The organism is Bacillus australimaris, from assembly GCF_001307105.1.
Taxonomy (GTDB): Bacteria; Bacillota; Bacilli; order Bacillales; family Bacillaceae; genus Bacillus; species Bacillus australimaris.
On sequence record NZ_LGYN01000001.1, the window covers coordinates 513,926 to 571,596 of the forward strand.

A 57,671-nucleotide genomic window follows, 5' to 3' on the forward strand; every position below is an offset into this window, starting at 1 on the left:
CCTGATCATCTCGCCTTTTTACTTGAAGGATTTGCTGTCACCTTAAAAGTGGCTTTTATCTCCATCATTTTGAGCTTTATCATTGGATTAGTCGTTGGCACGTTGCGGTTCGCTCAAATTCCGATTTTATCAAAAGTGCTTGCGGTTGCCGTAGAAACCATTCGGAACCTGCCGCTTTTGCTGATCATCTTTTTCACGTATTTTGCATTGCCTGAAATCGGTATCAAGCTGAGCATTACAGCTTCTGCCATTGCAGCTTTAACCGTGTTTGAATCTGCGATGCTGTCAGAAATCATTCGAAGCGGTCTTAAATCAATTGATAAGGGTCAGGTTGAAGCAGCCAGATCTTCTGGTTTAACCTATATTCAAACATTAAAAATGATCATTATGCCTCAGGCGCTGCGCCGAATGGTGCCGCCAATTGTGAGTCAATTTATTTCCCTTTTAAAAGATACATCGCTTGCGGTTGTGATTGCACTTCCAGAGTTATTGCATCACGCACAAATATTAAACGGTCAGAGCCAATCTTATTTACTTCCTATTTTCCTTTTGGCCGCCATGATGTATTTTGTCGTCAATTTCAGCTTATCTTTGCTTGCACGCCGATTAGAATACCGGCAGGCATAAAAAAGACATCCGTTTGACGGATGTCTCAGATTGTTGACAAAGGGCTAAAATGATCTTGATTTTAGCCCTTTGTCTTCTTTTCAGCGTGATAGAAAACCTTTGCAGTCTAGGAAGGACGAGCACCGGAACGGAGCGAATTTAACATTCGTGAGTACCGGCGCGCAGGCCTGACACCGAATGCGAGGGCTTGTCTACACGCTGGACATCCGCTTGACGGATGTCCCTTTTGTTTACATCATTCTCATAACACGTTTTCTTAGCTTTTTCATATCCCGCTTTGATGGCATATCATATCGACTTGCAAAGTGATACGCAAGTGCACCTGCACCAAGCGTTAATAGTGAAGAAGTCATTTTGCCCATTCGAAATTCCCCCTTAACACTTATAGTTGAATTGAGCGTTCATCGTCACTAAACAGATCATCTAAACTGCTTAGTGTCCCGTCTTCCTCCACTTGATGTGTCGATATTTTGCCTTTAGACAGTGTCAATTCAATAAAACAGCCCCAGCAATAATATTGATTGACCCCAATTTTTCCGATGTCTTTACATTTGCAATTTGGGCAAATGAGCATATTCAGCACCTCTTTACGTTCGGTTTAGAACAAGTGCTTCCTTTTGAACATTCATCAAGGTTCCGGCAGCCTGCAGCTGTTTCCGAATCCCTGATAGCTCTGTAAAGAAGCCGTCCGAGAGTTCATATGCTACGATTTTGCCCGAATTTGTGCAAAAGTATACATCTTCCAAAATGCCTAAATTTTCACCATCAGGCGACTGCATCATTTTCTTTTTTAATTTCGAAAATAACAAGGATGGAGCAGAGGAATTCATGCCTATCCCCTCCTGGCAGCTCACATATAAACCTTTGTCTGTCAGCTGATCACCAGCAGAGAATGGAATAAGTGCACAGTCTTTCTTTTTTCCCTCTAACACATATCCTCCGCAGCTGCCTCCGGCTAATAAGCAAATATCTTTTATGGAACCAAGTGAATGAGACTGCTCACCTGTATAGATTGACATTCCTTCAAGCTCTCGACATGTTCTCAAAATGTGCTCAACCACCTTTTGCGGAACAGTCTTATCGTGTGCGTTTGCTTCAAGACTCATACGAAGAAATGGCTTCCATGAACGGAATGCGAGGAATTTCTTTCACACATGTTAAAAGGCTTCCATTTGGAAGCCTTCTACTCATGCATAAAATCAAACGGAGTGATTCCCTCCATGCCAATATTTGCGTCATGTACGCTAAACGGAAGCTCTTTTTGAAGCGCTTCGAGCTCTGCATCCATCATCTCTTCAGTTTGCACGAGCCGCATCGTTAAGGACGTTTGTCTAAGGGAATCCTCATTATTTTTCACGCCCCACTCCAGCGCTGATTCCTCGCCGCACAAAATTAAAAACTTTTTGCTTCGCGTAATGGCTGTGTACAGCAGATTTCTCCGAAGCATTCGGTAATAGCTTCTCACGACTGGCAGCACAACAATAGGGAATTCACTGCCCTGTGATTTGTGAATAGAGCAGCAATAGGCATGTGTAAATTGATGAAAATCCTTTTTTGTAAAGGTGATTTCATTTCCATCAAAGGAGATCACGGCCATGTCTTCTTTTTCTGTATTTTCTTTCGCATAAAAGATCGAGACAATTTCGCCGATATCCCCGTTAAAAATGTTGTTCTCCGGCTGATTCACAAGCTGAAGCACCTTATCACCTGTCCGGTACACGACATCACCAAACGGGATTTCTCTGCCCTTTGGCTTTTTAGGATTCAAAATTTGCTGCAGCATTTTGTTAAGCTCATTGATGCCCGCTTTTCCTTTATACATAGGTGCGAGCACTTGAATGTCTTTTGCAGAAAAGCCTTTTTGAGCAGCGTTGCTGACGACTTTCTCAATGACCTCTTTCATTTGATCAGCTGAACACTTAATGAAGGACCGATCCTTTGAACGTGCGGTAATATCTTTTGGCAGCACGCCTTTTTTCATATCATGTGCTAGTTCAACAATGGTTGAACCGTCTGCCTGCCGGTATATATCTGTCAGGGTAACAGCTGGCACGGCTTTTGAGGCAAGCAAATCCCTTAAAACCTGACCTGGTCCGACAGATGGAAGTTGATGTTCATCCCCTACCATAATGACTTGGATATGATCAGGAATCGCTTTAAACAAATGATTTGCCAGCCAAATATCCAGCATACTTGATTCATCAATGATGACAAGCTTTCCTTCAATCGGCTGTTCCTCATCATGCGAGAAGCCCTCTGATCCGTTCCAGCCTAATAGCCGGTGAATGGTGACAGCTGGAAGCCCTGTTGATTCTGTCATGCGTTTAGCCGCCCGTCCAGTTGGCGCTGCAAGCACAAATGGAAAGGATTCATCTTTTTTATAATCACCCGGATCAAGAGACACACCGTGAAGATCGCTGTAAAGCTCAACAATCCCTTTAATGACCGTCGTTTTCCCTGTACCAGGTCCGCCTGTTAAAAGCAGCATCGGGGACATGAGTGCCTTTTGAATGGCTTCCTTTTGTGTAGGTGCATACTGAACACCTAATCGTTCCTCGAGCTCACCAAGTGCAAGCAGGAATTCTGATTCAGGGAATTGATCTGCATATTCCGTTTGGGAGACAATTTTTTGAATGCGTTTAGCGACACTTTGCTCTGCATAAAACAAGGACGGATGATAGCATCGGTCATCTTCAATAATCATCTCTTTCCCTTCGCCAAGTGCAATGATCTGATTGGCAACATCCATTTCCGTCACTTTGTAATCATTGCCTGTTTGATTAAGCAGCTTGCGGGTTTCAACGATCAAATCTTTCGTTTGTATGTACGTATGACCGTCCTGCAGACTGGCTGTCTCAACCGTATATAGCAAGGCTGCGCGAATCCGCTCTGGGTCATTTCCTGAGATGCCTGTTCTAGCCCCAAGCTCATCCGCCTTAATAAATCCGATCCCCTCGACATCCTTGACGAGCTGATACGGATTTTCCTCGATCTTCTGCAGTGTTTCACTCTCGTACACTTGGTAAATCTTCATGCTGAGCTGCGGACCAAAGCCATATTGATTGAGACTGATCATGATTTGTTCCAGCCCTTGATGCTCCTGAAGCGCTGCGGCGAGCTTATCTGCCTTCTTTTTTGATAAACGGGGAACGTCATACAAAACAGCCGGATCACGCATAATTTTATGAAGCGTTTGATTGCCTAGCTGCCCCACGATTTCTTCCGCTGTCTTTTTCCCTATCCCTTCAAATAAGTCACTTGAAAGATAATGGATGATTCCCTGCTTTGTTGTTGGTACTTCCTTTTGAAAATGAGTGGCCTGAAACTGTTCACCAAATTTCGGATGGCTTGTGACTTTGCCATAAAAGGTGTACGTTTCCTCCTCATGAAGTGCTGGGAAGTAGCCTGTGACAGATGCTGTTTTTTCCTCTAGGTTTTCCGATGTTTCAATGACTTTCACCTTTAACACAGAGTATAAGTTACTTTCATTATGGAAAATAACAGCTTGAATTGTCCCCTTTAAAAATGGTTCGTCCTCAAGCTTCATTTGATCTGGATGTTCCTGCACAGGTCTTCCCTCCTTCCATCTATTCTGCGTCTTGAATCAGCTTCTTCGCATGTAGTGCCAGCATATGATCAGGCTGCACGTCAATGGCTTTTCCTAGCATTTCAAGTGCTTCGTCTTTTTTCTCTAAATACGCATACGCAACCCCTAAATTATAAAAGGCATCTGCATGCTGCGGATCACGCGTGACGACTTCGGTAAAAGTCGTGACCGCTTCTTCCAGCATGTGTTCATTGGCTAAGCACATACCAAATTGAAATCTTGCTTCATTATCTTCTTCGTTTAGTTCAATGGCACGCTGAAGATATGGCATGGCAAGCTTTGGCTGCTCTAATTTGATGAGTGTCTGCCCCAGCATATAAAACAAATCACTATTTTCCATGCCCGCTTTTAGCGCTTGTTCAAAATAGTCTTTTGCTTTCATAAAGTCTTCTTTTAATGTATACACATTTCCTGCTCCATAATAAGCTGCAGCTGCGGCGTGATCAAGTTCAATCGCTTTTTGAAAGAAGTTTAACGCACGTTCAAATTCATTGATACTTGAAAGTAAGTTCGCAAAGTTAATATAAGGAACCGGGTCCTTCGGGCTTTCTTCGATCGCTTTTGTAAAAGCTTCTGCTGCTTTTTCGATGTTCCCTTGATTTAAGGCTTCTATGCCGATTTCGTTATGATTCATTCGCTCTCTCATCCTTTCATTAAAAAACCTCAACAGCGACGTTGAGGTTTTGAAAACATGTTACACATAAGACAGTTTTTGACCGTCCTTAAAGACATCATCAATTGTACCGCCGCCGAGGCATTCGTCGCCATCATAAAAAACAACAGCTTGTCCTGGGGTAACAGCACGAACAGGTTCATCAAAGATGACCATCGCTTCTTGCTCACCTGTCATTTTGACCTTTACATGGTGATCTTCTTGACGGTATCTGAATTTTGCTGTGCATGTTAATTCACCATTTTCACCAACAATATGAGGACGAGTCCAGCTAATGTTGACGGCTGAAATGCTTTCAGAGTATAAAAGTGGATTGTGGAAGCCTTGTTCAACAAACAAGATGTTTTTCTCCAAGTCTTTCCCAACAACAAACCAAGGATCACCGCTGCCGCCAATGCCAAGTCCTTGGCGCTGACCGATTGTGTAATACATCAGTCCATCGTGCTCCCCTTTTACTTCTCCGTCCATCGTCTGCATCACACCAGGCTGAGCAGGCAAATATTGACTAAGGAACGTTTTAAAGTTTCTTTCTCCAATAAAGCAGATACCCGTTGAATCTTTTTTCGTTGCTGTTGCGAGCTCTGCTTCTTTTGCCAATTCACGAACCCTTTTCTTCTCTAAGTCACCGATTGGGAACATGACTTTATCAAGTTGTTCCTGAGTCAGTTGATTTAAGAAATATGTTTGGTCTTTGTTTGCATCAAGACCTCGAAGCATTTTGACTTCATCGCCAGTTCGATCAACACGGGCATAGTGGCCTGTTGCCAAATAATCCGCACCGAGTGACAATGCATGCTCTAGAAACGCTTTGAACTTAATTTCTTTGTTACACATGACATCTGGGTTTGGCGTTCGGCCTGCTTTATATTCATCAAGGAAATATTGAAACACTTTGTCCCAATATTGCTTCTCGAAATTCACTGCATAATAAGGGATTCCAATTTGGTTACATACGCGGATAACATCCTCATAGTCCTCCGTTGCTGTGCAAACACCATTTTCATCAGTGTCATCCCAGTTTTTCATAAATATACCGATAACATCATAGCCTTGCTCCTTTAGCATAAGAGCGGCAACTGATGAATCGACTCCTCCAGACATACCGACCACAACTCTTGTATCTTCTGGTCTTTTTGTCATCTTCATCAACTCCAATTTCAATGAAACAACATGCGCGTTTCGTTCTTTAGATGCTTAGCTGTTTCATTTTTCACACACGAACAAAAGGAAGCATTATTTGGCCAGGCGTTTGACAACAGCCGCTATCTTATGTGCCGCCTGCTTCACATGATCCTCTTCGTTCCCAAGACCGAAGCTCATTCTGACTGAGGATGTCAGTTCTTTTGCTTCTTCGCCAAACATGGCGCTTAACACGTGCGAAGGAAGGACAGATCCAGCCGTACATGCCGACCCGCTTGAAACAGCAATTCCTTCCATATCTAAATTCACAAGCAGCGATTCAATGGAGACGCCCGGGAAATGAACATTTAAAATGTGCGGCAATGTTTCTTTCGGATGTCCATTGATCGAGAAATTGAGTGATTCCTCTTCGAATACTTGCAGCATGGTTTCTTTGAGCTTACCATAATGCATCGCTTTTTCTCTTCTATTTTGCTTTGTTAATTGAACAGCTTCTGCAAGCCCCACAATCCCTGCCACATTTTCAGTGCCAGCACGGCGCTTTCTTTCTTGTTCCCCTCCGAATATTTGCGGAGAGAGTTTCACGCCTTCGTTGACATATAAAAAGCCTGTTCCCATCGGACCATTCAGCTTATGACCAGATGCAGATAAAAGATCGATATGAAGATCTGCTACATCAATGGGCATTGTGCCGAACGCCTGCACTGCGTCTGTATGAAAATGTGCAGTATGATCATGTAAAAGTTCGCCAATCGCTTTGATTGGCTGAATCACACCTGTTTCATTATTCCCGTACATGATGGTCACAAGAATCGTATCATCTCTTAGTGCTTGTTTTAATTGATCAAGATGAATCAATCCCGCTTGATCTACATCTAAATATGTCACTTCAAATCCTAGCTTCTCTAGGCGCTCACATGTATGCAGCACCGCATGATGCTCTGTTTTGACTGTGATGATATGTTTACCTTCATGCTGTCTTGCCATGGCAACACCTGTGATCGCCAAGTTGTCCGCCTCGGTTCCTCCACTTGTGAGGATGATCTCCTGCGGTTTACAGTGCAATTCTCCTGCAATGACTTCTCTTGCTTCATCGAGCCACTTTCTTGCCTCGCGCCCATATGAATGAATACTAGAGGGATTGCCAAATATCTCTGTAAAGTAAGGCATCATCTTGTCCACAATACGCTGATCCATCGGCGTTGTAGCCGCATGATCTAAATAGATTCGTTCCATTTCCGGTACACCTCTGATCTAAATATAGAACATATACGAGTCTTGATCCCCGTCATCTGTATAACTTGCCAAGTCTTCAAGAGTTGTATTGTCTAGTACGTCTTTTACTGCATCACGAATACGAATCCAAAGTTCACGCTTTGCTGGTTCTTCGTTTTCAATGACTTCGACAGGACTAATTGGTCCTTCTAATACACGAATAATATCACCGGCTGTAATCTCGTTTGGTTCATGTGCAAGAACATAGCCGCCATACGCCCCGCGAATACTTTTTACAAGACGGGCATTACGGAGTGGTGATACAAGCTGCTCTAAATAATGCTCAGACAAATCATTGTTTTGAGCAATCGATTTTAATGATGTAGGCCCTTCGCCATGTTTTTTGGCTAATTCGATCATGATCGTCAGACCATATCTGCCTTTAGTTGAAATTTTCAAGTTAAACACCTCTGCGTTTTCTATTCTATGTCATCAATTATATTTTCTGATTTCATATACGCTGATATATAGACCAAAAGCAATTATATCATACTTTCAGCCAACTTTCATTTACGGGTTCCAAGCCCAATAGGAGGACTCATCCCTTTTCTATTTGAAGAAATTTCGGTACTCTATACAAACAAGACATTGCTTTAGGAGAGATAAGTATGAAACCTTTAGCGTACCGGATGCGCCCAAGTCATATTGAAGACATTATTGGGCAGGAGCATCTTGTTGGAGAAGGTCAAATTATTAGACGAATGGTCGAGGCGAAACATTTATCCTCGATGATTTTATACGGACCGCCGGGCATCGGCAAAACTTCGATCGCAACGGCGATTGCTGGCAGTACAAGCATTGCTTTTCGTACGTTGAATGCAGTCATTCATAATAAAAAGGATATGGAAGCAGTCGCCGCTGAAGCGAAAATGAGCGGTCAGGTGATCCTTATTTTAGACGAAGTCCATCGGCTTGATAAAGGAAAGCAGGATTTTCTTCTACCTTATTTAGAAAATGGCATGATCATTTTAATTGGCGCTACGACGGCTAATCCCTATCATGCGATCAATCCCGCCATCCGAAGCCGGACACAGATATTTGAACTAAAACCGCTTGAAACAGAGCAAATCAAAGCTGCTTTATCTAGGGCATTACAGGATGAGCATCGCGGACTTGGCGGTTACGAGGTGACTGTGGACGATGATGCGATGCATCATTTTGCCAATGGATGCGGAGGAGATGTGCGTTCTGCTTTAAATGCGCTAGAACTCGCCGTCTTATCGACAAAAGCTGATGAAACTGGACATATCACAATTACTCTTGCCGCTGCCGAAGAATGTTTACAAAAAAAGAGCTTCTCGCATGATAAGAATGGTGATGCTCATTATGATGTCCTCTCAGCTTTTCAAAAATCCATTAGAGGATCTGACGCAGATGCGGCACTGCATTACCTTGCCAGACTGATCGAAGCAGGAGACCTTGAAAGCATTTCAAGAAGATTACTCGTAATGGCATACGAGGATATTGGCTTAGCCAGTCCTCAGGCAGGTCCCCGCGTATTAAGTGCTGTACAAACAGCAGAAAGAGTCGGTTTCCCAGAAGCACGAATTCCGCTCGCTAACGCAGTGATTGAACTGTGTCTTTCTCCTAAATCCAATTCGGCATATAAGGCGATTGATGCAGCGCTGGGTGACATTCGTTCAGGGAAAATTGGTGAAGTTCCTGCCCATTTAAAGGATGCCCACTACAAAGGCGCCACAGCCCTCGGAAGAGGCGTCGATTACTTGTACCCACATGATTATGAAAACGGCTGGGTGAAGCAGCAATATTTACCTGACCCGCTGAAAAACAAGCAATACTATGAACCGAAGCAAACAGGGAAATTTGAAGGTGCATTAAAACAGGTCTATGAGAATTTAAAACGCCAAAAATAAAAAAAGCCCCCTGCATATTAGCAGGCGGGCTGTTTATTTATCCTTTACACGTGTAATCGGAATATCTTTTAAAAGCTTCATAATGACATGACCACCCATGATCAGTCCGGCAACAGACGGAACGAATGCATTAGATGATGGCGGCATTTGCGCTTTGCGAATCTTCGCTTCATCATTACCAACTTCTTTTCTGACATCTTCACGAATCACAATTGGACTTTCATCTGAGAAAATGACTTCAATTCCCTTACGAATGCCTTCCTTGCGCAGACGTGTTCTCACGACTTTTGCAATAGGGTCTGTATGTGTTTTTGAGATATCATCAATTTTGAAGCGTGTCGGATCTGTTTTGTTCGCGGCACCCATACTTGAAATGATGTTCACATTGCGCTTAAGACACTCTTTCATTAAATGAATTTTATAGTGAATGGTATCTGATGCATCAATGACATAATCAAGCGGATACTCAAAAAATTGCTCGTATGTTTCCTCTGTATAAAACATTTTGAGCGCAACAACTTCACATTCTGGATTAATATCAGCGATTCTCGCCTGCATTAAGTCAACCTTTGGCTGGCCAACTGTTGATAGCAATGCTGGCAGCTGACGGTTCACATTTGTAATATCAATATCATCTTTATCAACAAGTACAATACGGCCAACACCTGAACGCGCGAGTGCCTCTACTGCAAATGAACCAACGCCGCCCACACCAAGCACTGCAACTGTACTGTTTTTTAATATATTTAAGCCTTCCTTGCCAATGGCAAGCTCGTTTCTTGAAAACTGATGTAACAAGTGCCTCACTCCACCTTTATTTAAAATGAATCGAAAGAATCATATCATATTCAGACTTCTCCGTCATCCTTCTCTAAAAGAAAAAAACACAAAAAAGTCCCGATGACGCCGCCAGCTTTTCCTTCGTTTTGAACCCCGCACCAAGCAGGTGGGTGCTTTCTTCCTGACTTTATAAGTCCTCTAAAGAGGCATTTATGCAGAAAGGAAAGGCAAGCTCCCGTATTAAAAAATGTTCGGTCAAAACTAGGTAACCACCGTACGTATCAGGACTTTATTTATTGATTGTTGAAAGCATATCATAGGCATGTCCCTTTTTCAAGCGGTTACATGCCTATAAACATGCGCCTATTTTACTGTTTTACTTTTGTTTTAATTGCTAAACTCAGCTCATCAAGCTGCGCCTCGCTCACATGGCCAGGAGCATCTGTAAGAACGCAGCTCGCACTTGCCGTTTTAGGGAACGCAATCGTATCTCTTAGATTAGAGCGTCCTGCAAGCAGCATCACTAAACGGTCAAGCCCAAGCGCGATTCCGCCATGCGGAGGAACCCCATGCTCAAACGCATCCAGAAGGAAGCCGAATTGTTCGTAGGCCTCTTCTTTTGAAAAACCGAGTAAGCCAAACATTTTTTCTTGAATGTCCTTTTCGAAAATACGAATAGACCCTCCGCCAAGCTCGTAGCCATTCAGTACAAGATCATATGCCTGTGCCTTCATGTCTTCTGGGCTTGTTTCAATTAATTCTAGATCATCACGAACTGGCATTGTGAATGGATGATGGGCAGCATAGAAGCGGCCTTCTTCTTCATCTTTTTCAAGCAGCGGCCAATCGACAACCCATAAGAAATTGAAGACAGATTCATCGATCAGTTCAAGCTCTTTACCGAGTTTTAGACGAAGTGCACCAAGCGCATCATGGACAACAGACGTCTTATCTGCAACAAAGAGTAAAAGGTCGCCTTCTTCCACTTGAAGCTGCTCTTTTAATTCTGCTTGTTTTGTTTCATCAAAGAATTTAGCGATTGGTCCTTTTAATTCTGTTCCTTCAGCTTTTAGCCAAGCAAGACCTTTTGCACCATAGTTCGCTGCAAATGCACCTAGTGCATCAATGTCTTTTCTTGAGTAGTTTGCTGCAGCACCTTTTACATTGATGGCTTTGACAGCTCCACCATTCTTCACAGCTCCACTAAACACTTTGAAATCAGAGTCTTTTACCGTGTCTGAAATGTTGACAAGCTTCATTTCAAAACGTGTATCCGGCTTATCAGAACCGTAGGAATTCATTGCTTCATCGTACGTCATTCGTGGTAATGGCAATGTTAGGTCTACACCTTTTACATCTTTCATCACCTTTGCCATCATCTGTTCAGCAAGTGTCATGATGTCCTCTTGACTCATAAAGGACATTTCAATATCAACTTGTGTAAATTCCGGCTGACGGTCAGCACGCAAGTCTTCGTCTCTAAAACAGCGGGCAATTTGATAGTAACGATCCATCCCTGATACCATCAGCAATTGTTTAAATAATTGCGGAGACTGAGGCAGGGCATAGAATTCTCCTTCATGTACACGGCTTGGAACAAGATAGTCACGTGCACCCTCTGGCGTACTTTTCGTTAAAATCGGTGTTTCAATGTCGAGAAAGCCGTTGTCATCTAAGAAATGGCGGAATGCTTTTGTGACGTTATGTCTCATTTTCATCGTTTCAAACATGGCAGGGCGGCGAAGATCTAGGTAACGATATTTTAAACGAACATCTTCTGATACCTCATCTGCTTGATCTGAAATCACAAATGGAGGAGTCTTTGCTTCATTTAGAACGGTGACCGTTTCGACTTGAATTTCAATTTTGCCCGTTTTTAAATTTGGGTTGATCGTTGCTTCTTCTCTTGCGACAACCGTTCCTTTAATATCAAGGACATACTCATTTCGAATTGATTCTGCTGTCTCAAGCGCCTCTTTTGATAAGTCTGGATTGAAAACAACTTGTACAATCCCTGTACGGTCGCGCAGATCAATAAAGATTAAACCGCCAAGGTCACGTCTTTTTTGAACCCATCCTTTTAATACAACTGTCTGACCGATTTGGTCTTCTGTTACTTCTCCACAATAAAAAGTTCTACCAAACACAAACATTCCACTCCTTCTCTACGCTTTCTGGTGTGCCTTCATCATTTGAATCAGCTCATCAAGCTTCACTTCAATTTGTTCACCCGTTGTCGTATCTTTCACATTCACAATTTGCTGAGCGAGCTCATCTTCACCAAGAACCGCAATAAATTTAGCTTTTAATCGATCAGCCGCTTTAAATTGTCCTTTTAGTTTCTTTCCTGTATAGTCCATTTCACTTGAGATTCCTTCTTTTCTCAGACGGTTTAATAATGAAACAGAATAATCCTTCGCTTCTTCTCCGAGTGCAGCAATGTATAGATCAATGCCATCCTGCACAGGAAGCTCAATCCCTTCAGCATCGATTGCTGATAGGAAACGTTCAATACTCATCGCAAAACCGATCCCTGGTGATTCAGGACCTCCAATTCCTTCAACAAGTCCATCATAACGGCCGCCGCCGGCTAATGTTGTAATCGCACCAAAGCCTTCTGCATTACTCATGATCTCAAATGCAGTGTGATTGTAGTAATCAAGACCGCGCACTAAGTTTGGATCGACGACATATTCAATGCCTATATCTGTTAAGTATTGTGTGACCTTTTCAAAATACGTTCGTGATTCTTCATTTAAGTAATCTTGAATGGATGGAGCCGTTGCCATCAGTTCGTGGTCACGATCCTTTTTACAATCAAGAATACGCAGCGGATTTTGATGTAAACGAGTTTGACAGTCATGACAGAATTCATCAATTCTTGGCTCAAAGTGCTCAACAAGTGCTGTGCGGTAGTCTGCACGGCTCTCTTTGTCACCAAGGCTGTTAATGACGAGCTTTAAGTTGGAAAGGCCTGCTTTCTCATAGACACTCATCGCAAGTGAAATGACTTCTGCATCAATGGCAGGATCTTTTGAACCAATCGCTTCAATTCCAAATTGATAAAATTGACGATATCTTCCTGTCTGCGGACGTTCATAGCGGAACATTGGTCCAATGTAATACAGCTTGGTTGGCTGCGCCGGCTGTGCAAACAATTTATTTTCAACATAAGAGCGTACGGTTGAAGCCGTTCCCTCTGGACGAAGTGTGATGCTGCGTCCTTTTTTATCTTCAAATGTGTACATCTCTTTTTGAACGATATCTGTTGATTCGCCTACTCCCCGTGCAAACAGCTCTGTATGCTCAAAAATCGGTGTGCGGATTTCTTTGTATTGGAAGGCTGCACATATATCTCTCGCAATTTGTTCAACATACTGCCAGCGTTCTGACTCTCCAGGTAAAATATCCTGTGTGCCTCTTGGAATATTAAAACTCATTTTTCGTCCTCCTACGACCATCATTCATTTTTATGTGGACATATAAAAAACCCCCGCCTCTACTATGTGTATAGTAGGGACGAGAGTTATACCCGTGGTGCCACCCTAGTTGGAACATGAACCAGCCATGTTCCCGCTCAAATCCTTAACGCAGATTCACGTTCTCCGCCTATTGACTCATTTTCAGAGCGTTCAGCAGGAAACCTACAGAGTGTTCTTTCGTGATAAATGCCATGCGGATTCGCTTTCAGCCTAAGGCGATTCCTCTCTGCTCACGCAATTTACCCTACTATTCTCTATCATCAGTTCCACATTTTAAATTTTCAAGTGTGTTGATTTATATTATAATAAGGTCGGTGCTGCCACTCTGTCAACCCTTGCCGTGCCTCTTTTTCTTTTCCAGCTCTTCTTTTGACGTACATCCGTATTCAGATGCGGTTTCTTCAAGGAAGCCTGGCTGATCCATTTCGTCGTGCTGCCACCGGTCGATATCACGATGTCCATTATATTGCACTCGTCCTAATTTTCTGCTTAATCTCATGTTTGTACATCCTTTAATCACATTTTTATCTAGTATAAACAGATTGATTCATTTTTATTAGGGAAACTGCAAGGAATTCGTCCATTACATAACGAATTAACATTCATCGGTTTTACAAGGGAGGGGAAAACACCGTTTTGAATCTAAAAAAACACAATCAAATGATGATGCTGCTCACTTGTTTTGTCCTGATCGCCAGCACTTTACCTATGACACATGCTACAGCGCAAACAGATCAAGCTGTGGTTGCAACAGATGAAATCAATGTGAGAACGGGCCCTGGTTTAAGCTATGGAATCGCAGCTGTTGTGAAGCGCGGAGAAAGCTATCCAATTCTTACTGAACAAGGAGAATGGGTGCAGATCCAATTATCAAACGGACAAAAAGGCTGGGTCGTTTCATGGCTGATCACTACATCATCCGGCACTCAAAAATCCGCTAAGCCAAAGACGCAAGGTCAAAGCGCGTCTGGAGTCAGTACCATTACATCGACAGCTTCTGACCTTCGCATTCGGACAGGCCCTGGGACTTCCTATCAAGTGATCGGGACTTTCCCACAAGGTGCGTCCGCTAAAAGGCTGGAAACTAGCGGTGAATGGACAAAAATTTCGTATAAACAAGCAGAAGGCTGGGTCCACTCTGATTATGTTTCAGGCGGGCAAAAAGCTTCTCAATCCAGCTCAGGTGCGTCCTCTCGTTCTAAACAGACAGGCACAGTTGGTGTATCGAGCTTAAATGTACGGCAATCAGCAGCACCAAATGCACAAGTCATTGCTTCACTTTCCCGCAATACACAGATCAACATTTTGCGAGAACAGAATGGCTGGTATGAAATTGAAGCAAAAGGCGTAAAAGGCTGGGTAGCAAGCTATTACATTGTCACAGGCAACGGAGCAGGCTCTGCATCTGAAAAGAATTCTTCCTCTTCGGCTTCTGAGCAAAAAGCATACATTGTCTATGACGGCACCAACATTCGAAAAAGCGCTTCTACCTCTGCTGGGATTGCAGAAAGAGCAACAAAAGGAGCTGCCTATCATATTGTCCGGACGCAAGGTGACTGGTACGAGGTGACTCTATCAAACGGCGGGACTGGCTATGTGGCGAGCTGGGTCGTTCAAACGAAGAAAAATAGCAGCGAAGCACCAAGACCTCAGCAGGATTCATCGTCTCGTACAGGTTCTTTAAAAGGAAAAACGATTGTTCTTGATCCTGGTCATGGCGGAAAAGACAGCGGCACGATTGGCGCAGACGGTGCATTTGAAAAAAATATCACCATCAAAACCGCTAATTTACTGGCAGGCAAATTAAGAGCTTCTGGTGCAAATGTTTATTTAACTAGAAGTGATGATACTTTTATCAGCCTTCAATCGAGGGTGGCGACATCTCATTACCGAAATGCAGATGCTTTCATCAGTCTTCATTATGATAGTTTTATGGACCAAAGCGTGAGAGGAAGTACAGCGTATTATTATCAAGCATCAAAAGATCAGCAATTAGCGTCAAGCGTTCATGCCGAAGTGGCAAAACGCTCTCAAATTCCCGATAAGGGTGTCAAATTCGGAGATTATTTTGTTTTAAGAGAAAACAAACGCCCTTCCCTTTTATATGAACTCGGATATTTAAGCAATCCTCAGGAGGAAGCAATCATTTATAGCGCCTCTTACCAAGAACGAGTTACAGAGGGAATGACTGAAGGATTAAAACGATATTTCCGTTAAGAAGAAAGAGGCCTCTGTGCCTCTTTTTTGTTTGATTGCAAAAGAAAAAGACTCTAAACAAACTCCCGCATGAGTTCATCTACAGTCTAGAGCGAATCTATTCTTTGCTGTCCATCAACATCGTGACTGGCCCTGAATTGGTTAATGACACGTCCATCATTGCGCCAAAACGGCCAGTTTCTACTTGAATGCCTTTTTCTCTAAGGGTTTTATTGAAACATTCGTAAAGCGAGTTGGCTACATCTGGCTTCGCGGCTTTCATAAAATTCGGCCGTCTTCCCTTTCTCGTATCACCGTAAAGGGTAAATTGCGACACAGACAGAACGCTTCCTTTTATGTCCAATAATGAATGATTCATTTTTCCGTTTTCATCTTCAAAAACACGTAAATGTACAAGCTTTTCAGCTAAGTAACGCACATCTTCTTCTGTATCTTCATGTGTGACACCAACGAGCACCATATATCCTTCGTTGATGGCACCTGTGATCTCTTCTTCAACCTTCACAGATGCACTTGTCACACGCTGCACAACAAGCCTCATAGACGATATACTTCCTTTCTAATTAATGAATCGGCGAACAGAGTAAATGTCTTTGATTTGTTTGATGCGTTCTACCACTTTGTGCAAATGGTTAATATTTTGGATAAAGATCGCCATATGGATCGTCGCCACTTTGTTACGATCAGACTTCCCAGAAACAGAGGAGATGTTCGTTTTGGTTTCGTTGACTGCTTGAAGCACCTCGTTGAGTAAGCCGCGTCGATCGTATCCTAATATTTCAATTTCCACATTGTATTCTTTACGGTTTTGAGCAGGCTGCTCATGCTCCCACTCGACCGGAATTAATCGTTCCTGCGCTTCCCCTGTCTTCACGTTCGGACAGTCCTCGCGGTGAACAGATACACCTCGACCTTTTGTAATAAAGCCAACAATACTGTCACCAGGAACAGGATTACAGCACTTAGATAAGCGGACAAGCAGGTTATCAATTCCTTTAACCCTCACGCCAGCTTCACGTTTTTTCCCGTGATACGGCTTTGGTTCTACCGTGACTTCTTGGACGGTTTTCTCTTGTTCTTCTTGATCTCTTTGTTTTCTTTCTTTTTCTGTTAAACGATTGGCTACTTGAAGGGCCGTAATGCCGTTATATCCAACGGCTGCATACATGTCCTCTTCGTTTGAAAAATTAAATTTGTCCGCCACTTTTTGCAGGTTTTCAGCTGTCAGAATGTCTTTGACATCGAACTCAAGGTTTTTGATCTCTTTCTCCACGAGCTCTCGGCCTTTTTCGACATTTTCTTCACGGCGCTGTTTTTTGAAAAACTGTCTAATCTTGTGCTTCGCTTGGGAGGTTTGGGCAAGCTTGACCCAATCCTGACTTGGCCCGTAGCTGTGCTTGGATGTCAGAATTTCAATAATGTCACCTGTTTTTAGTTTATGATCGAGCGTAACCATCTTGCCGTTGACCTTGGCACCGATCGTTTTATTCCCAATTTCCGAGTGAATCCGATATGAGAAGTCAATCGGAACTGAACCCGATGGCAGTTCAATGACATCTCCTTTTGGTGTAAATACAAACACCATATCAGAGAAAAGATCGATCTTTAACGATTCCATAAATTCTTCTGCGTCTGTGGATTCGTTTTGGAACTCTAGAATTTCCCTAAACCAAGAGAGCTTCTTTTGGAAGACTGCTTCTTCTGTTGGTTCTGCTGATTCTTTGCCTTCTTTGTATGCCCAGTGTGCCGCAATCCCATATTCTGCAATTTCATGCATTTCCACTGTACGGATCTGAACTTCAAGGGGGTCACCTTTTGGCCCGATCACCGTTGTATGAAGAGACTGGTACATGTTCGGCTTTGGCATCGCAATGTAATCCTTAAACCTGCCTGGCATCGGCTTCCAGCATGTATGGATAATTCCGAGAACAGCATAACAGTCTTTAATGCTGTCGACCAAAATCCGAACGGCAAGCAGATCATAAATTTCATTAAACTGCTTATTTTGCAAGACCATTTTACGATAAATACTATAAATATGTTTTGGTCTGCCGGAAAATTCAGCCTTGATGTTCACCTCAGACACGCGGTCTTTCACTTCATTGACAACCTCGTCCAAGTATTCCTCACGTTCTGCTCGTTTGCGCTTCATCAGATTCACAATTCGGTAATATTGCTGCGGATTTAAATAGCGGAGCGCTGTATCTTCAAGCTCCCACTTAATTTTTGAAATCCCTAATCTGTGCGCAAGCGGTGCAAAGATTTCAAGTGTTTCATTTGAAATTCTTCGTTGCTTTTCCTGTGGAAGATGTTTGAGTGTTCTCATATTATGAAGACGGTCTGCCAGCTTAATCAAGATCACGCGAATATCCTGCGCCATTGCAACAAACATTTTTCGATGGTTTTCAGCCTGTTGTTCTTCTTGTGATTTGTATTTAATTTTTCCGAGCTTTGTGACACCATCAACAAGCATTGCCACTTCTTCGTTAAAATGCTCTTTTAAATCCTGTAATGTCACATCTGTATCCTCGACAACGTCGTGCAGGAAACCGCCCGCAATGGTCGATGGATCCATTTCAAGGTCAACAAGAATACCCGCCACTTGAATTGGATGGATAATATAGGGCTCACCAGATTTCCGGTATTGCTCCTTGTGTGCATTTTCAGCATATTCATATGCTCGCTCTATAAATTGAATATGTTCAGCGGACAGGTATTCTCTTGCCTTGTCAATGACCTGCTGCGCCGTTAAAACTTGTTCGTTCGCCATGGAATCACCTTTTTAAATGAAAACTGTATTGTAGTTTATTATCAAGAAAAATTCGATAGATGTAAAGAGAAGAAGTCCGCTAAAAGATTTTTGATAGGAAAAAAGCACCCTTCTTACTGAGTGCTTTTTACGAAAACTCCATTAGTATTGCATTAACGTCATGATGTCGTAGCCGTCAAGCTTCTTTCTGCCATCCAGATACGTCAGTTCAATCAAAAATGCAATCCCTGCTACAACGCCGCCTAACTCCTCTACAAGCTTGATGGATGCTTCAATTGTTCCACCAGTCGCAAGTAAATCATCTGTAATCAGTACGCGCTGACCAGGACGAATTGCATCTTTATGAATCGTTAATACATCTTTACCGTATTCCAAACCGTAATCGACTTTAATGACTTCACGAGGAAGCTTTCCCTCTTTACGAACCGGTGCAAAACCTACTCCAAGTGCGTATGCTACAGGGCAGCCAATAATGAATCCACGCGCTTCAGGTCCAACAATGAGGTCAATATCTCTTTCCTTCGCGTATTCAACGATTTGATCCGTTGCATAACGGTACACTTCGCCTTTATCCATTAACGTTGTAATATCTTTAAATTGTACACCTTCCTTTGGGTAGTCAGGTACAACTGTCACATATTGTTTTAAATCCATCTTTTCCTTTTCCTCCTCGTACGTCAAAGCACAGGTGAGACTTCGCTCATCATGCTATTCAGCCATTCCTTCAGCTCTTTAGCTGAGGAATATGTTAGTGTTTGATCGAGTTCCATCAATCGTTGTTTTGCTGTATAGGACGCTGATGCCGTTAAATCTTTTTTAGGGGCATCAAGTACTATTGACAGCACACCATTCTCTATTTTAACAAAACCGAGTTCAAAAAACACCTTTGTCATAAAAATGATTGTATCTTTTGTCCAGCCTCTATGTTTGGCAAGCTCCATTCCTTGTTCTTTAATAGGAAAACTTCCACGTTTATACAAGAACCCATAAAACCATTTGAATTGATCACGGCTTGGGAATGAGGACATAAAATGATCTTCTTTTCTTTGAAAAACCGTATAAATTCTGGCAGGCTTTTGATTTTCTAAAAGCTGCTTCAGCAAGTGCTCATCTGCGGGAACATCTGCAAAGACCACATACTTGTCCTGCACATCAAACGTTGACACATTTTCTGCATGAACATGATGAATTGGAATATTGACGTCCTGTTTTGTTGCTTCATCAAAACAGACAACCAAAGATTTTTCCGAATCAAGAGCCAAGACTTTCTTCTCCCAATCCATTTTCCCGCGCAAATCAAACAGCTGCCAATCATCAACTCGAGCATCTTTTAGCATAAGCTGAGGTTTCTTCCTGTTATTCCATTCATTGATAGACATTTCGCCAATCACGGAAATGCGGCTTCCCGGGACAATTTCTTCTTTTAGTTTCCCTTGGTGAAAACCGACACAGTCAAGCAGCTTGTCTTCGTCTTTTAGAGACATTTTAATATGATTGTGGTTTGCCCCAATTGTTCGGATCTCTTCAAGCCTCGCATCTTCAATCATAATGAACGGCTTTGGGTTTGACATACCGAATGGTGACAGCATCCCCGCTTCTTCAATCGCTTCGACCGTCAATTCATCCACCTTACATAATGCATCGACTTGCTGAACCGGAATAAAATCTTCCTCTGTCAATGTTTCATTTGCATATTGATTTAATCTTTCCCTTAGTACAGCGACATCATCCGCTTGAAGTGTCATACCTGCTGCCATCGGATGCCCGCCGAAATGCGGCAGAATGTCGCGGCATTTGCTTAAGTGAAAAAATAGATCGAAGCCAGGAATGCTACGGGCTGATCCTTTTGCCAATTGCGTCTCCTCATCTATTCCAAGCACAATCGCTGGACGAGAAAAAGTATCCGTCAATTTAGAGGCAACAATTCCGACAACGCCTGGATTCCAGCCAGCTTTCGCTACAACGATCGCAGACTGGTCACTACCTGTTTCTTCCACCATTTGAATGGCTTCTTCTGTGATCGTGCTAACAATCTTTTGTCGTTCTTTATTCAATTCCTGTACAAAACGAGCGAGCTCTTCCGCTTCATCTTTATCCTCAGTCATGAGAAGATGAACTGCTGGATCTGCCTGTTCGATTCGTCCTACAGCATTCAGCCTTGGTGCAATTTGAAAACCGACCGTTTCCTCGTTTGCTTCATCAAGAGTGGCTCCCGCTTCTTTCAATAACGCTTTCAGCCCGGGTCTATTCGACTGCCGAAGCTGGACAAGCCCTTTTTTGGCGAGCCATCTATTTTCATCATGAAGCGGTACAAGATCCGCGATTGTCCCGATTGCCGCAAGATCTAACAGCTGAACTGGCACCTTCCCAAGAAGTGCATGCGCCACTTTAAACGCTACACCTACACCAGCGAGTTCTTTAAATGGATACTCACAGCCCGGCTGCTTAGGATGGACAATCGCAAGTGCCTCTGGCAGCTCCTCACTTGGTTCATGGTGATCTGTGATAATCAGGTCTAACCCTATTTCTTTTGCAATACGTGCTTCATTTACAGCAGCAATGCCTGTATCGACCGTGATGACAAGCGATGCTCCTTGCTCCTTGATATATCGAAATGCTTGTTCATTAGGCCCATAGCCTTCTTTAAATCGATCTGGAATATAAAAATCTACTTTCGCAGACAATTCTTTTAATGTATGTAAAAGCACAGACGTACTTGTCACACCATCTGCATCATAATCTCCGAAGATCACAATCGATTCCTGCTCTTCGATCGCTTTGTTGATGCGCTCTACTGCTTCTTTCATTCCTTTTAATAAGAATGGATCATGGAAATCGGCTTTTTGATCAAATAAAAAAGACCTCGCTTCTTCTACTTCTTCGAGTCCTCTTTTAACGAGAAGCGATGCAGTCAGCGCTGAAATATTCAGATTTTCAGAGAGTGATTTCACTTTTTCTTCGCTTGGATGTTCATATTCCCAGCGCATTTTGGATAATAACATAAATTCACCCCTCAACCACACTATTATACTAGAGTGGACTGAGGGGTTTCAATTTTTATTTTATGAAATTGTGCTGGAAGATTATTTTTCCTTCCGATCAAATGTTGCTGGCTGTTCTTTTAAAGACTTGACATTTGAATTCTTTTGAACGTCTTTGTCTGCCTTTTTAGTCGAGGCAGCAGGTGCAGCGGCTGCACGTTCAACTTTTAAAGCCTTTAGTTCACGTTTCAGTTTCACGATTTGGAAAATCCCTGCAAATGCCACGATCAATCCACCCATTAGTACAGACCCGATAATGACAAGGATCAGCGGCCATTCAGCCTTTCCAAATAAGTAATCTACCTCAACAGGCCGCACATTAATCACGGCAAATACTGAGACAATTAATACGAAAATAAATGCGAGTATGATGGTCCATTGTTGTTTGTTCATCTACATATCCCCCAAGCTTTTTCTTTTATTCTTCCCTCTTCCCTGTCCTTTTTAAACACAGAGAGGAAAGCTGTGGAAGAAACCCTATCAGCATGGGCATGATTAGCTGCTGAGTTTTTCTTGAATCAGGTTCTTTATTTCTTTTCTTTCTCCAGAAATGACAAGGGTATCCCCTTCTTCAATGACCGTTTCTGGTCCTGGATTTAACATTTTCTCGTGTGATTTTCTCACAATTGCGATGACTGTTACTTGATAGTTTTGACGAACATCGAGGTCACCGATTGTCTGCTGAACAGCTGGTGCGTTTTTTTCTATCTTAAACCACTCAATCACCAATTCATCAATTGCTACCTCTACGGTTTCAAGCGCTTTCGGCTTATAGACCATGCCGCCTAAAATAGCCGCGATTTGTCTTGCTTCTTCATCGTTTAGCAGTATGCTAGAAATCGTTTCTTCATGATCGTCCTCTTGAAAATGATACATTTCTCTTCTGCCGTCATCATGTGTAATGATGGCAAGCTTCTCATTGTTTCTTGTGATCATTTCGGCTTTATGACCGATACCTGGCAGTTCAGTTTCCCGAACCTTCATAACAGCCCCTCCAATGAATAAAGCCAAATGCCCTAAACAGACACTTGCTTTCTATACTGATCTAAACGTATGTCATTATAGCAAAAGACCATTTCAAGATCAATGAAACCCGAAATGTTTTTTCAAATCAGTTTATTTATCGGAAAAACTATAGAAAAAAGACTGCCGATTAGGCAGTCTCCGATTGTTGACAAAGGGATAAAATGATCTTTATTTTAGCCCTTTGTCTTCTTCTCAGCGTGATAGAAAACCTTTGCAGTCTAGGAAGGGCAGCTACTTTTGCGGAGCGAATTTGACATTCGTGAGCACCAGCGCGCAGACCTGACACCGAATGCGAGGGTTTGTCTACACGCTGAGACTGCTGATTAGGCAGTCTCGCTAAATTAAATATCTTTTTCTGTATCTATCTTAGCCGGTTTTTTCAGTTCACGGCCTTTCCACATGAGCCAAATTTGTGCCGCGATATAAAGAGATGAGTACACCCCTGTTAATAAGCCGACAAGTAAGGCAATGGAGAAGTTAGTAATCGACGCTGATCCGAAGATAAGCAGTGCGACCACAACAACTAGGACAGTCAGTACCGTGTTGACTGATCGCGTAAAGGTTTGCTGCAAGCTTAAGTTCACAATGTACGATAGATCTTCAATGGTTTTCGGTTTGCGTTTCTTCATTTGTTCACGAACCCTGTCAAAGGTAACGATCGTGTCGTTGATCGAGTACCCGATGACTGTAAGGATCGCGGCAATGAAGGTGACATCTACCTCTAACCGCGTAATACTAAAGAAGGCCACAATAAAGAATGCGTCGTATAGCAGTGAGATAATCGCTGCAATTGCCATCTTATATTCAAAACGGATGGATACATATAAAATGATCCCGATTGAAGCAATGATAACGGCATACAGTGCATTACGGGCGAGCTCTTTTCCGACAGTCGGAGACACTGTACTCACGTTTGGCTCAGTGCCGTATTTATCATTGAAGTAATCTTTTACTTCAGCAATCTTTTCTTTGTTTGGCACACCGACAAATCGTGCAGCTGCCTGGTTTTCTTTTTGACCCGATAACACTACACTGTCCGTTTCAAGACCCAGCTTTTTAAAGTCTTGCTCTACTTGTGCAGTTGTCAGCTTGTGATCACTTTGAATATCAATTCTAGTTCCACTTGCAAAGTCAATACCTGCATTCAGCTTGAAAATAGAAAGGACGATGATTCCCGCAATCGTAATAGTGGCTGAGAAGATCATAAAGCCTTTACGTTTGCTGACGAAATCCCATTTATCAAAAGGCGTTTTCGGTTCGGTAATTTCTGTTGTTTCATGAATATTCATGATGTCTTTTTTCCGAACACCAAACCAGCCTTTTTTGCGGTCAAGCGAGCGGCTTTCAACAAGAAGTCCAAGAAGGAATCTTGATAGGAAAACTGCTGTGATAAAGCTTGTTAAAATCGAGAGGATGAGCATCGTTGCAAATCCTTTAACAGAGCTTGTTCCGAAGAAGAACAGCACGCCGCCGGCAATAATACTTGTTAAGTTTGCATCAAAGATGGTCGCAAATGATCTGCGGTTCCCCGATCTGAAAGCAGAACGGACAGATTTGCCGAGCTTGAGCTCTTCTTTGATCCGCTCATAAGTAATAATGTTGGCATCAACAGCCATCCCTACCCCTAGAATGAGTGCGGCAATTCCAGGCAGTGTCATAACCGCGCCCATCCAATCAAACACTTGCAGTGTAATGTAGATATAAGCTGAGAGTGTAATGACAGCGATAAGACCAGGTAATCGGTAATAAAACAGCATGAATAAGAAGATAAATGCGATTCCTACAATTCCTGCGAACACTGTTTCGTTCAGTGCTTGTTCACCAAACTGTGCACTTACAGATGTAGAATATTTTTCTGTTAATTTTACTGGCAATGCCCCGGCATTTAAAATACTTGCAAGGTCTTTTGCCTCTTGGACAGTAAACTTCCCTTCAATTTGTACGTCACTGCTGTTAATCTCTTGATTTACATTTGGTGCAGATACATACTTAGGGTTTGATTTTGAGACTTCTTTTTTGAAGGAATCTCCTTTGTGGTAATCAAGCCAAATGACAAGCTGATTATTTGGTGCCATAGCTGCTACTTTTCTTGTGACGTCACCAAACTTTTTCGCATCCTTTAGTTTAACTGTGACAATTGGTTCATTCGTTTGATTGAATGTTTGTTTTGCCCCGTTCTCAACAAGATCAGAACCGTTTAGGAGCTCTTTATCGTTCGTATCTCTGAAGGATAGCTGCGCTTCAGTGGAAAGAATTTCCCTTGCTCTGTTTTGATCTTTTACCCCCGCAAGCTGCACGCGGATACGGTTGTTGCCTTCAATCGAGATGTTTGGCTCACTTACACCAAGCACGTTGGCTCTTCGGTTAAGAGCTTCCACTGTACTGACGAGAACACTATTTGTGATCTTGTCCTCTTTTTTCACTGGATGTACATCATACAGGACTTCGAATCCACCCTGCAAATCCAGCCCCAGCGTCATATCTTTCGCAACAGGCTTTGTCAGTAAGCCCACGCCAGTTCCGATTAACAGAACCACTAAGAAAAACGCAAGAATGCGCCCTTTTTTCATTATGTATTTCCTCCTTAAACACCTGAATCCATTTAGATGGCTTATTTCAACAGTTCATCTAGCATATTCTTGCCATCTTCACTGTCCAAAAAAGCAGACGTTTTAAACGACTGAACGGTTGCATAGTTCATAAATTCGCCAATTTTCACAGATAAAATATCTGCAACCATTTCATGAATCGGATACTCTTGTTTTTTCTTCCACTTCTTATTCTCTAAGTATGACCATAATTCCTCTAAATCTACATCTTTATAGCCCAAAACGATGAATTCTTCAAGCTTACTGAACAGAAAAGGCTTTAAATGGTCTTTGTAAATAGCAGCTGGGTGTTGTGTCATTGCGTAGCTCCCCCTTTTCAGTTTTTTATCGAGAGACTTGTCATGCTTGGACGATATACACGCATATCTTATTGTATATGATTCTATGTCGTTTGAGAAGGCAGGTGATCTGTGATTTGACGAAGCAAACGTTTTTAAAGGGAACCATCATTTTAATTTTAGCAGGTTTTATCACAAGAATATTGGGTTTTGTCAATCGAATTGTCATTGCAAGGTTCATTGGCGAAGAAGGGGTCGGGCTTTATATGATGGCGGCACCTACCTTTTTTCTCGCTGTGACGCTTACACAATTCGGACTGCCTGTCGCTATTAGTAAGCTTGTTGCAGAAGCCGAAGCCCGGGGTGACAAACAGAAAACAAAACGTATTCTGGTCATGTCCCTTGCCATAACAGGATCACTCAGCCTGATTTTCACGCCTCTGTTTTTATGGTTTGCACCCATTATGGCAGAAAATATGCTGACAGATCCTCGAACAGTCTATCCACTACTAGCCATTACACCTGTCGTACCTGTCATCGCCATTTCCAGTGTGTTAAGAGGATATTTTCAAGGCAGACAGCAAATGAGTCCGCTTGCGATTTCTCAAGTACTGGAACAGGTCGCAAGAATTTCTCTCGTGGCGGTATGTACAACAGCTTTCCTTCCTTATGGGATTGAATATGCAGCCGCAGGTGCAATGGTTTCATCTGTCATTGGAGAGATGATTTCACTTGCTTACTTATTGATCGCCTTTCGCTATAAAAAGACCATTCGTATTCGAAAACGATTTTTCAAGGCGATTCATGACGGGAAGGATACGTTTAAGCAGCTGATGAGTATTGCCCTGCCAACAACAGGCAGCCGTTTCATCGGGAATATTTCTTGGTTTTTAGAACCAATCGTTGTCGCCCAAAGTCTTGCCATTGCTGGATATGCGGCTGTAGAGGCGACAAGACAGTACGGGGAGTTGACTGGTCTTGCACTGACTCTGTTGACACTGCCTAGTTTTATTACGTATTCACTCTCCACTGCATTAGTTCCGGCGATCAGTGAAGGAATGGAACAGAATAAACGGAAAACGGTTGAATACCGGCTGAAGCAGGCGATGCGCCTTTGTTTACTCAGCGGAGGCATTTCCTGTATCATTCTTTTCGTTTATGCAGAAGATTTAACGCTCTTTATGTATGGTTCGTCGCATGCGGCCATTTACGTGAAGTTCATGGCACCATTTTTTCTTTTATATTATTTTCAGGGACCCCTTCAAGCCGTTCTTCAGGCGTTGAACTTAGCTGGTGCGGCGATGACCAACAGTCTGATAGGTGCTGTTGTGAAAACAGGGATGATTTTTGTCCTTGCTTCACAGCCGGGCTTTGGCATAATGGGCGCTGCGCTTGCCATATTAATTGGCATCATCCTTGTCACGCTGCTCCATGCGGCAACTGTTGGTAAGGTGCTTCCTATTCATTTACCGTTAAAGGAATATGGGATATGCGTTGTTGTGATCATCGGTACGGGGGCTGTCAGTCTTTGGCTGAAGTCACAAGTAAACGGACTCTTTTCTGCTCCTATTGAACTTGTGCTGCTGATTTTTGTTACATGCACCTTGTATGTCATTCTATTAATCTGCCTTGGACTAGTGAAACGAGAAGAGCTGCGCCGCATCCCGATCATTGGAAAGCTGATATAGCTCATCTCTTTTTAATCACTTCATCCTTCAAATCAATATAAAACGTTTTTTGATTAAAGCTGCAGTAGGAGATGTCCTCAATAACATGATAGCCTCTTTTCGCAAGCTCATCTTTCAGCCATTGTTCATTTTGATTGATTTGCTTAAGATGGTCATGCTGCACAACACCGTCTGCAATAAGGGGAAGCTCAAGCGCTGCATGTTTGCGCTTGTTTTCTTTTTCAACAACAGCGAGCTTTCCAGACGGCTCTAAAATGGCGTAAGAGACATCCTGAATGCTGTCGATGTTATTTTCTCTTAATTGAATGAGCAGGTCATCAAAATTGTATCGCTGTTTTCTCATTGCACCCTCGTCTATTTTTCCATTGATGATAAGCAGGGCCGGTTTGCCGTCAAGAAAGCGCCGGACACCTTGGAATTTCAATGAGAGGTAGGCAAGTGTGATTTGAATGATGGTTAACAGCAGGATTGGCCATACCGTATGTAACATGTGATCCTCTATTTCTTCTATGGCGAGAACCGCAATCTCAGCAATCATCATAAAAATGACTAGATCTAAAATGCTCAGCTCGCCAATTTCCCTTTTTCCCATTAACCGAAAAATAAACCAAATGAGAAAATATAAAATGATGGTTCTCATGGAGATGATGAAGATGTCCTGCATGTGATGTAACCCCTCCTTCTCCAACATAGCTTGTGTCAAAACGCTTTATTTATGTAGAAAAGAAACGTCTGAAACATGTCTATTTTTTCTTCACAGTGAATACATTTTAGTAAAAGACAAGCTTCGGTCAATTGGAGAGGAGACGAATCACATGCAAGAAACAAAACAAATCGGAAAAGGGATTTTATCCGGCTTAATTGCCATTTTTGTCGTGATGATTGTCACAAGTTTACTTGTGTCGCTCATGCTGACATTCACAAGTATGCAGGAAGCATCGTTTAAATGGATGATCATGATTTTTTCCTTTGTTGCGCTTTTATTAGGAGGGATTATTTCTGGAGGAAAAGCAAAGGAGCGAGGCTGGTTTATTGGTGCGATCACTTCGATCATCTTTTCTCTCACAGTATTCTTATTTCAATATTTAGGGTTTGGAGAAACCTTTTCACCAGAGCAGTTCATCTATCATGCGTCATTTTTAGGGATTTGTATGCTGGGAGGAATGATTGGCGTCAATCTTCGAGGCAAATAAAAAAAGAGCGGATCATTTCGCTCTTTTTTTATGGCTATGTATCGGAGGATTAGCCTTTGTCAGCTAATTCTCTAATAGCACGACGATCGAAAGTTAAACGGTTGTTTTCACTTGTTTTGATGACCACTTTTGATTCATCAATTGAGTCGATTTCACCGTGTAAACCACCGATTGTGACGATTTTATCGCCTTTTGATAAAGATTGCTGCATCTGACGCACAGCTTTCTGTTGCTTTTGCTGTGGACGGATTAACAAGAAGTAAAGCACAGCAAACATGACAACAATCATAATGATTGAACCCATACCACCATCCATTCTATTTCACCCCTTTCTAAAGCATTGTAAAGCCTTTCGTTTATGCGTTAAAAGTTTTTCGCATTCGGTTTGTTAAAGCCATAACGCTCAAAAAACTCTTCTCTAAAATCACCTAAACGATCCTCACGGATAGCTTCTCTCACTTGCTCCATTAATTTTAACAGAAAATGAAGATTATGATAAGTTGTTAATCGAATTCCGAACGTTTCATTTGTTCGGATTAAATGTCTGATATAGGCGCGTGTGTAGTTTTTACATGTATAGCAGTCACAGTTTTCATCGATTGGTCTAAAGTCACGCTCATATTTTGCATTTTTCACAACTAGACGACCTTCACTTGTCATTAAGGTACCGTTTCTTGCAATTCGCGTTGGCAGTACGCAGTCAAACATATCTACACCGCGTATGGCGCCGTCAATTAAAGAATCTGGTGAGCCGACCCCCATTAAGTACCTTGGTTTGTCTGCTGGTAAAAATGGTGTTGTGAACTCAAGTACACGATTCATTACATCTTTTGGTTCTCCAACAGATAAGCCGCCGATGGCGTAGCCTGGGAAATCAAGCGAAACAAGATCTTTTGCACTTTGTTTTCGAAGCTCTTCGTATTCTCCGCCTTGGACAATCCCAAACAGTCCTTGATCTTCTGGACGCTGGTGCGCTGTTAGACAGCGCTCTGCCCATCTGCTTGTCCGCTCCACAGACCGCTTCATGTAATCGTATTCTGCTGGATACGGCGGGCATTCATCAAATGCCATCATAATATCAGAGCCAAGTGCATTTTGGATGTCCATGGCTTTTTCAGGAGATAGGAACAGCTTGTCTCCGTTTAAGTGATTACGGAAGTGAACGCCTTCTTCTTCAATTTTTCTAAATTCACTCAATGAGAAAACTTGGAATCCGCCTGAATCCGTTAAAATCGCTCGATCCCAGTTCATAAATTTGTGCAGACCGCCTGCTTCTTTTACAATATCGTGACCCGGACGGAGCCATAGGTGGTACGTATTGCTTAAAATGATGCCTGCATCCATTGCCTTTAATTCTTCAGGCGCCATTGTTTTCACTGTAGCCAGTGTACCTACTGGCATAAATACAGGTGTTTCAAAAGAGCCGTGCGGTGTATGAACACGGCCAAGACGTGCACCTGTTTGTTTGCATGATTTAATGAACTCATAACGTATCGGTAATTGCGACAAAAATGAGCCCTCCTGTCTTTGTTGTATGATGTTATTGAATCAGCATGGCATCGCCAAAGCTGAAGAATCGGTATTCCTCTTTCACAGCCTCATTGTACGCTTTTAGTACGTGCTCTCGTCCAGCTAATGCGCTGACAAGCATAATTAACGAAGATTTTGGCAGATGGAAATTTGTGATCATGCCATCGATTGCCTTGAATGTGTAGCCGGGGTAAATAAAGATCGACGTCCAGCCGCTTGACGCTTTGAATTCACCGTCATGTGCACTTGCAATGGTTTCAAGCGTTCTTGTTGACGTTGTGCCAACTGAAATGATCCGCCCGCCTTCCTTGCGAACACGATTGAGCTCTTCAGCTGTTTCTTCATTCATTTCATAGAACTCAGCGTGCATTTCATGTTCTTCAATTCGTTCTGCACTCACCGGACGAAACGTACCCAGCCCTACATGTAACGTAATAAAGGCAATGTGTACACCCTTCGCTTTCAATTCATCCAGCAGCTCGGTTGTAAAGTGTAAACCGGCAGTTGGCGCAGCAGCGGAGCCAACCTCTTTAGAATACACGGTTTGATAGCGCTCACGGTCGTCAAGCTGCTCTTTGATATATGGAGGCAGCGGCATTTCACCAAGGGATTCGAGCACTTCATAAAAAATGCCTGTATACTGGAACTCGACTTTTCTTCCGCCATGTTCCATTTCCTCTGTACATACCGCTTGAAGCCGTCCATCACCAAATGTGATAACTGTTCCTTTTTTTACTCGTTTGGCTGGTTTCACAAGAGTTTCCCAGTGATCGCCTTCTTCTTGTTTCAATAGAAGAAGTTCAACTTTGGCACCTGTATCCTCTTTCATACCAAACAAACGTGCAGGCAGAACGCGGGTATTGTTCAGAACGAGACAATCACCCTTTTGAAAATAATCAGTGATTTGCGAGAATGTATCATGTGTAATTGCACCTGTTTGTTTATTTAAGACCATCAGTCTTGATGCATCTCGTTTTTCAAGCGGCACTTGTGCAATCAATCTTTCTGGTAAATCAAAATCAAATAGTTCTAGCTTCATTTCCTTCACCTATTCTGTAGTTAACTAGTTAACGTTATTTCATCCGTCCAAAGATATTAAGTAATATGGTTAGCACGATGCTAATGACAATGCATGTGATGACAGGAAAAAAGAACGTGACATTTCCTTTTTTCACAAAAATATCACCTGGAAGCTTACCAACCAATTGAAACACTAACCCTGCGGCAAAAAGGACACCACCTAAAATCATTAATATTTTAGGGAATTCAGTCACGAATCGGAACCTCCATTTGAAAATGTTCATACGCTTCTCTTGTGACGACCCGTCCTCTTGGTGTTCTTTGCAGAAAACCAATTTGCAGTAAATACGGTTCGTACACATCTTCAATCGTATGTGATTCTTCTCCAATTGTCGCTGAGATCGTATCAAGCCCAACAGGACCGCCTCTAAATTTTTCAATCATACTTAAAAGCAGCTTATGGTCTATATGATCGAGGCCAAGCCTGTCGACTTGAAGACGCTCAAGGGCATCTTCCGCAATGTCCTCGGTAATGACATGATTCCCAAGCACCTGCGCAAAATCTCTTACTCTTCTGAGCAAACGATTGGCAACCCTCGGCGTTCCTCTGGAACGTCTCGCGATCTCTTCAGCTGAGCGAATATCGATGCCAATCTCAAACAGTTCGGCTGTTCTCGCCACAATATGAGCCAAATCTCTTTGCTCATAGTATTCCAATCTTGCATGTACCCCAAACCTGTCACGAAGCGGCGCAGTTAAAAGCCCGACACGGGTCGTTGCACCTACAAGTGTAAATGGCGGTAAATCAAGCCGGACAGAGCGTGCTGTATCTCCTTTTCCAATGACGATATCTAAACAAAAATCCTCCATTGCTGGATACAGTACTTCCTCAATTGAGCGCTGCAAACGATGAATTTCATCAATAAACAATACATCACCTGGCTCAAGAGATGTTAAGATGGCCGCCAAATCGCCAGGACGTTCAATCGCTGGTCCTGACGTTGTACGCAGCTGAACATTCATTTCATTGGCAATGATCGATGCAAGCGTTGTTTTCCCAAGTCCAGGCGGTCCGTATAAAAGGACGTGATCGAGCGTTTCCTGCCTCATGCGGGCAGCTTCAATAAACACGCTCAGGTTATCCTTTACTTTTTGCTGACCGATATATTGACTAAGTGTCTGTGGCCGCAGACTTTGCTCAATGGCTGATTCATGGTTGTCTGCTTCAGTTGAGACGAGCCGTTCATCCATGAGACATCACCCTATTTCAACATTTTTTGTAAAGCTTTTTTCACATATTGATCGGTTGTAAGATTCTTTTCTTCTTTTAATAGCGGAAGAACCTTTTTGATTTCACGATCACCGTATCCAAGGACACTTAAGGCTTCAAGCGCTTCATCTAATGCAGTTTGCTGCGTCTCGACCTGAATGTGATCCTCGTGATTAAATAAGTTGCCAATCATTTCTGGCACCACATCTGCAAGCTTGCCTTTTAGATCCAGTATGATTTGACGTGCTGTTTTTTTGCCGACACCAGGGAATTTAATCAGGAACGCTTCATCTTCACGTTCTATCGCTGAAATGACAGCTCCAGGATCACCGGAAGCAAGGATGGCGAGTGCCCCTTTTGGACCTATCCCTGTGACATTTAACAGTTTTGTGAACAACGCTTTTTCTTCTCGTGTTTGAAATCCGTATAACGAAAATGCGTCTTCCTTTATGTAATGGTACGTATAAATCGTTTCTTGTTTGTTTACTTGATAGATAAACGGGTTTGGGGTATAGACTTGATATCCCACTCCTCCGTTTTCAATGACAACATATTGCGGGCACACATAATCAATGGTCCCTTTTACAAACTCTATCACCGTTTTCACCTCTTTGACTGTTCTTCATTGTAACATAAATCGAAGAGAAAACCGCAATAAAAGTTAACATACGTTCGCTCAGTAGATTTTTATGATGAAACCACGAAAAACAGCTTGCGGCCTTCACACCAGCAAGCTGTTCACACGCTTTAAAACGATATTTCATTTCGATAAGGCTTCATGACTTCAAGCACATGCTCAAATTCATCCTTTGTTCGAAAAGGAATGCCTTGCTCAAGCTGCTCCTCCACATGACTTTCTAAACGGGACGTATCAATTTGAAAAAAGAGATGAATAGGCTCCGTCCAGCCGTCAGGCCTTCCATGAAACGTAGAAATCACACCGTCCTCCGATAATCCGATATATCCATTCGCTTTACTTAATGGAGAAATATCATCAATTTGCTTTCTAAAAAGGGCAAAATCCTCTTTCTGTTCTACCAGTGTCCAGCCTTTATACTGCGCCCAAAATGTGTCCTTGTCTTCTAATGATGCCCGGTGTCTTTCAATACTCACATCGCCGTCTAGATAGACTTTTTCAAGCTGGACGGTGATAGAGTTTGACTGCTTTTGCAAGTGTTCTTTTCCTTCCATATCTGCAGCGAAAAAAAGCACACTTGTCATGATAAGTCCTGTAACGAAACATTTCATCTTCACTTTCACTATTTACACCTCTTTAGAACATGAGATCGATGCATGACATATGTAGTTTGACCCATTTTTCTAAACATTAACCAAATCGATGACTCAAATATCTTTTAAGAGTCTTTCGTTGTATCCTTCTTTCGTAAATGTTATGTTTTATACAATCCATTGCTTTATCGAATGACACGGTTTTTTCATCATTCGTTTTTCAGCCGCATAAACTGAAACCAAAGAAGGTGAAGTCAATGTCAGATGTTAAAAGATTAGCCGAATCGATTCAATATCATGAAGATAAACGCTTTCATAAGCTTGCCTTTAAACCGGCAGAGCTGGAGCTGTGCGGCAAAGGAAGAAGTGCCTATGTGTTTTCATATAAAAAGGATGGCAGGAAAATGGCACTAAAAGTCTTTTTCCCTTCTTATCAGCATATTGCGCGCAAAGAGGCTGCCATTTACGAAAAACTTTCTGGTTCGTCTTACTACCCTGAGATTTATGAGTCTGGGGATCAGTATATTTTAATGGAATATATTAAAGGCTACACATTCTACGAATGCCTTACAAAAGGGATTCCTATTAAAAAACAAATGATTGAACAAGTCGATGATGCGCTGGAGGAAGCGCGCGAGAAAGGATTGAATCCTTCTGATATCCATCTTCGCAATCTGATCTTAACAAAGGAAGGCCGGATCAGAGTTATTGACGTTGCCCGTTTCACCCAAACGAAAACATGTCACCAATGGGATGATTTAAAAGCAGCCTACACCTATTATCAAAAGCCTTTTTTCCCTAAAAAAGCACCGCGTCTGTGGCTTGAAGTCATTGCATATATGTATAAAAAGAACTGGCTGTCCCGCGGTCAGCTTAATAATCGAAATGATTTCTCTGCATAAGGAAAGCCGCTCTCTCTGAGCGGCTTTTGTTTTATTCTGTTTCTACATGGATACTATTAACATTTAATAGGTTAATGATTTCATTATTCAGCTTAAACCAATGATTGGCTTCTTCAATTTTCTTATACACATCATAGGTAGCTGGACGTTTTAGCTCGAAATCAAGCACTTCCCCATTGTTCATATGAAATGTTACCTTAAATACTTTCATCATAAGATCACCTTCCACTCTTCTTGTTCGCTGGTCAAATAGATCAGCTCTTTTCATTCATTCTCTATTCAAATCGTTTCCCCTCCTTATTTCCATTCAAACCCAAGAAGTTTAAATTTTGTTTAAATTCACACAACATATCTATCACGCTCATCTGCAAAGAGGTATATTAATTAAAAAGGAGGCTGCCCTTGATGAAACAGAAGAAAAAACGAACATCTCCAGAAAGACAAACAGTCTTTTTTCATGTAACAGATGCCCTCATTCCGAGTATGGAGACGATGGCAATTGCAGCAAAGGCATTTTTTCACCTTTTAAGAAAAGCCTTTTCAGCCGTTTCATAAAACCCCGCACAACATCGTGCGAGGTTCTTTTTTTAGGGCTGATAAATTTGACTTCCTTGACTGATAAACTCCTTCGCCTTCTTTTCCATCTCTTTTTTCACTTCTTCAGATTGATTGCGAATATCATGAGAAATTTTCATACTGCAAAACTTCGGTCCGCACATCGAGCAAAAGTGAGCGGTCTTAGCGCCTTCAGCAGGTAATGTTTCATCATGGAACGCCAAAGCTCTTTCTGGATCAAGTGACAGGTGGAATTGATCCCGCCATCTAAATTCAAATCTCGCTTTCGATAAAGCATCATCACGCTTTTGAGCAGCTGGATGTCCCTTTGCTAGATCAGCGGCATGTGCGGCAATTTTATAGGCAATTACGCCTTCTCTCACATCTTCTTTGTTCGGCAGACCTAAATGCTCTTTTGGCGTGACATAGCATAGCATCGCTGTTCCATACCAGCCGATCATGGCAGCACCGATAGCGGATGTAATGTGATCATATCCAGGCGCGATATCTGTTGTAAGAGGCCCTAATGTATAAAATGGTGCTTCCTTGCAAATATCCATTTGCTTGTCCACATTCTCTTTGATTTTATCCATTGGGACATGTCCAGGGCCTTCAATCATCACTTGCACATCATGTTTCCAAGCGATCTCTGTTAATTCCCCTAGCGTTTCCAGCTCTGCAAACTGCGCTTCATCATTGGCATCCGCAATCGAACCAGGTCTAAGTCCATCTCCAAGTGAAAAGGCGATATCATACGTTTTCATAATCTCACATATCTCTTCAAAGTGCGTATAGAGGAAATTCTCTTGATGATGAGCAAGACACCATCTTGCCATAATCGCACCGCCTCTTGACACAATTCCAGTCACCCGATCAACTGTCATCGGAATATATCTTAATAGCACGCCCGCATGAATCGTAAAGTAGTCTACACCTTGCTCCGCTTGTTCAATTAATGTGTCCCTATACACTTCCCACGTCAAATCTTCTGCTACTCCATTCACTTTTTCAAGGGCCTGATAGATAGGAACGGTTCCTACTGGGACTGGGCAATTCCGAATGATCCATTCTCTCGTTGTATGAATATCCTTTCCAGTAGACAGATCCATCATTGTATCTGCCCCCCATCTGATCGCCCATGTCATTTTTTCAACCTCTTCGTCAATGGATGATGTTACAGCTGAATTGCCGATATTCGCATTGATTTTGACATGAAAATTCCTTCCGATAATCATTGGTTCACTTTCAGGATGGTTAATATTCGAAGGAATAACGGCTCTTCCGCTCGCTACTTCCTCTCTTACAAACTCAGGGCTTAACTCTTCTCTTATTGCGATAAACTCCATTTCAGGCGTAATGATGCCTCTTTTTGCATAATGCATTTGCGTCACACAGGCGCCTTGTTTTGCGCTGAGCGGCATATGATGAAAATCAGTCTGGATAGAATGAATCGATTCATTCCCCTTTGAACGGTATCCGTTATCTTCCGGTTTTACATGACGCCCTTCATAGCTTTCTGTATCTCCTCTTTCTTCGATCCACGCTGCTCTAAGACGCTTTAACCCCTTTGTAACATCAATATGAACGTTCTCATCGGTGTACGGTCCACTCGTATCGTACACACGGACAGGTTCATTTTGAATATCACCCGCCTCTGTCACAGTATGAGAGAGCGTAATCTCCCTTTTGGGCACTAAGATATCGGGTCTTGATCCTTTCTCATACACCTTTCGGCTGCCGTCAAAGCTAGTTAATAATGATTGGTTGGATGGGACGCTTTTCATTTCTTTCATTTGCTGTTCTCTCCTTTTCTTCTTGTCACAGGACAGGATGGAATCAGCACCAGCAAAAAACCAGGCTCTATGTTAAGAACCTGGTTTCGTCGTCAGAAAAAAACATGTATATCATTGATATGATACATGCATCATCTTCAACTTCCCCACGCTGGTACGAGCCAGATCAGGTCCAAAGGGTTAAGAAGCTAAACTTCTCTCTCAGCCCATTTTGCGGGCACCCCTAGTCACTTTTATTGATTTCCACATCAGTGTAGCATAGAGATATCATGAAAAAAAGAACTTTTAGGAAAATAGTTCCTTTCCCCTATAAGTTTCACAGGACATGACGATATACAAACTTCTATACACGATTTGTCTTTCTTATTTCCATTAAATCTGAAATAATCATTGATCCTTTCCTCCTATTATGTATAATTAATCTAAACGGAGAATTTTTATACATTTTATTTTTCAAAGGAAGTTCTAGTCGATTGCAAACATTTCTAACATTTATCGCCATAGGATTCTCAATTGCTCTACCTGTTGGAGCAATCACGGTTGAAATGACAAAACAGGGGTTAAAAAACGGATTCTTTCATGGTTTAACTGTAGGAGCAGGCGGCATGACCATAGACCTGTTACTTATCTTGGCATTATATGCTGGATTTGCTCAGTTTTTATCTTTGCCGTTTGTTCAAATCCCTCTCTGGCTGATCGGAGCCATATTCTTAATGATTCTTGCATACGATTCCATTAAAAATGCCGATCAAGATATCCATTTAGCAGGAGAAAAGGTCAATAAATCATTTGCAAAAACATATCGAAACGGCTTGCTCGTGGCGGTATCTCCTGGAAATCTTGTGTTCTGGGTTTCTGTGTTTGGTGCTGTACTGGCAGATGCTTATACAAAAACAGATTCGTCTGAATTTATACTTGCTGCCGGCGGGATTCTGGCAGGGATTCTCCTACATGACATCGGGCTTCTCACACTTGTATCTTTAACAAGGAAAGTGATGAATCGGACGATGATCAAGTGGACTTCTATTATTGCTGGTATTTTATTACTAGGGTTTGGCTGCTATTTCTTTTACGAATTTTATATAGGCATCAAGGTTTATTTTTAAAAAAAGGCTAAAGTTCATGATGAACTTTAGCCTTTTTGATGTCAAACTATCGGGTCATACCTGTTTGACCTGTTTCAAATTGTGTTCTTCTCATATCTCTAAAGCGTGTAAAAGCTCCTTCGTCTTTGATGACTTGGACTGCTCTTCCATCTGCATAACGAGTCGCCGCTTCTTCGACTTGTGATATACCTTCCGACGTCAGGTGTCCATCTGATTTAATGGCAATATACACATTCTCATCCGTCACCATAACTTGTGAGTCTGTCACGTGGTTCATTTTATTGACACGGTTGGCAATTTTTCTTGAACGCTGGATATTCTCTTGTTTATCGTAGCCAGAGAACGACATTTGGTTATGGTAGTTCATATCTCCATGACTGTAGCGTCCATCTCCACCTGTGAGAGGCATTCGATCACCCGTTTGAGGACGTGTACGGTAATCAACATTCGTTGTATTTCTACCGTTCATCCCCTCCATGAGTTCAGAAACTGGCCCCTGATGATCCTGATCGTTATCGTCCGCTCGTTGATTTGAATGATAACCAACCGGCTGCCCTGATTGATTATGACGTGTATCTACACCTGCATTGTTATTTGTACCACATGCCGTTAAACCAATAGGTAGAAGCACTAATGCGATTGTTTTTTGCCATTTTTGTTGCAAACGAAAAACCCCCTGTACAAATTCAATCTCATGAGCGCGAAACAGGCTCTGTTTTAGCATGTACAGTTAGGAAGAAAATCAAGCTGTCAGTTATAAACAAAAAAAGGAACGATTGAGATCGTTCCTTCTGTCATTAATCTTCTTCGTCTTCCTCCGGCCTTGCAAAAACGGATTGACCTGGATATGGCTGCATATAAGGCTGAGCTGGATAAGCCCCCATCTGGCCATAAGGAACAGGATTCGGATAATGTCCTGGCCAAGGCTGATGATGCTTCAAGCCATCATCACATCCGCAGTCTTCCTTACCGTATGCTGCATTTGAAACGTTTGGATAAAAGCCTTGATTTGCGTTGGCATTTGCATTGGCGTTTGGATGCGCATGGTGATGCCAGTGATGTCCGTCGTTTGCATGATGCTCATGATTTTCTCCGTAGTAAGCAGGCGCTTGATACGCAGGATAATACGGCTGAGCCGGGTATGGATATGGCATCATGTGATGGTGATAATAAGGCTGGATAGGATAACATAGGCCTGATCCCGGTAAAATTGGTGATGCCGGCACCATTTGATGCGGATATGGATACATCGCCGGCATGTAATGACCATGACCATAACCAAAATAAGGATCATATGGTTCATGATGATGATGCTGGTGATGATGCTCGTTATTTTCAGCCACTCCTCCTACTGCTGCCCCTCCCACATTTGGCATTTGCGGGAAGTTAGGAAGATTGGGGTAATTGCCATGCTCCATGTCTTTTCCCTCCTCTTTTTGATGCGGAATATGAATAAACGGGTCATATCCCTTTGCCACTTCATCTTTTAGATGATCCTTATTTTCATAATGAAAATGGTCCTTGTTATCTTTATGGTCTTTATTTTCATGATGAAAATGGTCCTTGTGATCCTTTTTGTCATGAACATGATCTTTCTTCTCATGAACGTGATCTTTTTTGGGAGGAGGCGTGAATGGCTGGTAGAGATTCGTCTGATAATAGTTCACATCGACTTGCGGAAAAACTGGCTGTTCGATCTTTGGCACAGGCGGTACATAAGGTACCGGTTCATTTGGTTTTTCCTTCGGCTTCGTATCTTGCACTTGCACGACATCTTTTGGTTTTTCTTTCACATACGGATGTTCTTTCGTTTTTGGCATTTCTTTTGCTTTGTGATGTTCTGTCTTCACAGGAACACCACTAGATGGAATCTTAATCTTCATACCCGGCATAATCAGATCTGGATTACTGAGCTGTGAATTTAGTTTTTTCAATTCTTGAAAGTCGACTCCGTATTTCTTTGAAATTTTCCAAAGGGAGTCTCCCTTTTGCACAATATGAATTTTCAACGTTTTCCCCTCCTATGCAAAACGTGAACGTAACGGTTATGTCAGAAGTACAATATGTTTCAACATAAATTTATGCCTATTTACAAGCCGATATGATAAAAACTTGTTTTCTGACAGGAGAGGCCGATTCATTATTTAATAGCAAGCATTTTCTTTAATGCAAGCAAAGCGTCTTTTGTGATGTCTTCATTGACCTGTATTAATCCGGCCGGGTCACCCTTCTCAATGCTTTCAAGTGACCAGAGCAAATGAGGCAGATCAATTCGATTCATGGTCAAACAAGGACACATATCTGGGTTGAGGGATTCAATTTGTTTATCTGGGTGCTGCGCTATGATCCGTTTGACTAAATTCATCTCTGTCCCAATCGCCCACTTGCTTCCTGCTGGCGCCTGCTTAATCGTATCGATGATAAATTTCGTTGATCCCGCTAGATCAGAAGCCATTACGACCTCATGTGTGCATTCTGGATGGACAAGGATTTGAATGTCACGGTCTTTTTTTCTCATTTCTTCAACATTCTTCACGGTAAACTTCTCATGTACAGAGCAATGGCCTTTCCATAAAATCATCTTGATACGGGAAAGCGGCTGGTCGGTGATGAGCTTTTCTTCTATCTGATCCCAAACAGCCATTTCCTCTAATGGAATACCCAAATCAAATGCCGTATTACGCCCTAGATGTTGATCAGGGAGAAACAGAATCCGTTCTTTTTGTGTAAGTGCCCACTCAAGTACTTTTTTAGCGTTTGACGATGTCACAGTCGCCCCGCCATGCTTGCCGACAAATGCTTTAATATCCGCTGTTGAGTTGACATACGTAAGCGGGAGTATGGTATCCCCAAACAGATCAGTGAGCTGCTCCCATGCTCTGTCCGTTTGTTGCATGTTCGCCATATCTGCCATCGAACAGCCTGCCCTCATATCTGGCAATATGACGCTTTGATTTTTGTTTGACAGCATATCTGCCGTTTCCGCCATAAAGTGAACACCGCAGAACACAATGTATTCAGCCTCATGATTGTCAGCAGCTATTTGCGCCAGCTGCAACGAATCTCCCGTTGCATCCGCAAACTCGATGACCTCATCCTTTTGATAATGATGGCCTGGTATAAAAAGCTTTGAGCCAAAAGCCCGCTTAATTTCTAACACACGACGCTTCATCTCCTCATCAGAGAGGTATTTATATTCATCCGGCATCATGACTGCCTGTTGATTGGCTAATACATCAAGCATAGACATGAGACGTTCCCCCTTTATGACTGAATTCCATATTCATACTAAAATCAAATGCTGGTGCAGAATGCGTCAGAAAACCAAGTGAAATAAGATCAACCCCTGTCCCCCTGTAACTTGGCAATGTCTCTAACGTGATGCCCCCTGAAGCCTCTGTCAAAATGGACTTTGGCGTCATTTGTTTCAAACGTTTTACTTCATCCGGAGAGCAGTTATCAAACATGATGACATCTGCTTTTGCATCAATAGCTTCCAATAGCTGTGTTTCTGATTCAATTTCCACTTCAATTTTTACCATATGACCGGCATATGCTCTCGCTTTTTCTACAGCTTCTCGAATAGAACCGCATGCGGCAATATGATTATCTTTAATCATCACCCCATCTGATAAGCCAAAGCGATGATTCTTTCCTCCGCCTGTTTTCACTGCGTATTTCTCTAACATGCGCAAGCCGGGAGTCGTTTTTCTCGTATCACAAATCGTAATAGATGGGTCACCTAATCGCTGTACCGCTTCATGTGTTAAGGTGGCGATACCTGTCATTCGCTGTAATACATTCAAAATGACCCGTTCTCCTTTTAGTAAGTCATTGACTGGGCCCTTGATTTTCGCCAGTACATCACCTGACTGAATCCAATCACCTTCTTGAAAAAACAGCTCAGTTTGAATTTGTTCATTCAGCAAACGGTATCCTATATCAATCACTTGTGATCCTGCCAAAATACCAGATTGTTTCGCAATGATAAGAGCTGTTCCTTTCTTATCTCCAAAGATGGCATCAGCTGATACATCACCAAAGCCAATATCTTCTGTGAAAAAATGAGTGAGCATTTGTTTTAACTGTAAACGTTCCATTTGGCACCGATCCTTTCATTTTTCATGATGTGCATGTGACCTTTTTCATGAACAATCTGCTTGCCCCGCCAAAAAGCATCGTTTCGCTTTGGATAATCCATTCGATAATGGCCTCCTCTGCTTTCTGTTCGGAGTAATGCAGATTTTACAAGGCAAACCGCTAATGCCCATTGATTGCTTAATTCAACTTGTTCATTTGTGATATCCTTCACATTCATTTGCTGAAAAGAGACTTGTTGTAATGTATGAAGCAAGGTCTGTAAGCCTTTTTCATCTCTCACAATGGCAGCATATGTTGTCATCCATTGACTCATCTCAGTCCTTGAAAGCATTGGGACAGACCATACTTCTTCAATAGAAAAAGCTGGGCTGGTTTCTTTCTGTTTAGGCAGCTGTTTCATTCTCTGTGCCGCTTTGCTGCCTAAAACGAGACCTTCCAAAAGAGAATTACTCGCCAATCGATTCGCACCATGTAAGCCTGTACAGGCCGCTTCTCCAATGGCAAATAGCGATGGAACAGTTGTTTCTCCATATTCATTGACGCTGATTCCGCCCATTAAAAAGTGCATACCGGGTGAAATTGGCAGCCTGCCGCTTGCCATATCGACCCCCGCACGCTGACACATTGCATAAATCGCTGGAAAACGAGCTGAAAAATGCGGAATATCATGGATGTTGAGATACAGATGATGACCTAATTGCTGCTCATGAAAAATAGCTCTAGCGACCACATCTCTAGGCGCTAAATCAGCTTGCGGGTGAATGCCTTTCATGATCCGCCTGCCTGTTTCATCTTCTAAATAGGCTCCCTCACCACGGACTGCCTCTGAAACGAGACCCACTGCTTTTCCAGAGATCGTCAAAAGTGTGGGATGGAATTGAACAAATTCAAGGTCCACTAATTGCGCTCCGGCTCGATAAGCCATCATAAGTCCATCTCCTGTTACAGAAGGATCATTTGTGTTTGTCTCATATAGGGAGCCGCAGCCGCCAGTTGATAAAACAACTGCATCTGCAGTCATCGTATGTACATGTCCTTTCTCGTCTTTCCATACAACACCCTTACATGTCCCTTCATGAATCAATAGATCTATCACATGGTGATTTTCGTATAAATGAATATGTGAGCCAAGCTGGCTTTTCAGAAACTGCACAAGGGTTTTCCCTGTTTGATCTCCTCCTGCATGCAAAATGCGGTGAGTCGTGTGCGCGCCCTCTTTACCTAATTGCGGCACCCCTGACTCATGTTGATCAAATGGAAAGCCTTCTGCTACGAGCTGCTCCACAAGATGTTTTCCAAGACGCACGATTTCCTGTACGATTCTTTCATCATTGTGATCACAGCCGGCAGCTAGTGTATCTTCCACATGCTGCTGAATCGAATCATGTGCTGAAAATGCAGCAGCAATTCCGCCTTGTGCGAGCATGGAATTACTAGAGGAAAATTGTTTTTTTGTCATTATGATGACTTGGCAGTTTTCCGAAATGGTTTTTGCAAAGGAAAGCGCTGCAATGCCTGATCCCACCACAATGATTTTTTTGATTGATGACATCATCGCCCCTCCTGTCAATTACACCTGTCTTGACACATATCATTACACAACACTACAATAAATACAAGAAAAAATTTTATCATAGGAGATGGATGAGTTGGTTTATTTAGATTACGCTGCTTCTACACCCGTTTCAGAGGAAGCACTGCATGTTTTTCAGCAGCTAAGTAAAGATTGCTATGGGAATGCAAGCAGTCTTCATGATGCTGGGGGAAAAGCACATGACATATTGACTTACAGCAGGCAATCACTTGCTGCCATGATTGAGGGCGAACCAAACGGAGTCTACTTTACAAGCGGCGGAACTGAATCCAATCTCCTTGCGATTCAATCCATCACAAATGGGCTGCCAGCACATAAAAAACATGTCATCACAACTTCCGTAGAGCACCCTTCTGTTCATCATGCGGTAAGCAGCTTAGAACGTCTTGGCGTGAAGGTCACAATCATTGAACCGAATCAAGATGGGATCATTACAGAGGACATTCTCAAAGAAGCAATTTTGCCTGAAACAGGACTAGTGTCTATTCAACATGCAAACTCAGAAACAGGGATTATCCAGCCACTTGCAGAATTAGCGCCTCTTTTAAAAGAAAGGAACATTCTTTTTCATACAGATGCTGTGCAAACATTTGGAAAGATTCGTGTGTCGATTAAGGAGCTTGGGGTCGATGCCGTGTCCATTTCTAGTCATAAAGTGTATGCTCCTAAGGGCGCTGGTGCCGTTTATATGGGCACGCAAGTTCCTTGGAAGCCTTTATATGCGGGTGCAGTTCAGGAAAATGGCTTACGTCCTGGAACAGTCAATGTTCCGTGCATCGGTGCTTTTATTGCCGCGAGCGAACAAATGATGCTTAGGCTAGATGAGCAGCATACATTAGATGAGCAGCTTCGTGATTATTTTCTTCAGCAGGTCAAATTAAGGAAGCTTCCTGTTCGGACACTTCAGGATAATGACAATCGCCGCATGCTGCCTCATATTATTGGTTGTTTTTTTGAAGGGTTTGAAGGACAATATGTAATGTTAGCATGTAACCGGCATGGGATTTGTGTATCAACTGGAAGCGCATGTGCTTCTGGTTATCATCATCCTTCCCCTGCTGTGAAGGCATTGCGTTTATCAGATCGTGATGCTCTTCAATTTATTCGATTATCATTTGGATGGCAGTCATCACAAGATGACATCGATCAGCTTTTGCATACATTTGAGCATTTGCAAAAGGAGAAGAAGGGAGCATAGGACGTGGAGCAAGAGAGGAAACTCATTGGCGAGGAAAGAAGAACCGCCATTTTAGAGTGGCTGAAAGAAACAGACACACCGCTTACCGGCAGCTTTTTAGCTAAAAAAGCGGCTGTCTCTCGACAAGTCATTGTACAAGATATTTCATTATTAAAAGCAAAAAACGAACCCATTATTGCCACAAGCCAAGGCTATGTGTATATGGCATCGCAGCATGCGCCAGAAAGAGAAATTGAACAAATCATCGCCTGTAAGCATGATCCTGTTCGGACAGAAGAGGAACTGACCTTGATTGTAGACTTTGGTGTAACGGTGAAAGATGTGATCATTGAGCACCCTGTTTACGGCGAGCTCACAGCCTCTATTCGTGTCAGCACACGGAAACAAGTCGCTGATTTCGTTCATCATATTTCTCATACCGGCGCGTCCTACTTGTCAGAACTAACTGACGGCGTGCACTTACATACCCTCACCTCATACAGCCAAAAGCAGCTTGACCAAGCCATCCAAGCGCTGGATGACGCCGGGTTTTTAATAAAAGACTAAAAAAATAGTGTCCCCGTGAGGACACTATTTTTCATTCGTTAATTCATATGTTTGGTAGCTGCCGAGCAGCTTAACCTCACAGCCAATTGCTTCTAATTCTTGAATCGCTCCAGGGACTAGGACCTCATCCATTTCTTTTTCAATATCAATAATAAATAAATAGTGTCCAAGACCTGTTTTTGTCGGACGAGATTCAATTTTTGACAAATTGAGGTTCCGCCAAGAAAAAGCAGATAGCACGCGGTGCAATGCGCCTGATTGGTCATCCTTTGGCAGACTGACCACAATGGTCGTTTTTGGCTTTGATGAAAAACCAGAGTTCATTGGGTACGACGCCTTAGGATCTTTATGTAAAATCACAAAGCGTGTATGGTTGTGCGGATAATCATGAATATCTTTTTTCGCAATCGTCAAACCATACGTTTTTGCGGCAATCTCATTAGCAATGGCCCCTACAGCTTCATCTGGATGCTCACTGATGTATTTCGCTGCATAGCCTGTTGATTCCACTGGCCGGTGCGGAATATGGGGATAATGCTTTTTCAGAAATTGATGACACTGGGCAATCGCATGAGGATGTGATTGAATGACATCTAATGACTCCCAGCTCTCCGCTCTTGACGGATGGACAAGCAAATGCTGCCGAATCGGTGCTGTCATTTCACCAACAATGGACAGCGCTTCTTCATGAATTAAATAATCAATCGTTAAGTTCACAGATCCTTCGAGTGCATTTTCAAGTGGAACGACCGCCAAATCTACTTCGCCCTTTGACACAGCATCCATACATTGCGGAATCGTTGCATAAGCCCGCTGCACTGCATCTTTTGGAAAGCAAGAGCATACGGCCAAATGAGTAAATGTTGCTTCTGGTCCAAAATAACCTACAGTTAATTGCTTCATCTGCTATGATCTCTCCTTTTACGCCCCAGAACCTAGAATTTCGACTTTTTCGACAAATTCAAGCTTTCTTAAATGATTCATGACGGTATTGATATCATCTGCCATACCAGCCGTGCTGATTGATAAGGTGACATTTGCTCTTCCCTGCAGCGGAATCGTTTGGTGAATGGATAACACATTACAGCCAGAGTCAGCTACAATTTGAAGCAGCCTTGACAGAGCTCCAGACCGATCCTCAAGGTGGAAAAACAATGTGATGATCTGCTCTTTCACCATTGTATAAAATGGAAAAACAGCATCTCGGTATTTATAAAAAGCACTGCGGCTTAAATCCGCTTTTTGAACAGCATCGGCAACTGAATCCGCTTTTTTGCGATCGAGAAGCTTTTTGACTTCAAGCGTTTTTCGCATCGCATCTGGAAGTACATCCTCTCTTACTAAATAGAACGTTTCTTCTTTCACCTGTTTTCTCCCCTTTTAAAAACGGGAGAGTCCATGGACTGGACCCTCCTTTTGATCAATCAATAAATTCGAATTCAAATTCAAGCAGACGAATGATATCGCCATCTTTTGCACCACGCTCACGCAAGGCATCATCGACACCCATTCCGCGCAGTTGTCTAGAGAATCGTTTCACGGACTCATCTCTTGAGAAATCTGTCATCTTGAACAGTCGCTCAAGTGCTTTACCCGTTAAGACAAACGTGCCATCAGGATCTCTTGAAATCTCAAATGGTGCATCTCCCTCATCAAACCTGTACATCACGCGGTTATCTGACAGCTCATCTTCATTATAGAGCGGGAATTCTGGTGTCGTCTCAAGCTGATTGGCGATTTCAAATAAGAGCTCACGAAGCCCTTCTCTTGTGATCGCACTTATCGGGAACACTTTATAGTCATCCGTTAATTTTTCTTTAAATGTCGCTAGATTATCAGCTGCATCTGGCATGTCCATTTTGTTTGCGACGATGATTTGCGGACGCTCTGTCAATCTCATATTGTATTGCTCAAGCTCTTCATTAATCGTCACGTAGTCTTCATATGGGTCACGTCCTTCAAGTCCAGACATATCAATGACATGGACAATGACACGTGTACGCTCAATATGACGTAAAAATTGATGACCTAAACCAACGCCTTCGTGCGCTCCTTCAATAAGTCCTGGCAGATCCGCCATGACAAAGCTTCGGTTATCGTCTGTTTCAACAACTCCGAGGTTTGGCACAAGCGTTGTAAAATGATAATCTGCGATTTTCGGTTTCGCAGAAGAGACAATGGAAAGCAGCGTCGACTTCCCGACACTTGGGAAACCAACAAGTCCAACATCTGCAAGTACTTTTAATTCTAAAATGACATCACGTTCTTTACCTGGCTCACCATTTTCAGACAGCTGTGGTGCAGGGTTTGCCGGTGTTGCGAAGCGTGAATTTCCACGTCCGCCACGTCCGCCTTTGGCAATGACTGCCCGCTGCCCATGCTCGGTTAAGTCAGCTAGTACTTGTTCTGTCTCTGCATCTGTTACAACCGTACCCGGGGGAACTTTGACAATCATTTCTTCCGCATTTCGGCCATGCTGGTTTTTACTCATTCCATGCTCGCCGCGATCAGCCTTGAAATGACGCTTATAACGAAAGTCCATTAACGTTCTAAGTCCTTCGTCTACTTCAAATACAACATCTGCACCATTTCCGCCATCGCCGCCTGCTGGGCCGCCCTTCGGTACATACTTTTCACGACGGAACGCCACCATACCGTTTCCGCCGTCACCGCCTTTAACATACACTTTAACCTGATCTACAAACATAACTTCCTCCGTTTCTCTGCATCACATATCTCGTTCTTGCCCCAAACAAAGCTCAATCATGGACTCATGAGTTGTCACATGAAATTGCGTTATACTCATACATGGATAGTTTGCGTCATGAAACGCATTTAACGCATCCAAACTTGTTAATTTTCCTTTAAAATCAAAATATAAGATCACATCATTCACTTCATGATCTGTTTGGAACGTGACCGTTAAATGATTTTCAGTTTTTTGGCAAACTGATTGATCGAATATCGAAAACAACTCCTGTGATACCGTTAGCAGCTGCGATTCATATGCTGATAAGTCTCGGGTTTCACCAAGCACTTCATATTCTAAGGTGATAAAATGCGACTCCCAATTAAATGTTAGAAAGTAATAGGCCAATTGGGGAATTTTTAAATTTGAGAGTTTGGATTCATGCTGTGCTTCAATGACCATTTCTTCTATAATTTCAAACACGCGGTCATATTTTTCTAAAGTCAAGTTGCCTTTGATCAGCTGTAATTTATTCATCCAGTCGTGTCTTGAACGACTGAGCAGATGGATCAATTCATTTGTTAATGCAACGTGAGTTAATTTTTCGTTTTCTTTACTTGGTATCTCTTCCATTATCGCACTCCCAATCGTTTGGTCTCTCTTTTAGGAGTCTTATCATCAATATGTCTCCCTGAATTATAACAGAGAAGACAGCATAGAAAAACACTAGTTATGTGAGGAAAGGTTGTTTTTTCTGATCGTATAGGAGAAAATGAGGCAAAGTCAGCAAACGTTCTTTGATATTTATGGAGTGCATCTTCTTTTTCATCTTCGGTATTACTTGTAAAAAGTGAAAAAAACTCCAGTCAATGACCGGAGTTTTTAGCAATTATTGTGCCGCAGGATATACGCTCACTTTTTTACGGTCACGACCGAAACGTTCGAATTTAACCGTTCCGTCGATTTTAGCGAAAAGAGTGTCGTCGCCTCCGCGTCCAACGTTTTCACCTGGATAGATTTTCGTTCCACGTTGACGATAAAGGATAGAACCACCAGTTACGAATTGACCATCAGCACGTTTAGCGCCTAAACGTTTAGACTCAGAGTCACGTCCGTTCTTTGTAGAACCTACCCCTTTTTTAGATGCGAAAAATTGAAGATCTAATCTAAGCATGAAGTTCACCTCCTATTTATTTGTTGATATTCTCACATAATCGTGATAATCTCGTTCGATTGTCTCTAAGGAAACGACCATGCCTTCTAAAAGCAACTGGGCTTTTTCAAAGGATACTGGATCTGTATCAGCCGGCAATTCAAAAGAGAAATAGCCGCCTTCCTCACCAATATCGAGCAGTGGGTCCAATCCTGTCAGTGCAATAATTGAATTGACTGAGCCGAAAACAACCGCAGATACACCTGCACAAACGAGATCCTGACCTTTTTCAGCAAACTCGGCATGTCCAGTCATCTGAAAAGACGTAATGCTTTCATCTGCTGATGACCGAGTAATGGTTGCTTTGATCATATCACTCACACGCCTTAAGCGTTGATTTTTTCGATAACAACTTTAGTGTAAGGTTGACGATGACCTTGTTTCTTGTGGTTGTTTTTCTTCGGTTTGTACTTGAACACAGTAATTTTCTTACCGCGACCTTGTTTTTCAACTTTAGCCGTTACTGTTGCTCCAGCAACTGAAGGGTTACCCACTTTGACAGTGTCTCCGCCGACAAACAATACGTTTTCGAAAGTTACTGTTTCACCTGCTTCAGCAGCTAGTTTTTCAACATAAACAGTTTGACCTTCTTCAACTTTTACTTGTTTACCACCAGTTTCGATAATTGCGTACATCTCTGCACCTCCTAATAAACTCAGACTCGCCGAATACAGGGGGCTATAAGCTCTTTACACCTGCTCCGCGCGGTTGTAGCACGGGTGCTACATATCCATAACATTAAAAAATATATCAAACTAGACGCAGAATGTCAATGTATTTTCACCATTAGTACGGTAAAAGAAGCTCTTCTATTGAGGAGGTGGTTCTTCGATCTGAAAAATATGCATGGAGCAGCTCATTTTCATCAAGCTGACTCATCTTCACGCCATCTCTTTCGATAATAATCGGATGCTTGCAGCCCCTTTTGAATCGTGCCATCACTTCATATACTTTTTCCTCAGCACTAGCTTTCAGCGGGATGAGTTTTTCTACCTTTTGCTCTTTTTTACCGTAATACCGTTCTAGTAAAAAGCGGACCCTGACATAATGCCGCTGCCTATGCTCCATCACGAGTGAATAGGCTAAAAAAGTGAGCAGCACCCAGCCATTAAACTGAAGCGGAGCAAACAAAAGCAGCCCTGCTGTCAATAGACCAAAAAAGACAAATGAACCTTTTATGGCAAGGGCATGTGCACGTTGGAAAGAGTAATAAGCTGATAAGAGCAAAAAGAATAATTTTCCGCCATCAAGCGGCCAAATGGGCAAAAGGTTCACAAGGACAATCGCCATATTATAAAAAGTGAACATCGTAAAGACATCGTGCGAGATAAGAGAAGCCTCCATAAAAAGCCATGCCATGAGCTGAAGCGGGACATGCTGTAGCGGCCCGCACAAAATGACCGCCAACTCTTCTTTTAGCGGACGGTTTCCATGTTCCTCTACTTCCACCGTTCCGCCAAATGGAAGTAAAAAAATCCGCCGAATACGCCAATGATAATAGCAGGCAGCCGCCGCATGTCCAAGTTCATGGACACAGACGATGATGAGTAGACAAAGCAGCGGCTTGATTTGACCTGACAGAATCGCAAACGCCATCACAATCCACAGCAGCGGATGAATGTGAATTTTCGACAGCATGAGCAGCCATCTATTCAAAGGTCATCACCTGAATAGGATCGATAAACTGTTCATTTTGCTTAATAGCAAAGTAATATGTGCCCTTCCCTTGATCATCAAGCGAAATCTGGCCAATTTTTTCACCCTTATCGACAAAATCGTATAAGGCCACATCCGCTTCCTTTAATTGACCATACCAGCTATAACTGTTATCCGCATGCTGCACCACCACGGTAAGCCCTGTATCACTTTTCTTTTTCACCTCGACCACGTAGCCTTCCTTCATACTATCAATAGCTTCCGCCGATGTTTCGACTTTGACCCCTGCACCATTTTGCGTAAAAGATTCCTGCACTTTTCCTGAAGCGGGTACAGCCAGCTCTTGATTCGCTTGTACATCCTTTTGGCCATCCTTTTTCTCGGTTAAAAAGGCTAACGGATGTCCAACAGTCTTCTCAAACCAGCGGTTGGCAGCTGCAAATTGAAAATCTTGCTCAAAGGTCTGAGTAATCATCGGCTTCAGCTGCTCGAACGGACCTGCCTGACCTTTAAATGAAATGGCTGTAATCAACACAAGGGACGCAGATAATAAGCATTTAAGCACAAAGGTATTGGGGTTAAATAAGGGATGACGGTATTTCTTTGGCTGGTGAGTCGCTGATTCATAGGAGGTTGAACCAGAATGCTTTTCTTCGTCGGTCAGCATAACCCATGGCGGAATATCTTCTTTTTTCTTGAAAGCCGCCTTTTTAGGGGGAGCAGCTGGCTTTATCGTTTTGCGGCGCTGCGCGATTTTCTTTCGGTACTCGTCCACTCTTTTCATGAGATCACCCTTTACATACAAACAATTTGTACATTTTATGTGACAACCTCATCTGATATGCAACAAAAAGACCGATTCTCATCGAATCGGTCTCAGCATGTAGACAAACACTCGCATTCGGCGTAAGGTCAGCTCCGGTGCTCGTCCTTCCTAAACTGAAAAGGTTTCCTATCACGCAGAAGTGTTTATGCTCTTACACCAAAAAATGCTTTTAGTTTTGCAAACATTCCCTTATTTTCATCTTCAAATGATTGAAGCGGTACAGATTCGCCTAGTACGCGGCGGGCAATATTGCGATACGCAATCGACACTTTGTTTTTAGCATCCATGACAATCGGTTCACCATTGTTTGAAGCCTTAATCACATCATCATCATCTGCTACTATGCCCAGTAGATCAATTGATAAGTGATGCACAACTTCATCCACATCCATTGAATCGCCATTTTTCGCCATGTGTGTACGAATACGGTTAACAATCAAACGAGGCGGTTCGATATCTTCTTGTTCCAACAAGCCGATGATTCGGTCCGCATCTCTCACAGCTGAAATTTCGGGCGTCGTCACGACAATCGCCTTATCTGCTCCAGATACAGCATTTTTAAAGCCTTGCTCAATTCCAGCAGGGCAGTCAATGACAACATAATCAAAGTCTTGTTTCAATGATTGAATTAATTCTTTGATCTGTTCTGGCTCTACAGCCGTTTTATCGCTTGTTTGAGCAGCAGGTAAAAGATACAAAAGATCCTCAAAACGCTTATCTTTTACAAGCGCTTGATGAATTTTGCATCTTCCTTCTACTACATCAACTAGATCATAAATAATGCGGTTTTCCAGCCCCATCACGACATCCAGATTCCGAAGGCCGATATCGGTATCAACTAGACACACTTTTTTCCCTTGAATTGCTAGTGCTGTGCCTAAGTTTGCAGATGTTGTTGTTTTGCCAACGCCGCCTTTTCCTGAGGTAATCACAATAGCCTCGCCCAATTTCACATTCCTCCCTCAAGCCTTGTCAGATTAGGTCTTATATGAGCCAATTGCTGCAGGCGTTCAATGATCATATTGCCATCTATATCTAAATAAGCACATTCCATTTCATTTCCATCTTCTTTTTGGTCTGGTGCACGGTTAAAAACTTGTGCGATGCGAAGCTGTGTTGGAATCATATGCGATGCTGCAATGACAGCTTGTTTGTTGCCATTACATCCAGCATGCGCCACACCTTTTAATGCGCCGAGAACAAAAATATTTCCCCCTGCACGGATTGTTCCTCCAGGATTGACATCTCCTATTAATAAGAGATCTCCTTCGACATACAGCACCTGTCCAGAGCGTACAATTTTTGCTACAGAGGTAATTTCCGCCTCTGCTTTTAACCGTTTCGCCTCTTCAGTTGACATGACGTCACTTTCAATGGAGTGGATGACGAGGTGTTCATTTTCAGACACCGCTTCAGTCAACTGTGTCTCCTGATCCTCTGTTAAATAACGAAAACCAAGCTTAATATGCACATTGACTTTATGTCCTTCTCTTCCATCTGTGTATTGCTCAAGTAAAAGAACCTCTCGCAAGCCAGAAAGAAGGTCATCAAACGAACAGTCATCATTTAACTGTAATGTTAATCCGTTTTTTGTACCTTTTATCGTCACATATTGCTGTTTTTGAGTTTTCAAGATGCTCACCTCAACAACATACTCATTTCGCCGTAATTGGACAAACTCCTGCTTTTATTCGTCGATCAGTCCTTGTTTCACCTGGATGAAAAAGAGCCTTAGCGGCACAACAAGTATGAGAGACGCAGCAGTATTTAAAAGAATCGTTGGAATAAAGCGTTCGATGACGTACGTATTAAACGGCATAATCCCTGGTTGAATGGTCGCTTGAACGCCGTATACATAAAACTCCATCACAGAAACAGCAATAATCGACAGAAAGACGACGACTAAAATGTTCGTTTGCAGCACTTTAAAAGCTTTTGCCAGCAAATAGCAAAGCGCCCCAAAGCCAAACATATGAACACCAAGTATGCCTGTATATGAAATATCATATAAAAGTCCAAAGATAAATCCGTAAATCACACCATATTTTTGATTCACAAAAGCAGTCATAAATACAAGTGCGAGTAAAATGAAATGAGGAGCTAAAATTTGATTCTCCGAAACAAATGGGAGCTTCACTAAATCGACAAAAATACTGTCAAATACGAAGATAAACAACATCACGAAAGCAAGAAGGACACGTTTCACGAGCCTTCCTCCTTCGTCAATACAGATGCATCTGCCGTACTTGTGCTGCGATTCACCACAATCACGCGGTCTAAATTGTTGAGTTCAGCCGCTGGTTCTACGTAAATGATTTTTGTCAGGCCATAATGGTCTGGTTCTATTTCACTCACCTTACCAATCGTCAAGCCTTGCGGGAATACGCCCCCTGCTCCAGATGTTTCAACAAGATCTCCTTTTTTGACATCTCCATCTGCATCGGATTTCAAAATATTCATTGTCAGCATTTTTTTCTTGCTGTCATAACCGTTAATGATTCCATTGAGTTCTTCTTTGCCCTTTTTCGCAAAAATTTTCGTTGAAATTCTATTATTTTGGTCAGTAGAGCTTAGCAACCTTACAGTCGAAGTAAAATTGTTGAGCTTATCACTTTCAATTTTCCCAATTAACGCACCACTCTCATTTGTGACCGCCATATCTTTGTCAACGCCTTGTTTTTTCCCTTTATCAATCATCACAAAGCTATCCCAAAGAGACGGGTTTCTTGCGATAACTGTTGATAGAATTGGCGTGTAGTCACGAATAGAGTTCACATATCCGAGCTGCTTGCGAAGCTTTTTGTTCTCATCTTCTAGTTCTTGAAGTTTCGCCTCATATTGGGTTTGTCCATCAAGTTTTTTTCGAAGACGCTCGTTTTCATCATATGTGTTCTTTAAATCTTGTACGTTTCCATAAATACCGGCAATAAATTGTGATGGTTTATGAAAGACACCTTGAAAAAAGCCTGTCGTATCCCCCACTAATTTTTCCGGCCATGAAGCACCTCTGCCGCTTTTCACTGAAAAACCAATCATGGCCACCAGTACGATGACACAGACAAGGAGCAACATTAATCTTTTATTCATAAAAAACTGCGGCATGTCTTACACCTCTTTAATTACGCCCGATTATCGATTATCTTTTGATTTTCCTTTGAACAAATGAATATGCTCTAGTGCTTTCCCTGTTCCGATCGCCACACAGTCAAGCGGGTCTTCAGCAATAATGACTGGCATTTTCGTTTCATCACTAATGACTTTGTCAAGGTTACGCAGCAATGCACCACCGCCTGTTAAAACGATTCCGCGGTCCATAATATCCGCAGCAAGCTCAGGAGGGGTTTTTTCAAGTGTCATTTTCACTGCATCGACAATTGTTTCCACCGTATCACGAAGCGCTTTTGCGATCTCTTCTGCCGTAATAGAAATCGTTTTTGGCAGACCCGTTAAAAGGTCACGTCCACGAATGTCCATCTCATCATGTACGTCAGACTGCGCAGAACCGATTTCCATTTTAATCGCTTCTGACGTACGATCACCGATCATCAGGTTATACGTTTTACGGATGTAGCTGCTGATCGCATCGTCCATTTCATCTCCTGCAACGCGGATCGATTGTGATGTCACAATGCCGCCAAGTGAAATAATCGCTACCTCTGTTGTACCGCCGCCAATGTCCACAACCATACTTCCTGTTGGCTCCCATACAGGCAGGTTAGCACCGATTGCCGCAGCAAATGGCTCTTCAATAGGGTATGCATCACGTGCACCAGCTTGTCTTGTTGCATCAATGACCGCACGCTCTTCTACAGCTGTAATACCAGATGGTACACATACCATCACGTAAGGTTTACGAGCAAAAAGCCCTTTGCCTTTTAATGCTTGATTAATGTAATATTTCATCATTGTTGCTGTCGTTTCGTAATCTGCAATGACTCCGTCTTTCATTGGGCGCAGTGCCACAACATTTCCAGGTGTACGGCCAATCATGTTTCTAGCATCATTTCCGACTGCCACTATAGACTTCGTATCAGTTTCCAAGGCTACGACCGAAGGTTCTCTCACAACAATGCCTTTTCCTTTAATAAAAACAAGCGTATTCGCTGTTCCAAGATCTATTCCAAGGTCTTTTGTACCAATTCCAAACATATGTATGTATCTTCCTTTCTTAAACCAAAATTCCCTTTAGGGAAAAACTCATAAACTCTATTATATCGTAAAACATTGAAAAAAAAAGTGTTACAAATACCCTTTTTCCTTCAAACTCACAAATTTTTGATCACCTATGACAAGATGATCAAGCAGCTGTATTCCAATCAGCTTTCCACATTCAAATAGTCTCTGTGTGACTTCAATATCTTCCCTGCTTGGCGTAGGATCTCCAGATGGATGGTTGTGCACACATATAAATGAAGCAGCCGAACGTTTAAAGGCCTCTTTGAAAATTTCACGCGGGTGAACGATGGATGAGTTCAAACTTCCAATAAACACGGTATGTTTATGAAGAACCTGATTTTTTGTATTCAGATATAAACAAACGAAATTTTCCTGTGTCAAAAATCTCATATCTTCCATCACAAAGTTTGCGCCGTCCTCTGGTGTGCGGATCACATAGCGGTTGTCCGTCGTTTGATGGTGTAATCTAGTGCCGAGCTCTAAAGCAGCTAAAAGAGAGACCGCCTTCGCCTTGCCAACTCCTCGAATCTTCGACATTTCTTCAATTGAGGCTTCTCTTAAAGAGCGAAGACCGCCAAAAGTTTGCAGAAGTCTTGCGGAAATTTGGAGAACTGATTCCTTTTTTGTGCCTGTCCTTAAAATAATGGCAACAAGGTCATGGTTTGACATACTGCCGGGACCATATTTAATCAATCGTTCTCTCGGCTTTTCATTTTGAGGAAAATGCTTTAACAGCATAGGGAAATCGTTCATGATGCCCACTCCTTTTAGAATTCCTTCCTGTCATCAAAAAGGGGTGATTCCAAATGTTTCGAGCACTCTAACTGTTTTGGCAATAGGGAGACCTACAACGGAAAAATAATCACCGTCTATTTTTTGAACAAATAGGGCGCCTTTTCCTTGAATGCCATAGCTTCCTGCTTTATCAAGCGGTTCTCCTGTTTGAATATAACGGTCGATTTCATTTTGTGTAAGGGTCCAAAATGTCACTTCTGTCTGTTCATAAAATGTTTCTTTTCTATTCTCTGACTGAATCGTGACACCCGTCAAGACTTGATGTGTCTTTCCTGACAATAATTGAAGCATTGATGCCGCTTCTTCCTTGTCTTTTGGTTTCCCAAGACATTTGCCCTCAATTGCAACAATCGTATCTGCACCAAGGATCACAGCTTCGGGATGTAATGTGTGAATATCATTTGCTTTTTGTTCTGCCAACCATTGGACGTTCTCTGCAGGTGAAAGGTTTCGATTTATTTCTTCTTTTAATTGACTTGCTTGAATATCATAAGAAAACCCTGCTAGATCAAGCAATTCTTTTCTTCTAGGTGATTGAGATGCGAGAATCAATCGGTTCATGTTTGTTCATCCTTTCAGGGTTTAGCCTAAGAAGTAAGATACCCATTCATCCTATCAAATGTACATCTTACCGACAATTTACGAAAATCCAATTTTCATGTTCCTTCATCATTATGTTGGATGCAAAAGAAAAAAACTAGTCATTTTTTGACTAGTTTGGTTTCTTAAAAAATGATTTTACGTATTTAATTGATCAAGCAGTGCTTGCTGAGATTTCCATCCATTTTCAGCTGTAGGTTCATTTAGCAGCTGCACCGCTTTCAGCAAACTGCTTTTAGCTGGTGCGTCCATTGTTTTGGCACTTTCAAGCTCAGAGATCAGCTGGGTGACATCTTTTTGATCCACATCATCTCCTGCAATCACTTTAGAGGATAATACAGATGCCTTTTCTATTAAACTAATCAGCTCATCTGGCACTTGAAACGAGAGCTCCTTACCGCCCCACGCCTCAAAGTGCTGATCAATCAGCTTCTTCCCAACAGCACTTGTCATGCCCTGTTCGGTTGCAAGCCCTGCAATGACATAATAGCCATCATCCATTGAGACCTTTTTCCCCGCATACCCTGCTTCTTTTAAACTGCCAACTAATTCATCTGCTCCTTTTTCAGAAGAAAACTTTCCAGCCTGTAC

At 42.4% G+C, this 57,671-nt stretch carries 62 protein-coding genes, 1 other RNA gene, 1 riboswitch and 2 other annotated features (2 of these 66 running past the window's edge); of the genes, 10 read left to right on the forward strand and 53 right to left on the reverse strand.

What is annotated here, in order from left to right; genetic code table 11:
- Positions 1-627, forward strand: partial view of an amino acid ABC transporter permease gene (locus AKG37_RS02770; protein ID WP_060697466.1) — the 3' portion only. It extends 24 nt beyond the left edge of the window; 627 of the gene's 651 nt are visible here — the last part of the coding sequence; the start codon falls outside the window, past its left edge; it ends in the stop codon at positions 625-627.
- 230 nt (positions 628-857) lie between these two features.
- Here the strand turns inward: AKG37_RS02770 and AKG37_RS18410 are convergent, their stop codons facing one another.
- From AKG37_RS18410 to cymR, 8 genes are all read right to left on the reverse strand, one after another.
- Positions 858-989, reverse strand: coding sequence for a YrzQ family protein (locus AKG37_RS18410; RefSeq protein ID WP_003216198.1), 132 nt, complete (start codon positions 987-989; stop codon positions 858-860).
- A 20-nt stretch (positions 990-1,009) separates the two neighbouring features.
- The gene (locus AKG37_RS02775) at positions 1,010-1,201 is read right to left on the reverse strand and encodes a hypothetical protein (RefSeq protein WP_003216308.1); all 192 of its coding nucleotides are present in this window, start codon (positions 1,199-1,201) and stop codon (positions 1,010-1,012) included.
- 13 nt (positions 1,202-1,214) lie between these two features.
- Positions 1,215-1,673, reverse strand: coding sequence for a PRC-barrel domain-containing protein (locus tag AKG37_RS02780; RefSeq protein WP_077233682.1), 459 nt, complete (start codon positions 1,671-1,673; stop codon positions 1,215-1,217).
- 137 nt (positions 1,674-1,810) lie between these two features.
- Positions 1,811-4,195, reverse strand: coding sequence for an SF1B family DNA helicase RecD2 (recD2, locus tag AKG37_RS02785; RefSeq protein WP_060697468.1), 2,385 nt, complete (start codon positions 4,193-4,195; stop codon positions 1,811-1,813).
- A 19-nt stretch (positions 4,196-4,214) separates the two neighbouring features.
- Positions 4,215-4,868, reverse strand: coding sequence for a tetratricopeptide repeat protein (locus tag AKG37_RS02790; RefSeq protein ID WP_060697469.1), 654 nt, complete (start codon positions 4,866-4,868; stop codon positions 4,215-4,217).
- Positions 4,869-4,928: 60 nt separating this feature from the next.
- Complete coding sequence (mnmA, locus tag AKG37_RS02795) at positions 4,929-6,047, reverse strand: tRNA 2-thiouridine(34) synthase MnmA (protein WP_039180282.1); 1,119 nt, start codon at positions 6,045-6,047, stop codon at positions 4,929-4,931.
- A 93-nt stretch (positions 6,048-6,140) separates the two neighbouring features.
- Entirely contained in the window at positions 6,141-7,283 is a 1,143-nt protein-coding gene (locus tag AKG37_RS02800; RefSeq protein WP_060697470.1) for a cysteine desulfurase family protein, read from the reverse strand.
- 18 nt (positions 7,284-7,301) lie between these two features.
- Positions 7,302-7,721 (reverse strand): cysteine metabolism transcriptional regulator CymR, encoded by a 420-nt coding sequence (cymR, locus tag AKG37_RS02805; protein ID WP_024423125.1) that lies wholly within the window; start codon positions 7,719-7,721, stop codon positions 7,302-7,304.
- A 209-nt stretch (positions 7,722-7,930) separates the two neighbouring features.
- Here cymR and AKG37_RS02810 point away from each other — a divergent pair, with 209 nt between their 5' ends.
- Entirely contained in the window at positions 7,931-9,196 is a 1,266-nt protein-coding gene (locus tag AKG37_RS02810; protein ID WP_060697471.1) for a replication-associated recombination protein A, read from the forward strand.
- A 33-nt stretch (positions 9,197-9,229) separates the two neighbouring features.
- On the opposite strand, the gene AKG37_RS02815 is transcribed toward AKG37_RS02810, so the two are convergent.
- The 5 genes from AKG37_RS02815 to AKG37_RS18910 form a co-directional block, all read right to left on the reverse strand.
- Positions 9,230-9,994, reverse strand: coding sequence for a tRNA threonylcarbamoyladenosine dehydratase (locus AKG37_RS02815; protein WP_060697472.1), 765 nt, complete (start codon positions 9,992-9,994; stop codon positions 9,230-9,232).
- Between the two features lie 92 nt (positions 9,995-10,086).
- A non-coding RNA gene (ssrS, locus tag AKG37_RS02820) (6S RNA) lies at positions 10,087-10,267 on the reverse strand.
- A gap of 77 nt (positions 10,268-10,344) precedes the next feature.
- Positions 10,345-12,123: an aspartate--tRNA ligase gene (gene aspS, locus AKG37_RS02825; protein WP_149865062.1), complete on the reverse strand. Its 1,779-nt coding sequence runs from the start codon at positions 12,121-12,123 to the stop codon at positions 10,345-10,347.
- 18 nt (positions 12,124-12,141) lie between these two features.
- Entirely contained in the window at positions 12,142-13,416 is a 1,275-nt protein-coding gene (hisS, locus tag AKG37_RS02830) for a histidine--tRNA ligase (RefSeq protein ID WP_060697474.1), read from the reverse strand.
- A 72-nt stretch (positions 13,417-13,488) separates the two neighbouring features.
- Positions 13,489-13,728, reverse strand: a binding site (T-box leader).
- Between the two features lie 58 nt (positions 13,729-13,786).
- On the reverse strand, positions 13,787-13,957 hold the full coding sequence (locus tag AKG37_RS18910) for a YrzK family protein (protein ID WP_003216250.1): 171 nt from the start codon (positions 13,955-13,957) through the stop codon (positions 13,787-13,789).
- 137 nt (positions 13,958-14,094) lie between these two features.
- Here AKG37_RS18910 and AKG37_RS02835 point away from each other — a divergent pair, with 137 nt between their 5' ends.
- Positions 14,095-15,675, forward strand: a complete 1,581-nt coding sequence (locus AKG37_RS02835; RefSeq protein ID WP_060697475.1) for an N-acetylmuramoyl-L-alanine amidase family protein — start codon at positions 14,095-14,097, stop codon at positions 15,673-15,675.
- Between the two features lie 97 nt (positions 15,676-15,772).
- On the opposite strand, the gene dtd is transcribed toward AKG37_RS02835, so the two are convergent.
- From dtd to AKG37_RS02875, 8 genes are all read right to left on the reverse strand, one after another.
- Positions 15,773-16,216 (reverse strand): D-aminoacyl-tRNA deacylase, encoded by a 444-nt coding sequence (gene dtd / locus AKG37_RS02840; RefSeq protein ID WP_060697476.1) that lies wholly within the window; start codon positions 16,214-16,216, stop codon positions 15,773-15,775.
- A gap of 18 nt (positions 16,217-16,234) precedes the next feature.
- Positions 16,235-18,445 carry a RelA/SpoT family protein gene (locus tag AKG37_RS02845; protein ID WP_060697477.1) on the reverse strand — a complete coding sequence of 737 codons (2,211 nt, stop codon included), beginning with the start codon at positions 18,443-18,445 and terminating at the stop codon, positions 16,235-16,237.
- A 141-nt stretch (positions 18,446-18,586) separates the two neighbouring features.
- Entirely contained in the window at positions 18,587-19,099 is a 513-nt protein-coding gene (locus AKG37_RS02850) for an adenine phosphoribosyltransferase (RefSeq protein WP_024423133.1), read from the reverse strand.
- Positions 19,100-19,122: 23 nt separating this feature from the next.
- The gene (gene recJ, locus AKG37_RS02855) at positions 19,123-21,447 is read right to left on the reverse strand and encodes a single-stranded-DNA-specific exonuclease RecJ (protein ID WP_060697478.1); all 2,325 of its coding nucleotides are present in this window, start codon (positions 21,445-21,447) and stop codon (positions 19,123-19,125) included.
- An 81-nt stretch (positions 21,448-21,528) separates the two neighbouring features.
- Entirely contained in the window at positions 21,529-21,879 is a 351-nt protein-coding gene (locus AKG37_RS02860) for a LapA family protein (RefSeq protein ID WP_060697479.1), read from the reverse strand.
- Positions 21,880-21,981: 102 nt separating this feature from the next.
- Positions 21,982-22,470, reverse strand: a complete 489-nt coding sequence (locus tag AKG37_RS02865) for a cation:proton antiporter regulatory subunit (RefSeq protein WP_060697480.1) — start codon at positions 22,468-22,470, stop codon at positions 21,982-21,984.
- A gap of 383 nt (positions 22,471-22,853) precedes the next feature.
- Positions 22,854-25,082, reverse strand: coding sequence for a protein translocase subunit SecDF (secDF, locus tag AKG37_RS02870; RefSeq protein ID WP_060697481.1), 2,229 nt, complete (start codon positions 25,080-25,082; stop codon positions 22,854-22,856).
- Positions 25,083-25,123: 41 nt separating this feature from the next.
- Positions 25,124-25,420: a post-transcriptional regulator gene (locus tag AKG37_RS02875; RefSeq protein ID WP_003216788.1), complete on the reverse strand. Its 297-nt coding sequence runs from the start codon at positions 25,418-25,420 to the stop codon at positions 25,124-25,126.
- 116 nt (positions 25,421-25,536) lie between these two features.
- Here AKG37_RS02875 and spoVB point away from each other — a divergent pair, with 116 nt between their 5' ends.
- Positions 25,537-27,087, forward strand: coding sequence for a stage V sporulation protein B (gene spoVB / locus AKG37_RS02880; RefSeq protein ID WP_060697482.1), 1,551 nt, complete (start codon positions 25,537-25,539; stop codon positions 27,085-27,087).
- A gap of 1 nt (position 27,088) precedes the next feature.
- On the opposite strand, the gene AKG37_RS02885 is transcribed toward spoVB, so the two are convergent.
- Positions 27,089-27,751, reverse strand: coding sequence for a DUF421 domain-containing protein (locus AKG37_RS02885; RefSeq protein WP_060697483.1), 663 nt, complete (start codon positions 27,749-27,751; stop codon positions 27,089-27,091).
- A gap of 151 nt (positions 27,752-27,902) precedes the next feature.
- On the opposite strand from AKG37_RS02885, the gene AKG37_RS02890 reads away from it, so the two are divergent.
- Positions 27,903-28,280 (forward strand): TIGR04086 family membrane protein, encoded by a 378-nt coding sequence (locus AKG37_RS02890; RefSeq protein ID WP_060697484.1) that lies wholly within the window; start codon positions 27,903-27,905, stop codon positions 28,278-28,280.
- A 49-nt stretch (positions 28,281-28,329) separates the two neighbouring features.
- On the opposite strand, the gene yajC is transcribed toward AKG37_RS02890, so the two are convergent.
- The 7 genes from yajC to AKG37_RS02925 form a co-directional block, all read right to left on the reverse strand.
- Entirely contained in the window at positions 28,330-28,596 is a 267-nt protein-coding gene (yajC, locus tag AKG37_RS02895; protein ID WP_008360993.1) for a preprotein translocase subunit YajC, read from the reverse strand.
- A 47-nt stretch (positions 28,597-28,643) separates the two neighbouring features.
- Entirely contained in the window at positions 28,644-29,789 is a 1,146-nt protein-coding gene (gene tgt / locus AKG37_RS02900) for a tRNA guanosine(34) transglycosylase Tgt (RefSeq protein WP_060697485.1), read from the reverse strand.
- A 31-nt stretch (positions 29,790-29,820) separates the two neighbouring features.
- Positions 29,821-30,849, reverse strand: a complete 1,029-nt coding sequence (gene queA, locus AKG37_RS02905) for a tRNA preQ1(34) S-adenosylmethionine ribosyltransferase-isomerase QueA (RefSeq protein ID WP_060697486.1) — start codon at positions 30,847-30,849, stop codon at positions 29,821-29,823.
- Positions 30,850-30,883: 34 nt separating this feature from the next.
- Complete coding sequence (locus tag AKG37_RS02910) at positions 30,884-31,084, reverse strand: DUF2905 domain-containing protein (protein ID WP_012010741.1); 201 nt, start codon at positions 31,082-31,084, stop codon at positions 30,884-30,886.
- Positions 31,077-32,081 carry a Holliday junction branch migration DNA helicase RuvB gene (gene ruvB / locus AKG37_RS02915; protein WP_060697487.1) on the reverse strand — a complete coding sequence of 335 codons (1,005 nt, stop codon included), beginning with the start codon at positions 32,079-32,081 and terminating at the stop codon, positions 31,077-31,079. The genes AKG37_RS02910 and ruvB overlap by 8 nt, the downstream gene beginning before the upstream one ends.
- A gap of 11 nt (positions 32,082-32,092) precedes the next feature.
- The gene (gene ruvA / locus AKG37_RS02920; RefSeq protein WP_060697488.1) at positions 32,093-32,698 is read right to left on the reverse strand and encodes a Holliday junction branch migration protein RuvA; all 606 of its coding nucleotides are present in this window, start codon (positions 32,696-32,698) and stop codon (positions 32,093-32,095) included.
- A gap of 149 nt (positions 32,699-32,847) precedes the next feature.
- Positions 32,848-33,348, reverse strand: coding sequence for an intercompartmental signaling factor BofC (locus tag AKG37_RS02925; protein ID WP_077233683.1), 501 nt, complete (start codon positions 33,346-33,348; stop codon positions 32,848-32,850).
- A 239-nt stretch (positions 33,349-33,587) separates the two neighbouring features.
- Between AKG37_RS02925 and AKG37_RS02930 the strand changes: the two genes are divergently transcribed.
- A complete protein-coding gene (locus AKG37_RS02930; RefSeq protein ID WP_060697490.1) occupies positions 33,588-34,232 on the forward strand; it encodes a serine/threonine protein kinase in 645 nt (214 codons plus the stop codon).
- Positions 34,233-34,263: 31 nt separating this feature from the next.
- Here AKG37_RS02930 and AKG37_RS02935 read toward each other — a convergent pair whose 3' ends face one another.
- Entirely contained in the window at positions 34,264-34,446 is a 183-nt protein-coding gene (locus AKG37_RS02935; RefSeq protein WP_008342761.1) for a hypothetical protein, read from the reverse strand.
- A gap of 191 nt (positions 34,447-34,637) precedes the next feature.
- On the opposite strand from AKG37_RS02935, the gene AKG37_RS18970 reads away from it, so the two are divergent.
- Positions 34,638-34,787, forward strand: coding sequence for a hypothetical protein (locus tag AKG37_RS18970; RefSeq protein ID WP_162838471.1), 150 nt, complete (start codon positions 34,638-34,640; stop codon positions 34,785-34,787).
- A 32-nt stretch (positions 34,788-34,819) separates the two neighbouring features.
- Here AKG37_RS18970 and thiC read toward each other — a convergent pair whose 3' ends face one another.
- Positions 34,820-36,580: a phosphomethylpyrimidine synthase ThiC gene (gene thiC, locus AKG37_RS02940; RefSeq protein ID WP_060697491.1), complete on the reverse strand. Its 1,761-nt coding sequence runs from the start codon at positions 36,578-36,580 to the stop codon at positions 34,820-34,822.
- Between the two features lie 126 nt (positions 36,581-36,706).
- A riboswitch (TPP riboswitch) is annotated at positions 36,707-36,815 on the reverse strand.
- 238 nt (positions 36,816-37,053) lie between these two features.
- On the opposite strand from thiC, the gene AKG37_RS02945 reads away from it, so the two are divergent.
- On the forward strand, positions 37,054-37,686 hold the full coding sequence (locus AKG37_RS02945; protein WP_060697492.1) for a LysE family transporter: 633 nt from the start codon (positions 37,054-37,056) through the stop codon (positions 37,684-37,686).
- Between the two features lie 46 nt (positions 37,687-37,732).
- Here AKG37_RS02945 and AKG37_RS02950 read toward each other — a convergent pair whose 3' ends face one another.
- From AKG37_RS02950 to nadB, 5 genes are all read right to left on the reverse strand, one after another.
- Complete coding sequence (locus AKG37_RS02950) at positions 37,733-38,350, reverse strand: YhcN/YlaJ family sporulation lipoprotein (protein ID WP_060697493.1); 618 nt, start codon at positions 38,348-38,350, stop codon at positions 37,733-37,735.
- 133 nt (positions 38,351-38,483) lie between these two features.
- Positions 38,484-39,695 (reverse strand): SafA/ExsA family spore coat assembly protein, encoded by a 1,212-nt coding sequence (gene safA / locus AKG37_RS19260; protein WP_060697494.1) that lies wholly within the window; start codon positions 39,693-39,695, stop codon positions 38,484-38,486.
- 131 nt (positions 39,696-39,826) lie between these two features.
- Entirely contained in the window at positions 39,827-40,936 is a 1,110-nt protein-coding gene (nadA, locus tag AKG37_RS02960; protein ID WP_060697495.1) for a quinolinate synthase NadA, read from the reverse strand.
- Positions 40,923-41,786, reverse strand: a complete 864-nt coding sequence (gene nadC / locus AKG37_RS02965) for a carboxylating nicotinate-nucleotide diphosphorylase (protein WP_060697496.1) — start codon at positions 41,784-41,786, stop codon at positions 40,923-40,925. Before nadC ends, nadA begins: the two co-directional genes overlap by 14 nt.
- Positions 41,768-43,339 (reverse strand): L-aspartate oxidase, encoded by a 1,572-nt coding sequence (gene nadB / locus AKG37_RS02970; RefSeq protein WP_060697497.1) that lies wholly within the window; start codon positions 43,337-43,339, stop codon positions 41,768-41,770. Before nadB ends, nadC begins: the two co-directional genes overlap by 19 nt.
- 97 nt (positions 43,340-43,436) lie before the next feature.
- Here nadB and AKG37_RS02975 point away from each other — a divergent pair, with 97 nt between their 5' ends.
- Together AKG37_RS02975 and AKG37_RS02980 are read left to right on the forward strand one after the other, a co-directional pair.
- Positions 43,437-44,579 carry an IscS subfamily cysteine desulfurase gene (locus AKG37_RS02975; RefSeq protein ID WP_060697498.1) on the forward strand — a complete coding sequence of 381 codons (1,143 nt, stop codon included), beginning with the start codon at positions 43,437-43,439 and terminating at the stop codon, positions 44,577-44,579.
- A gap of 3 nt (positions 44,580-44,582) precedes the next feature.
- Positions 44,583-45,125, forward strand: coding sequence for a transcription repressor NadR (locus AKG37_RS02980; protein ID WP_060697499.1), 543 nt, complete (start codon positions 44,583-44,585; stop codon positions 45,123-45,125).
- Between the two features lie 24 nt (positions 45,126-45,149).
- Here AKG37_RS02980 and pheA read toward each other — a convergent pair whose 3' ends face one another.
- From pheA to AKG37_RS03065, 17 genes are all read right to left on the reverse strand, one after another.
- A complete protein-coding gene (pheA, locus tag AKG37_RS02985; protein WP_060697500.1) occupies positions 45,150-46,028 on the reverse strand; it encodes a prephenate dehydratase in 879 nt (292 codons plus the stop codon).
- An 18-nt stretch (positions 46,029-46,046) separates the two neighbouring features.
- On the reverse strand, positions 46,047-46,490 hold the full coding sequence (locus tag AKG37_RS02990; RefSeq protein WP_059375694.1) for an ACT domain-containing protein: 444 nt from the start codon (positions 46,488-46,490) through the stop codon (positions 46,047-46,049).
- Positions 46,491-46,545: 55 nt separating this feature from the next.
- Entirely contained in the window at positions 46,546-47,832 is a 1,287-nt protein-coding gene (gene obgE, locus AKG37_RS02995) for a GTPase ObgE (RefSeq protein WP_060697501.1), read from the reverse strand.
- Between the two features lie 21 nt (positions 47,833-47,853).
- Positions 47,854-48,447 carry a sporulation initiation phosphotransferase B gene (locus AKG37_RS03000; protein ID WP_060697502.1) on the reverse strand — a complete coding sequence of 198 codons (594 nt, stop codon included), beginning with the start codon at positions 48,445-48,447 and terminating at the stop codon, positions 47,854-47,856.
- A gap of 256 nt (positions 48,448-48,703) precedes the next feature.
- On the reverse strand, positions 48,704-48,988 hold the full coding sequence (gene rpmA, locus AKG37_RS03005) for a 50S ribosomal protein L27 (protein ID WP_003216586.1): 285 nt from the start codon (positions 48,986-48,988) through the stop codon (positions 48,704-48,706).
- Between the two features lie 12 nt (positions 48,989-49,000).
- Entirely contained in the window at positions 49,001-49,339 is a 339-nt protein-coding gene (locus AKG37_RS03010) for a ribosomal-processing cysteine protease Prp (RefSeq protein ID WP_060697503.1), read from the reverse strand.
- A 14-nt stretch (positions 49,340-49,353) separates the two neighbouring features.
- Positions 49,354-49,662: a 50S ribosomal protein L21 gene (gene rplU / locus AKG37_RS03015; RefSeq protein ID WP_003216781.1), complete on the reverse strand. Its 309-nt coding sequence runs from the start codon at positions 49,660-49,662 to the stop codon at positions 49,354-49,356.
- 12 nt (positions 49,663-49,674) lie between these two features.
- Positions 49,675-49,747 (reverse strand) — a sequence feature (ribosomal protein L21 leader region).
- A gap of 66 nt (positions 49,748-49,813) precedes the next feature.
- A complete protein-coding gene (locus AKG37_RS03020) occupies positions 49,814-50,683 on the reverse strand; it encodes a M50 family metallopeptidase (RefSeq protein ID WP_060697504.1) in 870 nt (289 codons plus the stop codon).
- Positions 50,676-51,467 carry a M23 family metallopeptidase gene (locus AKG37_RS03025; RefSeq protein WP_060697505.1) on the reverse strand — a complete coding sequence of 264 codons (792 nt, stop codon included), beginning with the start codon at positions 51,465-51,467 and terminating at the stop codon, positions 50,676-50,678. The genes AKG37_RS03020 and AKG37_RS03025 overlap by 8 nt, the downstream gene beginning before the upstream one ends.
- 185 nt (positions 51,468-51,652) lie before the next feature.
- The gene (gene minD / locus AKG37_RS03030; protein ID WP_007501531.1) at positions 51,653-52,456 is read right to left on the reverse strand and encodes a septum site-determining protein MinD; all 804 of its coding nucleotides are present in this window, start codon (positions 52,454-52,456) and stop codon (positions 51,653-51,655) included.
- Between the two features lie 2 nt (positions 52,457-52,458).
- On the reverse strand, positions 52,459-53,142 hold the full coding sequence (minC, locus tag AKG37_RS03035; RefSeq protein WP_060697506.1) for a septum site-determining protein MinC: 684 nt from the start codon (positions 53,140-53,142) through the stop codon (positions 52,459-52,461).
- Between the two features lie 54 nt (positions 53,143-53,196).
- The gene (mreD, locus tag AKG37_RS03040; RefSeq protein ID WP_060697507.1) at positions 53,197-53,715 is read right to left on the reverse strand and encodes a rod shape-determining protein MreD; all 519 of its coding nucleotides are present in this window, start codon (positions 53,713-53,715) and stop codon (positions 53,197-53,199) included.
- Positions 53,712-54,611: a rod shape-determining protein MreC gene (mreC, locus tag AKG37_RS03045; protein WP_060697508.1), complete on the reverse strand. Its 900-nt coding sequence runs from the start codon at positions 54,609-54,611 to the stop codon at positions 53,712-53,714. Before mreC ends, mreD begins: the two co-directional genes overlap by 4 nt.
- Positions 54,612-54,638: 27 nt before the next feature.
- A complete protein-coding gene (locus AKG37_RS03050; protein WP_060697509.1) occupies positions 54,639-55,658 on the reverse strand; it encodes a rod shape-determining protein in 1,020 nt (339 codons plus the stop codon).
- Positions 55,659-55,748: 90 nt separating this feature from the next.
- Complete coding sequence (gene radC, locus AKG37_RS03055) at positions 55,749-56,423, reverse strand: RadC family protein (protein ID WP_060697758.1); 675 nt, start codon at positions 56,421-56,423, stop codon at positions 55,749-55,751.
- 48 nt (positions 56,424-56,471) lie between these two features.
- Positions 56,472-57,041 carry a Maf family protein gene (locus AKG37_RS03060; protein WP_060697510.1) on the reverse strand — a complete coding sequence of 190 codons (570 nt, stop codon included), beginning with the start codon at positions 57,039-57,041 and terminating at the stop codon, positions 56,472-56,474.
- A 177-nt stretch (positions 57,042-57,218) separates the two neighbouring features.
- On the reverse strand, positions 57,219-57,671 hold the final stretch of the coding sequence (locus tag AKG37_RS03065; RefSeq protein ID WP_237697581.1) for an SPOR domain-containing protein. The gene runs 564 nt beyond the window's last position; only the last 453 of its 1,017 coding nucleotides appear in the window; its start codon lies off the right edge, out of view — the gene reads right to left on this strand; it ends in the stop codon at positions 57,219-57,221.

Bases quoted from the DNA above. Each gene is read 5' to 3' on its own strand.
- AKG37_RS18410 (WP_003216198.1), bottom strand. From the start codon at position 989: ATGGGCAAAATGACTTCTTCACTATTAACGCTTGGTGCAGGTGCACTT.
- AKG37_RS02775 (WP_003216308.1), bottom strand. From the start codon at position 1,201: ATGCTCATTTGCCCAAATTGCAAATGTAAAGACATCGGAAAAATTGGG.
- AKG37_RS02790 (WP_060697469.1), bottom strand. From the start codon at position 4,868: ATGAATCATAACGAAATCGGCATAGAAGCCTTAAATCAAGGGAACATC.
- mnmA (WP_039180282.1), bottom strand. From the start codon at position 6,047: ATGACAAAAAGACCAGAAGATACAAGAGTTGTGGTCGGTATGTCTGGA.
- AKG37_RS02800 (WP_060697470.1), bottom strand. From the start codon at position 7,283: ATGGAACGAATCTATTTAGATCATGCGGCTACAACGCCGATGGATCAG.
- AKG37_RS02810 (WP_060697471.1), top strand. From the start codon at position 7,931: ATGAAACCTTTAGCGTACCGGATGCGCCCAAGTCATATTGAAGACATT.
- hisS (WP_060697474.1), bottom strand. From the start codon at position 13,416: ATGAGTTTTAATATTCCAAGAGGCACACAGGATATTTTACCTGGAGAG.
- AKG37_RS18910 (WP_003216250.1), bottom strand. From the start codon at position 13,957: ATGAGATTAAGCAGAAAATTAGGACGAGTGCAATATAATGGACATCGT.
- dtd (WP_060697476.1), bottom strand. From the start codon at position 16,216: ATGAGGCTTGTTGTGCAGCGTGTGACAAGTGCATCTGTGAAGGTTGAA.
- AKG37_RS02845 (WP_060697477.1), bottom strand. From the start codon at position 18,445: ATGGCGAACGAACAAGTTTTAACGGCGCAGCAGGTCATTGACAAGGCA.
- AKG37_RS02850 (WP_024423133.1), bottom strand. From the start codon at position 19,099: ATGGATTTAAAACAATATGTGACAGTTGTACCTGACTACCCAAAGGAA.
- recJ (WP_060697478.1), bottom strand. From the start codon at position 21,447: ATGTTATTATCCAAAATGCGCTGGGAATATGAACATCCAAGCGAAGAA.
- AKG37_RS02860 (WP_060697479.1), bottom strand. From the start codon at position 21,879: ATGAACAAACAACAATGGACCATCATACTCGCATTTATTTTCGTATTA.
- AKG37_RS02865 (WP_060697480.1), bottom strand. From the start codon at position 22,470: ATGAAGGTTCGGGAAACTGAACTGCCAGGTATCGGTCATAAAGCCGAA.
- secDF (WP_060697481.1), bottom strand. From the start codon at position 25,082: ATGAAAAAAGGGCGCATTCTTGCGTTTTTCTTAGTGGTTCTGTTAATC.
- AKG37_RS02875 (WP_003216788.1), bottom strand. From the start codon at position 25,420: ATGACACAACACCCAGCTGCTATTTACAAAGACCATTTAAAGCCTTTT.
- AKG37_RS02885 (WP_060697483.1), bottom strand. From the start codon at position 27,751: ATGCAGGACATCTTCATCATCTCCATGAGAACCATCATTTTATATTTT.
- AKG37_RS02890 (WP_060697484.1), top strand. From the start codon at position 27,903: ATGCAAGAAACAAAACAAATCGGAAAAGGGATTTTATCCGGCTTAATT.
- yajC (WP_008360993.1), bottom strand. From the start codon at position 28,596: ATGGATGGTGGTATGGGTTCAATCATTATGATTGTTGTCATGTTTGCT.
- queA (WP_060697486.1), bottom strand. From the start codon at position 30,849: ATGAAGCTAGAACTATTTGATTTTGATTTACCAGAAAGATTGATTGCA.
- ruvB (WP_060697487.1), bottom strand. From the start codon at position 32,081: ATGGATGAACGGCTCGTCTCAACTGAAGCAGACAACCATGAATCAGCC.
- AKG37_RS02925 (WP_077233683.1), bottom strand. From the start codon at position 33,348: ATGAAATGTTTCGTTACAGGACTTATCATGACAAGTGTGCTTTTTTTC.
- AKG37_RS02930 (WP_060697490.1), top strand. From the start codon at position 33,588: ATGTCAGATGTTAAAAGATTAGCCGAATCGATTCAATATCATGAAGAT.
- AKG37_RS02935 (WP_008342761.1), bottom strand. From the start codon at position 34,446: ATGATGAAAGTATTTAAGGTAACATTTCATATGAACAATGGGGAAGTG.
- AKG37_RS18970 (WP_162838471.1), top strand. From the start codon at position 34,638: ATGAAACAGAAGAAAAAACGAACATCTCCAGAAAGACAAACAGTCTTT.
- thiC (WP_060697491.1), bottom strand. From the start codon at position 36,580: ATGAAAGAAATGAAAAGCGTCCCATCCAACCAATCATTATTAACTAGC.
- nadA (WP_060697495.1), bottom strand. From the start codon at position 40,936: ATGTCTATGCTTGATGTATTAGCCAATCAACAGGCAGTCATGATGCCG.
- nadC (WP_060697496.1), bottom strand. From the start codon at position 41,786: ATGGAACGTTTACAGTTAAAACAAATGCTCACTCATTTTTTCACAGAA.
- nadB (WP_060697497.1), bottom strand. From the start codon at position 43,339: ATGTCATCAATCAAAAAAATCATTGTGGTGGGATCAGGCATTGCAGCG.
- pheA (WP_060697500.1), bottom strand. From the start codon at position 46,028: ATGAAGCAATTAACTGTAGGTTATTTTGGACCAGAAGCAACATTTACT.
- obgE (WP_060697501.1), bottom strand. From the start codon at position 47,832: ATGTTTGTAGATCAGGTTAAAGTGTATGTTAAAGGCGGTGACGGCGGA.
- AKG37_RS03000 (WP_060697502.1), bottom strand. From the start codon at position 48,447: ATGGAAGAGATACCAAGTAAAGAAAACGAAAAATTAACTCACGTTGCA.
- rpmA (WP_003216586.1), bottom strand. From the start codon at position 48,988: ATGCTTAGATTAGATCTTCAATTTTTCGCATCTAAAAAAGGGGTAGGT.
- AKG37_RS03010 (WP_060697503.1), bottom strand. From the start codon at position 49,339: ATGATCAAAGCAACCATTACTCGGTCATCAGCAGATGAAAGCATTACG.
- rplU (WP_003216781.1), bottom strand. From the start codon at position 49,662: ATGTACGCAATTATCGAAACTGGTGGTAAACAAGTAAAAGTTGAAGAA.
- AKG37_RS03025 (WP_060697505.1), bottom strand. From the start codon at position 51,467: ATGAAAAGAGTGGACGAGTACCGAAAGAAAATCGCGCAGCGCCGCAAA.
- mreC (WP_060697508.1), bottom strand. From the start codon at position 54,611: ATGCCGCAGTTTTTTATGAATAAAAGATTAATGTTGCTCCTTGTCTGT.
- AKG37_RS03050 (WP_060697509.1), bottom strand. From the start codon at position 55,658: ATGTTTGGAATTGGTACAAAAGACCTTGGAATAGATCTTGGAACAGCG.
- radC (WP_060697758.1), bottom strand. From the start codon at position 56,423: ATGCTGTTAAAGCATTTTCCTCAAAATGAAAAGCCGAGAGAACGATTG.
- AKG37_RS03060 (WP_060697510.1), bottom strand. From the start codon at position 57,041: ATGAACCGATTGATTCTCGCATCTCAATCACCTAGAAGAAAAGAATTG.